Source organism: uncultured Bradyrhizobium sp. (assembly GCF_936928535.1).
GTDB lineage: Bacteria > Pseudomonadota > Alphaproteobacteria > Rhizobiales > Xanthobacteraceae > Bradyrhizobium.
In genome coordinates, this window is record NZ_CAKZHY010000096.1 from 57,672 (window position 1) to 115,038 (window position 57,367).

Annotated in this window: 51 protein-coding genes and 1 pseudogene (2 of these 52 only partly in view); 29 read left to right on the top strand and 23 right to left on the bottom strand. The window is 63.6% G+C overall.

Annotated features, from left to right (window positions below; all coding sequences use genetic code 11):
- Both Q0687_RS18880 and Q0687_RS18885 read left to right on the top strand, forming a co-directional pair.
- On the top strand, nt 1-2,015 hold the 3' portion of the coding sequence (locus Q0687_RS18880) for a transketolase (RefSeq protein WP_298879626.1). It extends 349 nt beyond the left edge of the window; 2,015 of the gene's 2,364 nt are visible here — the last part of the coding sequence; its start codon lies off the left edge, out of view; the stop codon is at nt 2,013-2,015.
- A gap of 206 nt (nt 2,016-2,221) precedes the next feature.
- Nucleotides 2,222-3,652 carry an aldehyde dehydrogenase family protein gene (locus Q0687_RS18885; RefSeq protein WP_298879627.1) on the top strand — a complete coding sequence of 477 codons (1,431 nt, stop codon included), beginning with the start codon at nt 2,222-2,224 and terminating at the stop codon, nt 3,650-3,652.
- Nucleotides 3,653-3,853: 201 nt separating this feature from the next.
- Here Q0687_RS18885 and Q0687_RS18890 read toward each other — a convergent pair whose 3' ends face one another.
- The gene (locus Q0687_RS18890; protein ID WP_298879628.1) at nt 3,854-4,831 is read right to left on the bottom strand and encodes an SMP-30/gluconolactonase/LRE family protein; all 978 of its coding nucleotides are present in this window, start codon (nt 4,829-4,831) and stop codon (nt 3,854-3,856) included.
- 89 nt (nt 4,832-4,920) lie between these two features.
- On the opposite strand from Q0687_RS18890, the gene Q0687_RS18895 reads away from it, so the two are divergent.
- Complete coding sequence (locus Q0687_RS18895; RefSeq protein ID WP_298879630.1) at nt 4,921-5,745, top strand: NAD(P)-dependent oxidoreductase; 825 nt, start codon at nt 4,921-4,923, stop codon at nt 5,743-5,745.
- Nucleotides 5,746-5,914: 169 nt separating this feature from the next.
- Complete coding sequence (locus tag Q0687_RS18900; protein ID WP_298879632.1) at nt 5,915-6,328, top strand: hypothetical protein; 414 nt, start codon at nt 5,915-5,917, stop codon at nt 6,326-6,328.
- 113 nt (nt 6,329-6,441) lie between these two features.
- Here Q0687_RS18900 and Q0687_RS18905 read toward each other — a convergent pair whose 3' ends face one another.
- The 4 genes and pseudogenes from Q0687_RS18905 to Q0687_RS18920 form a co-directional block, all read right to left on the bottom strand.
- Entirely contained in the window at nt 6,442-7,125 is a 684-nt protein-coding gene (locus tag Q0687_RS18905; RefSeq protein WP_212424905.1) for a nitroreductase, read from the bottom strand.
- An 80-nt stretch (nt 7,126-7,205) separates the two neighbouring features.
- A pseudogene (locus Q0687_RS18910) lies at nt 7,206-7,373 on the bottom strand (transcriptional regulator); the annotation flags it as partial.
- An 88-nt stretch (nt 7,374-7,461) separates the two neighbouring features.
- Complete coding sequence (locus tag Q0687_RS18915) at nt 7,462-8,391, bottom strand: hypothetical protein (protein ID WP_298879637.1); 930 nt, start codon at nt 8,389-8,391, stop codon at nt 7,462-7,464.
- Nucleotides 8,392-8,607: 216 nt separating this feature from the next.
- Nucleotides 8,608-9,291 (bottom strand): GntR family transcriptional regulator, encoded by a 684-nt coding sequence (locus Q0687_RS18920; protein ID WP_298879639.1) that lies wholly within the window; start codon nt 9,289-9,291, stop codon nt 8,608-8,610.
- Between the two features lie 174 nt (nt 9,292-9,465).
- On the opposite strand from Q0687_RS18920, the gene Q0687_RS18925 reads away from it, so the two are divergent.
- The 4 genes from Q0687_RS18925 to Q0687_RS18940 all read left to right on the top strand — a co-directional run bounded on the left by Q0687_RS18925 (nt 9,466) and on the right by Q0687_RS18940 (nt 14,309).
- Nucleotides 9,466-11,178, top strand: coding sequence for an IlvD/Edd family dehydratase (locus Q0687_RS18925; RefSeq protein WP_298879640.1), 1,713 nt, complete (start codon nt 9,466-9,468; stop codon nt 11,176-11,178).
- A 63-nt stretch (nt 11,179-11,241) separates the two neighbouring features.
- Nucleotides 11,242-12,237, top strand: coding sequence for a TRAP transporter substrate-binding protein (locus Q0687_RS18930; RefSeq protein ID WP_298879642.1), 996 nt, complete (start codon nt 11,242-11,244; stop codon nt 12,235-12,237).
- Between the two features lie 156 nt (nt 12,238-12,393).
- Nucleotides 12,394-12,972 carry a TRAP transporter small permease gene (locus Q0687_RS18935; protein ID WP_298879643.1) on the top strand — a complete coding sequence of 193 codons (579 nt, stop codon included), beginning with the start codon at nt 12,394-12,396 and terminating at the stop codon, nt 12,970-12,972.
- A complete protein-coding gene (locus Q0687_RS18940; RefSeq protein ID WP_298879646.1) occupies nt 12,969-14,309 on the top strand; it encodes a TRAP transporter large permease in 1,341 nt (446 codons plus the stop codon). Before Q0687_RS18935 ends, Q0687_RS18940 begins: the two co-directional genes overlap by 4 nt.
- A 5-nt stretch (nt 14,310-14,314) precedes the next feature.
- On the opposite strand, the gene Q0687_RS18945 is transcribed toward Q0687_RS18940, so the two are convergent.
- Both Q0687_RS18945 and Q0687_RS18950 read right to left on the bottom strand, forming a co-directional pair.
- Complete coding sequence (locus Q0687_RS18945; protein ID WP_298879647.1) at nt 14,315-14,890, bottom strand: histidine phosphatase family protein; 576 nt, start codon at nt 14,888-14,890, stop codon at nt 14,315-14,317.
- Nucleotides 14,887-15,681, bottom strand: coding sequence for an enoyl-CoA hydratase-related protein (locus Q0687_RS18950; RefSeq protein WP_298879650.1), 795 nt, complete (start codon nt 15,679-15,681; stop codon nt 14,887-14,889). The genes Q0687_RS18945 and Q0687_RS18950 overlap by 4 nt, the downstream gene beginning before the upstream one ends.
- A gap of 225 nt (nt 15,682-15,906) precedes the next feature.
- On the opposite strand from Q0687_RS18950, the gene Q0687_RS18955 reads away from it, so the two are divergent.
- Entirely contained in the window at nt 15,907-17,127 is a 1,221-nt protein-coding gene (locus Q0687_RS18955) for an FAD-dependent oxidoreductase (RefSeq protein WP_298879653.1), read from the top strand.
- Here Q0687_RS18955 and rbsK read toward each other — a convergent pair whose 3' ends face one another.
- Both rbsK and Q0687_RS18965 read right to left on the bottom strand, forming a co-directional pair.
- Nucleotides 17,128-18,042 (bottom strand): ribokinase, encoded by a 915-nt coding sequence (rbsK, locus tag Q0687_RS18960; RefSeq protein WP_298879656.1) that lies wholly within the window; start codon nt 18,040-18,042, stop codon nt 17,128-17,130.
- Between the two features lie 20 nt (nt 18,043-18,062).
- Nucleotides 18,063-18,956: a sugar kinase gene (locus Q0687_RS18965; protein WP_157329743.1), complete on the bottom strand. Its 894-nt coding sequence runs from the start codon at nt 18,954-18,956 to the stop codon at nt 18,063-18,065.
- Between the two features lie 210 nt (nt 18,957-19,166).
- Between Q0687_RS18965 and Q0687_RS18970 the strand changes: the two genes are divergently transcribed.
- The 10 genes from Q0687_RS18970 (at nt 19,167) to Q0687_RS19015 (ending at nt 29,293) form a co-directional block, all read left to right on the top strand.
- Nucleotides 19,167-20,015: a VOC family protein gene (locus Q0687_RS18970; protein WP_298879668.1), complete on the top strand. Its 849-nt coding sequence runs from the start codon at nt 19,167-19,169 to the stop codon at nt 20,013-20,015.
- Nucleotides 20,016-20,173: 158 nt separating this feature from the next.
- Nucleotides 20,174-20,923 (top strand): TetR/AcrR family transcriptional regulator, encoded by a 750-nt coding sequence (locus tag Q0687_RS18975; protein ID WP_363323958.1) that lies wholly within the window; start codon nt 20,174-20,176, stop codon nt 20,921-20,923.
- Between the two features lie 289 nt (nt 20,924-21,212).
- A complete protein-coding gene (locus Q0687_RS18980) occupies nt 21,213-22,022 on the top strand; it encodes an ABC transporter permease (RefSeq protein WP_298879679.1) in 810 nt (269 codons plus the stop codon).
- Between the two features lie 54 nt (nt 22,023-22,076).
- Nucleotides 22,077-23,069 (top strand): ABC transporter substrate-binding protein, encoded by a 993-nt coding sequence (locus Q0687_RS18985; RefSeq protein ID WP_298879682.1) that lies wholly within the window; start codon nt 22,077-22,079, stop codon nt 23,067-23,069.
- A 112-nt stretch (nt 23,070-23,181) separates the two neighbouring features.
- Nucleotides 23,182-24,030 (top strand): ABC transporter ATP-binding protein, encoded by an 849-nt coding sequence (locus Q0687_RS18990; RefSeq protein WP_298879685.1) that lies wholly within the window; start codon nt 23,182-23,184, stop codon nt 24,028-24,030.
- Between the two features lie 4 nt (nt 24,031-24,034).
- The gene (locus Q0687_RS18995; RefSeq protein ID WP_298879688.1) at nt 24,035-25,438 is read left to right on the top strand and encodes a hypothetical protein; all 1,404 of its coding nucleotides are present in this window, start codon (nt 24,035-24,037) and stop codon (nt 25,436-25,438) included.
- Nucleotides 25,435-26,586, top strand: coding sequence for a Gfo/Idh/MocA family oxidoreductase (locus Q0687_RS19000; protein WP_298879690.1), 1,152 nt, complete (start codon nt 25,435-25,437; stop codon nt 26,584-26,586). The genes Q0687_RS18995 and Q0687_RS19000 overlap by 4 nt, the downstream gene beginning before the upstream one ends.
- A gap of 136 nt (nt 26,587-26,722) precedes the next feature.
- Nucleotides 26,723-27,913 (top strand): dihydrodipicolinate synthase family protein, encoded by a 1,191-nt coding sequence (locus tag Q0687_RS19005; RefSeq protein WP_298879692.1) that lies wholly within the window; start codon nt 26,723-26,725, stop codon nt 27,911-27,913.
- Nucleotides 27,913-28,776 (top strand): sugar phosphate isomerase/epimerase family protein, encoded by an 864-nt coding sequence (locus tag Q0687_RS19010; RefSeq protein WP_298879694.1) that lies wholly within the window; start codon nt 27,913-27,915, stop codon nt 28,774-28,776. The genes Q0687_RS19005 and Q0687_RS19010 overlap by 1 nt, the downstream gene beginning before the upstream one ends.
- Nucleotides 28,777-28,843: 67 nt before the next feature.
- Entirely contained in the window at nt 28,844-29,293 is a 450-nt protein-coding gene (locus Q0687_RS19015; protein WP_298879695.1) for a retropepsin-like aspartic protease, read from the top strand.
- Here the strand turns inward: Q0687_RS19015 and Q0687_RS19020 are convergent.
- From Q0687_RS19020 to Q0687_RS19035, 4 genes are all read right to left on the bottom strand, one after another.
- Nucleotides 29,265-31,436, bottom strand: coding sequence for a radical SAM protein (locus tag Q0687_RS19020; RefSeq protein ID WP_298879696.1), 2,172 nt, complete (start codon nt 31,434-31,436; stop codon nt 29,265-29,267). The two genes, Q0687_RS19015 and Q0687_RS19020, sit on opposite strands and share 29 nt — an antisense overlap.
- Before the next feature lie 63 nt (nt 31,437-31,499).
- A complete protein-coding gene (locus Q0687_RS19025; RefSeq protein ID WP_237863656.1) occupies nt 31,500-31,700 on the bottom strand; it encodes a hypothetical protein in 201 nt (66 codons plus the stop codon).
- Nucleotides 31,701-31,935: 235 nt separating this feature from the next.
- On the bottom strand, nt 31,936-32,610 hold the full coding sequence (locus Q0687_RS19030) for a potassium channel family protein (protein ID WP_298879702.1): 675 nt from the start codon (nt 32,608-32,610) through the stop codon (nt 31,936-31,938).
- A 6-nt stretch (nt 32,611-32,616) separates the two neighbouring features.
- Nucleotides 32,617-33,837 carry a cytochrome P450 gene (locus tag Q0687_RS19035; RefSeq protein ID WP_298879705.1) on the bottom strand — a complete coding sequence of 407 codons (1,221 nt, stop codon included), beginning with the start codon at nt 33,835-33,837 and terminating at the stop codon, nt 32,617-32,619.
- Nucleotides 33,838-33,943: 106 nt separating this feature from the next.
- Between Q0687_RS19035 and Q0687_RS19040 the strand changes: the two genes are divergently transcribed.
- The 10 genes from Q0687_RS19040 (at nt 33,944) to Q0687_RS19085 (ending at nt 46,398) form a co-directional block, all read left to right on the top strand.
- Nucleotides 33,944-34,486: a phosphonopyruvate decarboxylase gene (locus Q0687_RS19040; RefSeq protein WP_298879708.1), complete on the top strand. Its 543-nt coding sequence runs from the start codon at nt 33,944-33,946 to the stop codon at nt 34,484-34,486.
- Nucleotides 34,483-35,073 (top strand): thiamine pyrophosphate-dependent enzyme, encoded by a 591-nt coding sequence (locus Q0687_RS19045; RefSeq protein ID WP_298879711.1) that lies wholly within the window; start codon nt 34,483-34,485, stop codon nt 35,071-35,073. Before Q0687_RS19040 ends, Q0687_RS19045 begins: the two co-directional genes overlap by 4 nt.
- Before the next feature lie 145 nt (nt 35,074-35,218).
- Nucleotides 35,219-35,920, top strand: a complete 702-nt coding sequence (locus Q0687_RS19050) for a TetR/AcrR family transcriptional regulator (RefSeq protein ID WP_298879713.1) — start codon at nt 35,219-35,221, stop codon at nt 35,918-35,920.
- Between the two features lie 2 nt (nt 35,921-35,922).
- Nucleotides 35,923-37,116, top strand: coding sequence for an efflux RND transporter periplasmic adaptor subunit (locus Q0687_RS19055; protein WP_298879715.1), 1,194 nt, complete (start codon nt 35,923-35,925; stop codon nt 37,114-37,116).
- A gap of 69 nt (nt 37,117-37,185) precedes the next feature.
- On the top strand, nt 37,186-40,281 hold the full coding sequence (locus tag Q0687_RS19060) for a MexW/MexI family multidrug efflux RND transporter permease subunit (protein ID WP_298879718.1): 3,096 nt from the start codon (nt 37,186-37,188) through the stop codon (nt 40,279-40,281).
- 112 nt (nt 40,282-40,393) lie between these two features.
- Nucleotides 40,394-41,374, top strand: a complete 981-nt coding sequence (locus Q0687_RS19065; protein ID WP_298879721.1) for an ABC transporter substrate-binding protein — start codon at nt 40,394-40,396, stop codon at nt 41,372-41,374.
- Between the two features lie 56 nt (nt 41,375-41,430).
- The gene (locus Q0687_RS19070; RefSeq protein WP_298879723.1) at nt 41,431-44,010 is read left to right on the top strand and encodes an ATP-binding protein; all 2,580 of its coding nucleotides are present in this window, start codon (nt 41,431-41,433) and stop codon (nt 44,008-44,010) included.
- Nucleotides 44,007-44,396, top strand: a complete 390-nt coding sequence (locus tag Q0687_RS19075; RefSeq protein WP_298879726.1) for a response regulator — start codon at nt 44,007-44,009, stop codon at nt 44,394-44,396. Before Q0687_RS19070 ends, Q0687_RS19075 begins: the two co-directional genes overlap by 4 nt.
- Nucleotides 44,393-45,643 (top strand): adenylate/guanylate cyclase domain-containing protein, encoded by a 1,251-nt coding sequence (locus Q0687_RS19080; protein ID WP_298879728.1) that lies wholly within the window; start codon nt 44,393-44,395, stop codon nt 45,641-45,643. Before Q0687_RS19075 ends, Q0687_RS19080 begins: the two co-directional genes overlap by 4 nt.
- 8 nt (nt 45,644-45,651) lie before the next feature.
- On the top strand, nt 45,652-46,398 hold the full coding sequence (locus Q0687_RS19085) for a hypothetical protein (RefSeq protein ID WP_298879731.1): 747 nt from the start codon (nt 45,652-45,654) through the stop codon (nt 46,396-46,398).
- Here Q0687_RS19085 and Q0687_RS19090 read toward each other — a convergent pair.
- The 10 genes from Q0687_RS19090 to Q0687_RS19135 form a co-directional block, all read right to left on the bottom strand.
- Nucleotides 46,395-47,282, bottom strand: a complete 888-nt coding sequence (locus Q0687_RS19090; RefSeq protein WP_298879734.1) for an ABC transporter permease — start codon at nt 47,280-47,282, stop codon at nt 46,395-46,397. The two genes, Q0687_RS19085 and Q0687_RS19090, sit on opposite strands and share 4 nt — an antisense overlap.
- Before the next feature lie 3 nt (nt 47,283-47,285).
- Nucleotides 47,286-48,227 carry an ABC transporter permease gene (locus Q0687_RS19095; protein ID WP_298879737.1) on the bottom strand — a complete coding sequence of 314 codons (942 nt, stop codon included), beginning with the start codon at nt 48,225-48,227 and terminating at the stop codon, nt 47,286-47,288.
- Nucleotides 48,228-48,237: 10 nt separating this feature from the next.
- Entirely contained in the window at nt 48,238-49,746 is a 1,509-nt protein-coding gene (locus Q0687_RS19100) for an ABC transporter substrate-binding protein (protein ID WP_298879740.1), read from the bottom strand.
- Between the two features lie 22 nt (nt 49,747-49,768).
- Complete coding sequence (locus Q0687_RS19105; RefSeq protein WP_298879742.1) at nt 49,769-50,875, bottom strand: dipeptide ABC transporter ATP-binding protein; 1,107 nt, start codon at nt 50,873-50,875, stop codon at nt 49,769-49,771.
- Entirely contained in the window at nt 50,875-51,858 is a 984-nt protein-coding gene (locus Q0687_RS19110; RefSeq protein ID WP_298879745.1) for an ABC transporter ATP-binding protein, read from the bottom strand. Before Q0687_RS19110 ends, Q0687_RS19105 begins: the two co-directional genes overlap by 1 nt.
- On the bottom strand, nt 51,855-52,565 hold the full coding sequence (locus Q0687_RS19115; RefSeq protein ID WP_298879748.1) for a DUF1028 domain-containing protein: 711 nt from the start codon (nt 52,563-52,565) through the stop codon (nt 51,855-51,857). Before Q0687_RS19115 ends, Q0687_RS19110 begins: the two co-directional genes overlap by 4 nt.
- A gap of 9 nt (nt 52,566-52,574) precedes the next feature.
- The gene (locus Q0687_RS19120; protein WP_298879751.1) at nt 52,575-54,380 is read right to left on the bottom strand and encodes a gamma-glutamyltransferase family protein; all 1,806 of its coding nucleotides are present in this window, start codon (nt 54,378-54,380) and stop codon (nt 52,575-52,577) included.
- A gap of 82 nt (nt 54,381-54,462) precedes the next feature.
- Nucleotides 54,463-55,452 (bottom strand): oligopeptide/dipeptide ABC transporter ATP-binding protein, encoded by a 990-nt coding sequence (locus tag Q0687_RS19125; RefSeq protein ID WP_298879754.1) that lies wholly within the window; start codon nt 55,450-55,452, stop codon nt 54,463-54,465.
- Complete coding sequence (locus tag Q0687_RS19130; protein ID WP_298879757.1) at nt 55,449-56,435, bottom strand: ABC transporter ATP-binding protein; 987 nt, start codon at nt 56,433-56,435, stop codon at nt 55,449-55,451. The genes Q0687_RS19125 and Q0687_RS19130 overlap by 4 nt, the downstream gene beginning before the upstream one ends.
- A gap of 13 nt (nt 56,436-56,448) precedes the next feature.
- On the bottom strand, nt 56,449-57,367 hold the 3' portion of the coding sequence (locus Q0687_RS19135) for an ABC transporter permease (RefSeq protein ID WP_298879760.1). It continues 41 nt past the right edge of the window; the window shows 919 of its 960 coding nt (coding positions 42-960); its start codon lies beyond the right edge, outside the window; the stop codon is at nt 56,449-56,451.

The following is a 57,367-nucleotide window of genomic DNA, read 5'->3' on the forward strand; positions in this document are numbered from 1 at the left end:
ACTTCTCGACCGGTTCGGTCGGCCTCGGCGTGGCGCAGACGCTGTTCGCCTCGTTGGTGCAGGACTACGTCAAGGCGCATGGCTGGATGAAGGACCGCCGCGAAGGGCGGATGATTGCCCTCGTCGGCGACGCCGAGATGGACGAGGGCAATATCTTCGAGGCGCTCGCCGAGGGCTGGAAGCACGGCCTGCGCAACACCTGGTGGGTGGTCGACTACAACAGGCAGTCGCTCGATGCCGTCGTGCGCGAAGGCCTCTGGGAAAAGTTCGAGACCATGTTCCGCAATTTCGGCTGGGACGTCGTCATCGTGAAATATGGCCGCCTGATGCGGGAGGCCTTTGCCGAACCGGGCGGCGAGGCGTTGAAGTGCTGGATCGACAATTGCCCGAACGCGCTCTACGCCGCGCTGTGCTTCCAGGGCGGCGCCGCCTTCCGCAAGCATCTGCATGACGAGATCGGTGACCAGGGCCCGATCACTGCACTGATCGACAAGCGCAGCGACGAGGAGCTGCTCGCGCTGATGTCGAACCTCGGCGGTCACGACATGGCCAGCATGGTCGAGGCGTTCGAATCGATCGATCACGATCGTCCGGTCTGCTTCATTGCCTACACCATCAAGGGCGTCGGCTTGCCGTTCCAGGGCCACAAGGACAACCATGCCGGCCTGATGACTGTTACGCAGATGGAGAAATATCGCGAGAGCCAGAACATCCGCCCCGGCCACGAATGGGACAAGTACGAGGGCCTGACGCAGAGCGCCGCCGAGCTCGACGCCTTTCTCGCGCGCGTGCCGTTCAACAAGGACGGCCGCCGGCTGACCGCGCCCGTCGTCGAGGTGCCCGCCCAGCTCGCGTTCAAGCCCTCGCCGCAGATGTCGACGCAGCAAGGCTTTGGCCTCGTGCTGAACGAGATCGCGCGCGGCGACAGTGAGCTGGCAAAACGCATTGTCACGACCTCGCCCGACGTCACGGTGTCGACCAATCTCGGCCCGTGGGTGAACCGGCGCGGCCTGTTCGCCAATGCGGCGAAGGCGGACTTATTCCGCAGCGAGAAAATTCCCTCGACCTACAATTGGGACGCCTCGCCCAAGGGCCAGCATCTCGAGCTCGGCATTGCCGAGATGAACCTGTTCATCATGCTCTCGGCGCTCGGTCTGTCGCACCAGATCAACGGCGCGCGGCTGTTGCCGGTCGGCACGCTCTATGATCCCTTCATCGAGCGCGGCCTCGATGCGCTCAATTATGCCTGCTACCAGGATGCGCGCTTCATGGTGGCGGCGACACCGTCGGGCATCACGCTGGCGCCGGAGGGCGGCGCGCACCAGTCGATCGCAACGCCGTTGATCGGCATGGCGCAGGATGGGCTCGCCTCGTTCGAGCCTGCCTTCGTCGACGAGCTCGCCGTGATCATGGGTTGGGGTTTTGAGCACATGCAGCGCGATCCGGGCGAGGGCGGCTCGGTCTATTTGCGGCTCTCGACGCGCAGCATCGAGCAGGCGCAGCGCATCATGACGCCGGAGTTGCAGCAGGGCATCACCGACGGCGCCTATTGGCTGCGCAAGCCCGGCCCCAATGCCGAGGTCGTGATCGCCTATACCGGCGCGGTGGCGCCGGAGGCGATCGAGGCCACCGGCTTTATCGGCGAGAACAGGCGCGACATCGGCCTGCTCGCCATCACCTCGGCCGATCGCCTCCATGCGGGTTGGACCGCCGCGCGGAAAATGCGGCGTGATCGGCGCGGCGTGCAGCATCTCAGCCATATCGAACAACTGCTGGCGCCGCTGCCGCGCGACTGCGGCATCGTGACCGTGATCGACGGCCATCCCTCCGCGCTCGGCTGGCTCGGCAGCGTCCGCGGCCATCGCGTCGAGGCGCTTGGCGTCGAGCAGTTCGGCCAGACCGGCAGCATCACGGACCTTTATCGTCACTACGGCATCGACGCGAATGCCATCATCGATGCGGCGGAAAGCCTTACCGCGGGCGCGCCGGTGTTGCATCGGAAAATGGCGGTGTAGTCGGGGCAACTGCGTCGTCGTTCCGGGTTCGGCTCTTCGAGCCGCTCCGGAATGACGACACGGCCACCTTGCCACGTTCCCGCCATCGGCTCATATAACCTCCACCCGCGGCAACGCTGGCCCCGCATATGGCGGGTTCAATTGCCGGCGCTTTCGTGCAAGGATGCCTGCCGAAACGCCCCCTAAGCCCCAAGAAGAGGTTAACGATGGTCAATCGCATGCAATTCTACATCGACGGTGCCTGGGTCGATCCCGCCGTCAAGAAGTCCACTCCGGTCGTCAATCCCGCGACGGAAGAGGCGATGTACGAGGTTGCGCTGGGCTCCAAGGCCGACGTCGACAAGGCGGTTGCTGCCGCCAAGCGCGCCTTCGCAACCTTCTCCCAGACCAGTCGCGAGGAGCGCGTCGCGCTGCTCAGCAAAATCATTGAGGTCTACAAGACCCGCATCAAGGAGATCGGCGCCGCCGTCTCCGACGAGATGGGCGCGCCGCTGCCGATGGCGGAAAAGCTCCAGGCCGGCGCTGGCCTTGGCCATCTCATGACCACGCTCGACGTGCTCAAGAACTATCATTTCGAGGAGCCCGTCGGCACCGCCATGGTGCTGCGCGAGCCGATCGGCGTGGTCGGCATGATCACGCCCTGGAACTGGCCGCTCAACCAGATCGCCTGCAAGGTCGCGCCCGCGCTCGCCGCCGGCTGCACCATGATTTTGAAGCCGTCGGAGTTCACGCCCACCTCGGCGCTGATCTTCGCCGAGATCCTTCATGAAGCCGGTGTTCCCAAGGGCGTGTTCAACCTCGTCAACGGCCTCGGCCCCGAGGTCGGCGCCGCCATGAGCGAGCACCCCGACATCGACATGATCTCCTTCACCGGCTCGACCCGCGCAGGCATCGACGTTGCCAAGCGCGCCGCACCCACGGTGAAGCGCGTCAGCCAGGAACTCGGCGGCAAGTCGCCGAACGTCATCCTCGAAGGCGCCGACCTCACCAAGGCGGTCACCGGCGGCGTGATGCACATGTTCAACAACTCCGGCCAGTCCTGCAACGCGCCATCGCGCATGATCGTGCCGCTGTCCAAGATGAAGGAAGTCGCTGCGATCGCGAAGGCCGTCGCCGACAAGACCAAGGCCGGTGATCCGCGCGGCGACGGCACCACCATCGGCCCGGTCGTCAACCGCGGCCAGTGGGACAAGATCCAGGCGCTGATCAAGAAGGGCATCGACGAGGGCGCAACGCTCGTCGCCGGTGGTCCTGGCCTGCCCGAAGGCGTCAACAAGGGCTTCTATGTCCGTCCGACCATCTTCGCCGATGTCACCCCTGACATGACGATTTCGCGCGAAGAAATCTTCGGACCGGTGCTGACCATCATCGGCGCCAAGGACGAAGCCGACGCCGTGCAGATCGCCAACGACACGCCGTATGGTCTCGCCGGCTACGTCACCGGTGCTTCGGTCGAGGACGCCAAGCGTGTCGGCCGCCAGATCCGCGCCGGCAACGTCAATCTCCAGGGCGTGCCCAACGACCGCACCGCGCCGTTCGGCGGCTACAAGCAGTCGGGCAACGGCCGCGAGTGGGGCAAGTACGGCCTCGAGGACTTCCTCGAAGTGAAGGCCGTCGCCGGCTTCAACGCGGCGTAAGTCTCAGCGATTGAACGAACAAGACGCCAGAGCGGGAAACCGCTCCGGCGTTTTTCGTTTTTGGTGAGGCGTCTCGGCAACGCAAGCTGCCGTAGGGTGGGCAAAGGAGCGAAGCGACGTGCCCACGATCTCGCGCGACGATCAAGAGAGGGTGGGCACGCTTCGCTTTGCCCACCCTACGGCACCGTCCTCGTGGCGCGCCTATCCCCCGACCGCGCCCTGTGTATTCACATACAGTGCGTAGATCGACTGGCTTGCTGCCATGAACAGGCGGTTGCGCTTGACGCCGCCGAAGCAGAGATTGGCGCAGCGCTCGGGCAATGCGATACGCCCGATCATGACGCCGTCGGGCGCGAACACCACGACGCCGTCGAGCTCGGGATCGCCCATGCCCCAGCCGCACCAGAGATTGCCGTCGATGTCGACGCGGAATCCGTCCGGCGTGCCGGGGCCGGCATCGACGAACACGCGCTTGTTCGAAAGCTTGTCACCGGAAGGCGAGACGTCATAGGCGAGAATTTTGCGGGTCGGCACGCCGCGGGATTCGATGAGGTAGAGGATTTTCTCGTCCGGCGAGAAGGCGAGCCCGTTCGGTCCGAGCACACCCTCTGCGACGACGGTGGCTTTGCGGGTCTCCGGGTCGAGCCTGTAGACGTTCATGTCGATCTCGCTCTCGGCCTTGTAACCCTCATAATTGCCGAGCAGGCCGAAGATGGGATCGGTGAACCAGATCGAGCCGTCCGATTTAACAACGACATCGTTCGGCGAGTTCAACCGTTTGCCGTTGAATTGATCCATCAGCACGGTGATCTCGCCGTCGTATTCGGTGCGGGTGACGCGGCGCCCGCCATGCTCGCAGGTGACCAGCCGACCCTGGCGGTCGCGGGTATTGCCATTGGCGAAATTGGAAGGCTTGCGGAACACGCTGACGGCGCCGGTCTCTTCCTCCCATTTGATGATGCGCTGGTTCGGGATGTCGCTGCACAAGAGATAGCGCCCGTCGCCGAACCACACTGGGCCCTCGGCCCAGCGCAGGCCGGTCGCCAGCCGCTCTACCGCCGACAGTTTCAGCCAGTATTTTTCGAAGCGGGGGGCGAGTGCTTTTATCGCGGGGTCCGGGTAATAGGTCGCCGGCCGCCAGCCTGGCCGCTCCTGGGTGTGGGACGATGCCTCATTCATGTCGGTTCTCTCGTTTCGTTCCCTCTGGACAATCCTGCTATCATTAGGGACACGTGACCGCAAATCGGTCGCCAAAGACGAGGAAAGACATGTCGCGAATCTTGATGACGGGAGCTTCGGGCGGGATCGGAACGCGCCTGCGAAAACTGCTGCCGCCGATCTATCCGGACCTCCTGCTCAGCGACATCCGTCCGCCGAAGGATCTCGGGCCGAACGAGCAGTTCAAGGCCGCGGACCTGTCGGACCTCGCGCAAGTCGAGGCGATCTGCGAGGGCGTCGACGGCATCATCCACTTCGGCGGCTATTCGGTCGAAGGGCCGTGGAACGACATTCTCCAGGCCAATATCATCGGCTGCTACAATCTGTTCGAGGCCGCGTACCGCAAGGGCGTCAAGCGCGTGGTGTTCGCCTCGTCGAACCACACGGTCGGCTTCTATCCACGCCACCGCAGGATCGACACCGACGTCACCGTGCGGCCTGACGGACGTTACGGTGTCAGCAAGGTGTTCGGCGAAGCGGTCGGCTCGCTCTATGCCGACAAGCATGGGCTGAAGGTCACCAGCATCAGGATCGGCAATTGCGACGAGCGGCCGCTCGACCATCGCCGCATTGCGATGTGGCTGATGCCGGAAGACCTGGTGCAGCTCTGCCGTATCGGGCTCGAGCATCCCGACATTCATTATGAGGTGTTCTACGGCGTGTCGCTGAACGAACGCGCCTGGTGGGATAACCACCGCGCCTACGAATTCGGCTATCGCCCGATCGGCCGCTCCGAGGATCACGTGGCCCACGCCATGGCCGAGCAGGCCAAGCTGAAGCCGGACCCGATCGGCGATCATTTCCAGGGCGGCGCGTTCTGCAGCAATGAGTTCGATGGTGATACCAGCCGGATCATCGACTGGAATAAGCGGTAACGTTTGTCGTTATGGCCGGGCTCGTCCCGGCCATCCACCTTGCCTCGCGGCGCAAAGAACGTGGATGCCCGGGACAAGCCGGGCATGACGGTCCGTTGATGTAGATCAACGTCACTGCTGGCATCATCTGGCTCTCGATTTTTGTGATCGCTATTCGAGAGCTACCACAATGAAAATTAAATTGTCAGTCTTCGCGATCCTAGCGCTGACCGTGTCGGGACCAGTGCGAGCTGCACCGCTCAATGACGCCGAAGCGACGTTCCTCGACCAGCTCGTCACTGCGGCTGCGGTGGTGGAGCAACGCTGCGTCGGCTTTGAGGCCGATGGCGCGGGCGGCGTTCAACTCGGCGCCCGGCTGCTCGGCAGCCCCAACGCGGCGATGGCCATGATCGACGCCTTCTCCGCAGCGATAAAGGCTCACGACGGCGAAAGCTACGATCCCGGCAAGTTCCGCCCCGAGGTGTTCGACGCTGCAAGCAAGACGATCAAGCGCGTCCTGGCGGATCTGGTCAGGGACCCGAAGGGGGCCTGCGCCGATTATGGGGGTGCCAGCGTGAATCGCGGCCTGTTGAGGCGCTACTGACCTGGCCCTGAAAGCCCCTGCGCGAATATCGTCAGGCCCTGCGGATCGGGCCTCCCGAACGGCGAACGACTCTGACGAGATTGATCCGGTGCAGCCACGAGCTCTGGCTGCTCCTAGGCTCCGCTCGCAAATCCAACGAAAGTCGTCGCTTCATCGACCGACTTGCGCTCGGATATGACGGCATTGGCAGGAAAGCTGTGATCAGGCCAGCCGAGCGCGATGCTTTTCATGATCACCTGATCATCCGCGATCCCGGCATGTTCGCGCACGACGGGAGATTGCATGATACCCTGGCTGTTGATAACGGCTCCAAGCCCCCGCGACCAGGCCGCGTTGACGAGCGCGGTCGCCACCGCGCCACAGTCGAAAGCAGTGTCGTCGCTGGACGCCAACTGGCGATCGTAGGTTATAATCACGCACACAGGCGCGTCGAACTGACGAAAGCCGCGCAGGACCCAGTCTTGCCGCTGCTGCTTGTCGTCTCGCGCAATTCCCATGGCGCTGAACAACTGCTTGGCAACACCAATCTGGCGTTCGCGATGCACACCCTCGAAAGCCTGTCCGGTTCGAAATTCGCGCGAGTGCGGCACTCCCGCCAGATTGCGCTCGGTGTTGCCCTGACGGATGCGATCCAGCGGTGCTCCGGTGATGACGTAGAAATTCCACGGCTGGGTATTCATCGACGACGGCGCGCGCATGGCCAGCGCCAGAATTTCCTTGATCAATTCCGGCGGGACAGGGTCGGGCTTGTAACCGCGAATGCTTCGGCGGCCGAGAATGACGTCATCAAATTCCATTTTGCGCAATTCCTGAAATTGGCGTGAGGCTGCGTTTTCTCTCACAGTTTTGATCGTGTCTAGTCTGCCGAGCTCGAGCGCTAGCTCTCCTCTTCCGCAATCCTTGCCAGATAATCCGCCTTGCTGAACTGCATGTGATCGACACACAACTGCGCCAGTGCCCAGCTGTCGCGTCCTTTCAGCAGCTCGATCATCAGCTCATGCTGCCGCCGCGACAGCGCGAGACCGTCGCGGTCCGCGAGGTTCTTTTGCGGAATCCGGAGAGCGCCTGCATCGCCTACGGCAACGCCAGCGTAGACCGCGGTCTCCTGAAGCGTTGCTGATCGGCATCCGGCATCAGCCGGCGGCGATGTCCCGCCTGATCTTTTGCAACCGCGTGAAAGCCGCCCACGCCTTTGGATAATCGACGTCCCTGGGATCGATGGCCAGCAACGCGCGGCATGCTTCGTTGATGTCCTCCGCAGAAGGACGCATCGCGATGTCGGCCAACGCCTCCGCCTGTTTCCAGCGGTCCTCAACGTCATCAGCGAGTTTCAGTGCTTCGGGCGGGGTTCGTTTCCGGGTTGGCTTCGCAAGCGGGTGATCCCCAGGGAATTTGGGCCATGCGGCGGGCGGCCGCTCGGCCTGCCGCTCATTCTCCTTGGCTGCCTCGCGCGTACCGGCCGGGTTTGGCTGTGGTCTGTTAGCGGCATCCGGCGGAACGGTTCGGGTGGCCAGTTCGCGGACCTGCTGCTCCATTGTCCCACCAGACGAGGAGCCGCCCGCCGAGGGCGCGGGCGCGGTCAGCACGGGCGCGACCGAGGTCAGTCCTTCAGGGGCGACTTGCTGAATGACTTTTGCCGCCGACGCCAGCCCGGGCGACACAGCCGGTCGCTGCTGCGCGACCTTGTCCTTTCCAGTGGGGCAGGGCCTGTATCCGGATTGATAGTAAGTGATCCGAGCGTCGTCATCGATGCGGGCATAATCGACCGCCACGGTGTAGACGAACGCGGCGTTGACGGAGTGGCCGGACTTGTCCGTTGCGCTCACGGCACCGCAAACATACCTCGCGGCGTCGGCCTCGACCGAACGCAATGTGCCGAATTGAGCCGAGTCCGGATTGATCAGCGCATGTCGGACGGCTGCTCGGGCCTTCCTGTGTTCGGGGGAGAGCGTGCTGATCAAAGCGTCTGCGTTGATGAAGTCCGGCTGGTAGTACAACCCATACTCAATGGCGAAAAATGCTCCGCCGAAAGCGACGGCGATCAGGAGACCGGGTACATTCATGTGATGGTTCCGGGCATGGGAACCCGGCATGGTTGTTATTGGTTGACAACACCATCTGCGAGAGCATCATTTAACAACCCGTTAAAAGGTTGTGCGACGAAATGACTTCCACCAAAAGGATTAGTGAGCCGGAGCGGACGAGTTCTGCCGGTTCCCTTTTCGGCAGGATCTCTATCTAAATGGCGCTGCTGCGCTGTCGGGTTATCGACGCGGGCTCTAGGGCTCCGTCTCGCCTGCAATCCGTGCCAGATAGTCCGCCTTGCTGAACTGCATGTGATCGACACACAGCTGGGCCAGTGCCCAGCTGTCGCGTCCTTTCAGCAGCTCGATCATCAGCTCGTGCTGGCGCCGCGACTGCGCGAGACCGTCGCGGTCCGCAAGGTTCTTCGCCCGCATCGGCAGGGTCAGGTTCATGTAGTCCTGCAGCGAGCGCACCAGATAGGGATTGCCGCAGGCGGAGAACAGCACGAGGTGGAAGGCGTCGTTGGCTTCGTGGATGCCGCGCAGGTCGCGGATGTCGGCCTTCGCGCAATAATCGTGTTGCCGGGCGGTCAGTTCGTCGATCAGGGCTTGCGGCGCGGGCAGGGGGATCATCAACGCGGCCTGCCGCGTCAGCATCTCCCTCACTTCGTAAATCTGCCGGACCTCCTCGGCCGAATAGAACCGCACGGTCGCGCCGACATTCTTCTCGCGGCGGACGATACCGCGGCGCTCCGCATCCACCAGCGCCTGGCGCACGAAGTGGCGCGAGGTGCCGTAGCGCGACATCAGCGCGTCCTCGGTCAGGCGCGCGCCCGGGGCGAGGCGGCCGAAGATGATGTCCTCCTCCAGCCGCGCGACGACGTCATCAGGATCGTCGCGCCTGGCAGGCATGGCATCTGCGGTGCGAATGTCGGACATGCCCTCAGCCTCCGGCGCCTCGCCGGTCCGCCCTAGGGAGCAGGGGAGGGGCAGATTGTCAATAATCTGACTGTTTGGCGGTGTGAGGGTCCAGAAATAGCGAGATAGACGCCTGTCTTATTGACAATCGGGGGGCAGGCTGTAGCACAATGGCAAGCGAGAAGGAGTTGGATAATGACGAGTGGTTTGCGCAAGGGTTTGACGAGCTATGGCGATGCCGGCTTCTCGCTCTTCCTGCGCAAGGCGTTCATCAAGGCCATGGGCTATTCCGACGACGCGCTGGAGCGCCCGATCGTCGGCATCACCAATACCTATAGCGACTACAATCCATGCCACGGCAACGTCCCCCAGATCATCGAGGCCGCAAAGCGCGGCGTGATGCTGTCGGGCGCGATGCCGTTCGTGTTCCCGACCATCTCGATCGCCGAGAGCTTTGCGCATCCGACCTCGATGTACCTGCGCAATCTGATGGCGATGGATACCGAGGAGATGATCCGGGCCCAGCCGATGGATTCGGTGATCGTGATCGGCGGTTGCGACAAGACGCTGCCCGCGCAGGTGATGGCGGCGATCAGCGCCGACCTGCCGACCGTCGTCATTCCTGTCGGCCCCATGGTGGTCGGTCATCACAAGGGCGAGGTGCTGGGCGCCTGCACCGATTGCCGCCGGCTGTGGGCGAAATATCGCGCCGGCGATATCGACGATGCTGAGATCGAGGCCGTCAACGGCCGCCTCGCGCCGTCGGTCGGCACCTGCATGGTGATGGGCACGGCCTCCACCATGGCCTGCATGATCGAAGCCATGGGCCTGTCGCTGCCGATGAGCGCGACGATTCCGGCGCCGCACGCCGAGCGTTTCCGTCTCGCCGAGGCGAGCGGCAAGGTGGCTGCCGAGATGGCCAAAGCTAAGGGACCCAAGCCGAGCGAATTCCTGACGCCGGCCTCTTTCAAGAACGCGCAGGTCGTGCTCCAGGCGATCGGCGGCTCGACCAACGGCCTGATCCATCTGACCGCGATGGCGCATCGCTCGCCGCACCGGCTCGATCTCGAAGCGTTCGACCAGATCGGCCGCGAGGTGCCGGTGCTGGTCGACCTCAAGCCGTCGGGCGAGCATTACATGGAGCATTTCCATCATGCCGGCGGCGTGCCGAAATTGCTGGCCCAGCTCGGCGATCTCGTCGACCTCGACGCGAAGACGATTTTGGGCCAGACGCTGCGCGACGTCGTCGCCAATGCGGAGGACGTGCCCGGCCAGGACGCGATCCGCTCGCGCGACAATCCGATCAAGAAGGAGGGCGGTCTCGCCATCCTGCACGGCAACCTCGCGCCGCGCGGCGCGGTGATCAAGCAGTCGGCTGCGAGCCCGAAGCTGCTGAAGCATACCGGGCGAGCGGTGGTGTTCGAATCCGTCGAGGACATGACCTTGCGGGTCGACGATCCCGAGCTCGACGTCACCGCGGACGATGTGCTGGTGCTGCGCAATGCCGGCCCGAAGGGTGCGCCCGGCATGCCTGAGGCCGGCTATCTCCCGATTCCGAAGAAGCTGGCGCGCGGCGGCACCAAGGACATGGTGCGCATTTCCGACGCGCGCATGAGCGGCACCGCGTTCGGCACCATCGTTCTCCACATCACGCCGGAATCCGCCGTCGGCGGGCCGCTGGCGCTGGTGAAGAACAGCGACAAGATCAGTCTCGACGTGGCCAGGCGCAGCATCGAATTGCTGGTCGATGCGGCCGAGCTGGAGCGCCGGCGCGCGGCCCTGAAGCCGGCTGCTGCCCCCGATCAAGCACGCCGAGGCTACGCCTGGCTGTTCAACGAGACCATCATGCAGGCCGACGAGGGCTGCGACTTCGACTTTATGCAGAGGACTGGGAAGCAGACTGAGTAAGGGCTGATCAATGCACTAGCCGAGACCGCTTAAAGCGGCCGGCGACAAAAACAGGGGGAGACGATGATTGCACGATCCATGCGTGGGTTGGTGGCCGCGGCCGCCATGCTGTTCGTCACGGGTGCAGGGGCGCAGGAGGTGAAGCATTATCGCTTCGCCTACGACCAGCCCCGCAACACCGGCTATTCCATTGCCGGCGACCTCTTTGCCGACAAGCTCAAGGAATTGAGCAAAGGCACCATGATCATCGACCAGTATCCGGGCGCGCAGCTCGGACAGGAGCCGCAGGTGCTCCAGCTCGTGAAAGCCGGCGACGTCGAATTCTCCATCGTCTCCTCGGCCAACACCGCGACGATCTCGCCGCAGGCGGGCGTGATGTCGCTGCATTATCTGTTCCGTGACGAGCAGCATGTGGTCAAGGGGCTCGCCGATCCCCGAGTGTTCGAAGCGCTCAAGTCCATGATCGAGGAGACCACGCAGGGCCTGCATCTCATTGCCACGGGCTCGCAAGGCGTGCGCCACATGTACTCCAAGAAGGAGATCCACAATGTGGCCGACATCAAGGGCCTGAAAGTCCGCGTACAGGCCACCGCCACCGAGGACACTATGTTCCCGGCCTATGGCGCCCAGACCGTGCACATGCCGTTCGGCAGCGTCTATACGTCCTTGCAGACCGGCGTCGTCGACGTCGCCGAGAACAGCATCAATGTCTATCTCGTCAACAAGCACTACGAGGTGGCGCCGGTTCTCAACATCACCGAGCACGAGGCCAACAACGCGCTGGTGTTCGTCTCCGACAAGCTCTGGCAGAGCCTGTCGGCCGAACAGAAGGGCTGGGTGCAGACCGCGGCCAACGAGATCAGCACGAAAGAGCCGGCGAAAGCCTTCGACCTCGAGCGCAGCGCGGCCGAGAAGCTGAAGAAGATGGGCGTCAAGATCGTGGACAACGTCGACAAGAAGAGTTTTACGGCAATCGCCGATCCCTATCTGGACAAGCTCGCCAAGGAGCTCGGTCCGCACGCCGAGAAGATCAAGGATCTGATCCGGTCGATTAATTAGTTCCCGAGCGCGTCGTCATGCCCGGGCAGAAGCGCGAAGCGCGTCTTCGCGCTGGATGTCCCGGGCATCCACGTTCTTCCTTCGAGCCCGCGCCGAGAGCGTGGATGGCCGGGGTAAGCCCGGCCATGACGGAAACCGACAGCCGGGACGACCATAATGCCCATTGCCGACAAGCTCGTCCTCCAACGCCAGCGCCATCTCAAATGGCGCTGGCTCGACTGGCTCGAGCTCGCGCTGATGATCCTGTGCGGCCTGCTGTGCTTCGGCTTCTCGCTGTCGGTGACGGCCGACATCGTCACTCGCACCATCGGCCATCCCTGGCTATGGCTCCAGGAGGTCACTTCGACGCTGTTCATCTACGCGATCTTCATCGGTACGGCGGTTGCGACGCGTCGCAACGATCACCTCTATCTCACCGCGATTTCCGAGGCGATGCACGGCGCGCCCAGGATCATCGTCGAGGTCATCATTCGCGTCATCGTGCTCGGCGTCGCGTTCTGCCTGATCTGGTACGGCTACCAGAATTACTTGCGCGGCTTCGGCAGCTTCCGCCTGCCGTCGGGCACGCCGATTGCGTCACTCTACGCCATCATTCCGCTGTCCGGCATCCTGATCGGCCTGTTTACCATCGAGCAGCTCGTCAATGGCCTGCGCCACGGCTTTGACCATCCGGAGCCGCCGGACGAGGATGCTGCCCCCGTAGTGACCGAAGCGCAAATGAGGGCGCAGCCGTGAGCGCACCTGTTGTCCTCGCGTTGATGTCGATCTGCTTCCTGTCGTTCGGCTATCTCGGCGTGCCCGTACCGTTCTCGCTGATGGCGGGCGTGTTCGTCGGCGCGTTGCTCTCCGATGTCTCGCTCGCCGCGATCATCCAGAAGATCTTTGACGGCGTCGATTCCGAGGCGTTGCTGGCGATCCCGTTCTTCCTCTTGGTGGGCGAGCTCATGAGCTCGGCCAATGTGGTGGTGCGAATAGCCAACCTCTCGGTGTCGCTGGTCGGGCATATCAGGGGCGGGCTGTCGCAGGTCGTGGTCGTCTTCAGCATGTTCTTCTCGGAGATGTCCGGCTCGACCACAGCCGACGTCGCTGTGATGAGCCGCGCGCTCGGCGGCCCGATGAAGCGCGAGGGCTACGAGCCCGCCTTCATCGCCGCGATCATTGCTTCGGCCTCGACCATCGCCGCGCTGGTGCCGCCGAGCATCACCGCCGTGGTCTACGGCGCCGTCGGCAACGTCTCGATTGCGGGCCTGTTCATGGCCGGCGTGGTGCCCGGGCTGATGATTGGCTTCGGGCTGATGATCTATTGCTATTTCTTCGGCCCGTCCGGCCTGCGCAAGCCGCGCGCGCCGCTGCGGCAGGTGGTGTTCGCGGCGGGCGATGCGGCCCTGCCGCTGATGATCCCGGTCATCCTGCTCGGCGGTATCCTGACCGGATGGTTCACGCCGACGGAGGCCGGCGTCGTCGCGGTGGTCTGGATTATTCTGGTGGTGATCCCCGCGCTCAATCGCGGGCATATCAGGAAGATCCCGTACGATTTCTGCCTCGCCGGCCTGATCTTCTCTCTGCCGCTGATCACGATTGGCGCGGCCAACGCCTTTGGCTGGATGCTCGCCTATTTGCGCGGCGCCAGCTACATCGCCGACATGATCACCTCGATCGCCGGCAACGATCCGCACCTGATCATGCTGCTGATGGTGCTGCTGTTCACCGTGGTGGGCGATTTCATCGAGCCGGTGCCGACCATTATCATCTTCATGCCGCTGGTGAATGCGCTGACCGAGGCCGGCGACATCAATGGGGTGCACATGGGCGTTGTGCTGATCGCAACGCTCGCCTTCGGACTGATCACGCCGCCTTACGGCCTCGTGCTGCTGATGGCTTCGAAATTCGTCGGCATCAGTTTTGCCAAAGCATTACGCGCGGCGCTGCCGATCTATGTCGTGTTCTTCGCCACCATCGCGTTCGCGATCTTTTTCCCGAGCGTGGTGCTGTGGCTGCCGCAGAAAGTGCTCCCCGAGTCGGTCGGCTGCTTCAAGTCGCCGGCGGGGACGGGGTATATTTGCCCCAAATAACTATATTAAGTGACGAGCTGCTCGATGCACCATCGCGCGTCGTCGTGCACGTAGCGAAACGGCGTGCCGTGGCTGTTGTTGAAATAACTGCCGGTGAGCGCATTGGCCATGCCCTGCATCACCGCGTCGTGGCAGACAAACAGAATGTGGTCGTCAGGATGGCGGTCGAGCCAGAGCGCGACGGTGCGCAATGATCGCTCTGTCATGGCGTCCCAGTTCTCGCCATCGGCCGGCAAGATCGAGACCAGGCCCGTCGCCGATTTGACGCCGTGTCTGATCATGAGGTCGCGGACGGGGCGGCCTTCAAAGCTGCCGAAATCGAACTCGATGATTCCGATGTCGAATGTCAGCGGCGCCGCGATCGCGTCCGCGATGATCTCGGCCGTCTTTGCCGCGCGCACCAGCGGGCTTGCGACGATGCGGTTGATGCCGGCGTCGCGCAGCATGCTGGCCGCCTCGTGCGCCTGCCGCAGGCCATCCTCGTTCAACGGATTGTCCGTCCGGCCCTGGAATAGCCCCTGCCGGTTCCAACCGGTCGCGCCGTGGCGCAGGCCGCAGAACGAGCGCGTTGGCACGCTCATTTGCTCTTGCTCGTGAACTTCTTCACGGCGACACGGAACTCCTCCGTATTCATCGCCATGATGATCTTGTGCTCCTCGGCATCGAGCTGCTGCTTCACCGGCGTGGTGGCGGCCGCATAGACCAGCGATTTGGTGCCTGCAATGGCCGTGGACGGGTTCTGCGCCAGCCGTTCGGCGAGCTGTCGTGTCGCCGATTTCAGCTCGGCCGCGGGAACAGTCTTGACGAGGAGGCCCCATTCATAGGCCTGCTGCGCGGTAAAATTGTCTTCAGCGAGGAAGATCTGCAACGCGCGGCGCGAGCCGACCGTGCCGACGATCCCGACCGTCGAGCCACCGTCCGGCGACACGCCGATTTTGGCATAGGCCGGCGTGAACTTGACATCATCAGCCGCGATACAGAGATCGGTGACGAAGGCGAGGCCCATGCCCGCGCCGGCGGCCGAGCCGTGCACGCTCGACAGCGAGATCTTTGGCATGCGCCTGATGATCTCGATGAAGGCATGGTAATGCCTAAGCAGCTCACCGACGACCGGCGTCACGGTATTGGCTTCGGCGGCAGCGCCAATCGTCTGGAGATCGCCGCCGGCCGAGAACGCGCGGCCCTCGCCTTCAATCACCACGACCTTGATGGCGTCATCGCCTTCAATGGTGGCCGCGAGCTGCTCGAGCTTCTGCGCGATGGCGAGGTTGACCGAGTTGAACGCGGCGGGGCGGTTGAGCGTGATGGTTGCGATCGCACCATCGATCCGCAGCAGTGCGGGATCGTCGGGTTTTGAGACGGGAGCTTGCATCGGAATATCCCCGGCTGGAGGTTCGTTGCTGCAACTAAATCGCAGAAGCCGAGGGGAAACAATCCCCGGTCGCGCCCCTTGCGCCGCGCGAAATGATCGGCTCAAATGGGGTGCCTTCGTTTAGGGACGGACACGAGCGCCGGCTCCTCCTAGGCTAGCCAAGCCATCTTTAGCGAGAGGAGACGACATGGGTGATGCTCGTGTCTTGAAGAAATGGGCTGCCCAATGACCGATGGGCCTGTCATCATTGTCGGTGCCGGCCATGGCGGCTACCAGGTCGCCGCGTCGTTGCGCCAGGCGGGTTTTGCGAATCGCATCTGTCTGATCAATGACGAGGCGCATCTGCCCTATCAGCGGCCGCCGTTGTCCAAGGCTTACATCAAGGGCTCGGCCGGCCCTGACAGCCTGATGTTCCGCCCCGAAAAATTCTATCAGGACCAGAAGATCGAGCTGATCGCGGGCCGTGCCGTGTCGATCGACCGCGCGGCGCGAAAAGTGCTGCTCGCATCTGGCGAGATGCTGGCTTACGGCCATCTCGTGCTGGCCACGGGCGCGCGCAACCGGCTGCTCGATCTGCCCAATGCGAACCTGCCCGACGTGAAATATTTGCGTATTCTCGACGAGAGCGAGGCGCTGCGCCAGATCATGCCAACGAAGAAGCGCGCTGTGATCATCGGCGCCGGCTTCATCGGCCTCGAATTTGCCGCCACCGCGCGGATCAAGGGCCTCGAGGTCGACGTGCTCGAACTCGCCCCACGGGTGATGGCGCGCGCGGTGACGGCGGAAGTGTCGGAATATTTCCAGGCGCGGCATCGCGAGGCCGGCATCCGCATTCATCTTGGTGTGCAGGCAACCTCGATCGAGGCCGAGTACGGCAAGGTTACCGGTGTCAGTCTCAGTGACGGAAGGCATCTGCCCGCCGATCTCGTCGTCGTCGGTGTCGGTGTGCTGCCGAACATCGAGCTTGCGGCCGAGGCGGGGCTGCCGGTCGCGGCCGGCATCATCGTCGACGAATATCTCTCGACGGCCGATCCAAACATTTCAGCGATCGGAGATTGCGCGCTGTTCGCAAGTCCGCGCTTCGGAGGCTCGCTGCGGCTGGAGTCCGTGCAGAACGCCACCGATCACGCCCGCTGCCTCGCCGCGCGTCTGACCGGCGACAGGAAGCCCTATGACGGCCACCCCTGGTTCTGGAGCGACCAGGGCGACGACAAGCTCCAGATCGCGGGCCTTACTACCGGCTACGACCGCGTCGTGCTGCGCGGCGATCCCGCGAAGAAGGCGTTTTCCGCCTTTTGCTATCACGGCGAGAAGCTGCTCGGCATCGAATCGATCAACCGCGCCGGCGATCACATGTTCGGCCGCCGTTTGCAGGCGATGGGTCGCTCGATCAAGCCGGAGCAGGCCGCCGATGAAAGTTTTGACCTGAAAAGCGCGCTGGCCTGATCAGCCGGCGCCGAGCACCGCCGCCACTTCCGGGGCCGTCGGCATCGACGGCCCGGCACCCATGCGCTGCACGGAAATCGAGGCGGCGGCGTTGGCGAAAGCGAGGGCAGAGCGCAACGGCACACCATCGGCGAGCTGCGAGGCGAGCGCGCCGACAAAGCAGTCGCCGGCGCCCGTGGTGTCGACCGCCTTCACCACACGGCCGGGCACCGCGAATTCCTCGCTGCCCGCGAGCGCGAGCACGCCGCGCTTTCCCAGCGTGATGCAGATGGTCTGGTCCGCGCGCGCTTGAAGCCGTCGCGCGACGGCGATGATCTTCGCGGCCTCGTCGTCGTCAGCGAGTTCGGCGCCGGCGAGGAAACCAAGCTCGGTCTCGTTCAGCACGAGGATGTCAACGAGTGCGAGCAGCTCGCTCGACATCTTCTGCGCCGGCGCTGGATTGAGCAGCGTCGTGCTGCCTGCGCTACGGGCGCGCCGGAAGAACGCGGCAATCGTCAGCAGCGGAATCTCGAACTGGCTGACGGCGACATCGCCCTTGGCCAGCGAAGCCTCCGCGACATCGTCCGCGCTGACCAGCGCGTTGCTGCCGGGAATCACGACGATGGTGTTGTCGGAAGCCGCGACCGTGATGATCGCGGTGCCGCTATGCGTGTCGGCCTCACGGACGGAGCCGAGATCGACGCCCTGCGCGCCGAGGAACGTCCGAAGCTCAGCGCCGAACGCATCCTTCCCCAGCCGTCCGATCAGAATCGTCTTGGCGCCGAGCCGCGCCGCCGCGACCGCCTGGTTGGCGCCCTTGCCCCCCGGGAAATAAAGCACCTCGCGGCCGGCGACAGTCTCGCCGACCCGGGGGTGGCGATCGGCTGTCGCCACCACATCCATATTGATGCTGCCGGCGACGAAGACGCGCCCCATGATAAGCCCTTACAAAATCCCTAGACCCTGACTTCGAACTCGTGCCTGACCTTGGCGATGTCGACAAGGGTCGGCAGGCCGGCCTCGTTGCCGAGGCGCTGGATCTTGAAGGTCGACGCGGCCCGGGCAAAGTCGAAATGCTCGCGCCAGCTTTTGCCGGGATGTGCCAGGTAGGAATAGACATAGGCGCCGTGGAAGACGTCGCCGGCGCCGTTGGTGTCGATCACGCGCTCGCGCGGGATCGGCATCGCGGGCATCACCTGCACCGTCCCGGTTTCGTCATACCAGAGCAGGCCTTTCTCGCCCATGGTGACGCCGCCGATCTTGCAGCCGCGGCCCTTGAGGTAATCGAGCATCTTCTCCGGCGTCAAATCCATCTGCTCGCACAGCCGTTCGGCGACGATCGCGACGTCGATGAATTCCAGGAGTTCATGCGTGTTGGTGCGCAAGCCGCCGCCGTCAAGCGAGGTCAAAATGCCCGCCTCGCGGCAGACCTTGGCGTAGTGGATCGCGGCATCGGGCTGGTGGCCGTCGACATGCAGCGCGCGGCAGCCGCCGAGATTGAGCATTGGAAAGGGGTGGATGTGCTCGTCGTCGCGGCAACGGACGATGGCGCGCTTGCCGTCCTTGGGCATGATGAAGGACAGCGAGGACTGGTTCACCTTCCGCCCGTGCAGCGAGATCGCGTATTTCGCGCACATGTCCTGGAACATGCGCCCGAGCCAGTCGTTCGCCGCGGTGGCGATCAGGTCGGGCACGATGCCGAGCTTGGCACAGCAGAACGCCGCCGTCACCGCGTTGCCGCCGAAGGAAACCGCGTAGTCCGAAGCCACGTGCTTTTCGTCGCCGGTCGGCATGTGGTCGGTGATGAAGACGACGTCGATATAGGTCTGTCCGATAAAGAGAGCCTGCATTGCTTGTCCGTGATGCGCTGGGTGGTCCCGGCCGGCGCAGTTACTCTAGCACCGGTTCCGCGCGAAGGACGCGGAAATTATTCACAAAACCGGCCCGAAGCGCTTGAGGTCGGCATGTGGCCGGAATACGACCATGTCGGCCCCATGCCAAGCCCGGTCAGTTGCCGTTTTCCGGACCTCACGGTTCCAGGTTGATCAAGAGGGACAAACATGATCACCGGCCTCGATCATATCGTTGTTCTGGTCAAGGATATCGGTGCGGCCAAGGCGGCCTATCAGACGCTGCTTGCCCGAGCGCCAGCCTGGCAGAATTCCGGCGAGGGCGCCGACCGCGTGCTGTTCACCCTCGACAACATGACCCTCGAATTGATGGCGCCGAGCGGCTTCACCGCGATCGCGAACCGGATGCGCGCGCTGCTTGACGACCAGGAGGGCGTGCTCGCCAGCCTGTGCTTTCGTGTCGCAGACATCGACAAGATGCACCGGCGGCTCGACCGGGTGGCGCTGGAGCCGGATCCCGTCGCCGAGGTCGAGAGCAGCGACGAAGTATCAGGTGTGGCGCTGCATTGGAAACGCACGCGGGCCGCGACCGAACTGACGCGCGGCGTGCGCATGTTCTTCCTCGAGCTGGCCGAGGAGCGTCCGAAGTCGGCTGCTTCGGACATTGCGCCGGTCGAGGGGCTCGATCACGTCGTCATCACGACAGAGGATTCCGATCGCGCCGCCGCGCTCTACGGTGCCCGGCTCGGCCTCGATCTCGCACTCGACCGTTCCCACCACGACTGGGGCCAGCTGATGTTCTTCCGCTGCGGCGATCTCATCGTCGAGGTGGTGCGCCGCCCCGTCGCAGGCGGCGATTCCGATCACGACCGTCTCTGGGGCCTGAGCTGGCGCGTCGCCGACATCGACGCCACTCGCGCCCGCCTGATCGCCAGCGGGCTCGACGTCAGCGACGTCCGCAACGGCCGCAAGCCGGGTACGCGGATCATGACGGTGCGCAGCGGCACCTGCGGGATCCAGACCGTGCTCATGGAGCGCTCGCCGAAGCCGGCGGAATAGGCTTCGCTCTCTCCTCTCGTCATTGCGAGGAGCCCTTGCGACGAAGCAATCCAGGCTGTTTCCGCGGTGTCAGTCTGGATTGCTTCGCTGCGCTCGCAATGACGGTGTTGAGGCAGTCGCGCGCCTCTCTTCTAGGCGACGGGCCGCCCGCATGGTACATGCGATCTGGACGACCACCCCAGCGAGCATCCGGTTTGGCGAAGGCAGCGGCAAAGCGAACTCTGAAATGGCAGCGCGACCCTGAGGGGATGCGGCTGCGCATTCTCGAAGCCGCCAAGCAGGAATTTTCCGCTCACGGGCTCGCCGGTGCGCGCGTCGACCGCATCGCGGCCAAGGCCGGCGCCAACAAGCGCATGCTGTACTACCACGTCGGCAACAAGGACGAGCTCTATCTCGCGGTGCTGGAAGGCGCCTATGACAAAATCCGCAGCGAGGAGCGGGGGCTCGATCTCGAACATCTCGATCCGCCCGAGGCGATCAAGCGGCTGATCGAGTTCACCTGGAATTACTTCCTGCGCAACCCCGAGTTCCTGTCGCTGCTCCAGACCGAGAACCTCGCGCGCGCAAAGCATTTGAAGCGCTCCACCAAGGTCAAGTCGATGCACTCGCCCTTCGTCGAGATGATCCGCACCGTGGTGCGGCGCGGCGTCGAGTCTGGCGACTTCCAGGTCGCGGTCGATCCGGTCCAGCTCTACATCTCGATCGCGGGCCTCTGCTTTTTCTATCTCTCCAATTCGGCGACGCTGAGCGTGATCTTCGGCCGCGATCTGCTTGCCAAGGACGCCAAGGACGAGCGGCTGGCGCACATGGTCGGCTTGGTGTTGGCGGCGCTGACGGGGCGGTCGGCCGCGCTATTCGAAATCGCCAAGACGCCGAAGTCCCGCGCAGGCGTAGCGCAGACGGTGTAGCGACAATCGTCGTCCTGGCGAAAGCCAGAACCCATACCGCGTGATCTATCTGGTGTACGCGGTGCTATTCCCGAATGACCAGCCTTCGCCAAACTCCTCCCTGGGGTAATGGGTCTTGGTTTTCGCCAGGACGACACCGATTGTGTGGGACGGGCGGTGCATTCCCATCACAACATTCCCATCGATCCCCCCGGAACCGCCGCAAAACGTCACAGGGAATCCTCTGGACAGTATTTATCCAACGGGTTAATTTCTCCCCGGAAACGAAAAAGACGATCGGGAGTGAAGCGTGGCTGAGTTGAAGCCGCAGAGTGCGGTGTCCAAGATGCTGAATGCGGCCTGGGTCCGGCCGTTTCTGTTCCTGGTCTTCATCGTCGTCGCCTGGGATCTCGCGATCCGGCTGTTCAGGATTCCCGCCTACCAGATCCCGGCGCCGGTCGACGTCGTCGCGGTGCTGCGCTCGGACTGGCCGGAGCTGCTGCGGCAGTGCTGGCCGACGACCTATGCGACCGTCTGCGGCTTCCTGCTGTCGGCGCTGTTCGGCATCCCGGTGGCGATGCTGATCGCGGGTTCAAAGACGGTGGAGAGCTACGTTTATCCGCTGCTGGTGTTTTCCCAGTCCGTGCCGAAGATCGCGATCGCACCACTGTTCGTGGTCTGGTTCGGCTTCGGCATTGTCCCGAAAGTCATCTCGGCATTCCTGCTCGGCTTCTTTCCAGTGGTGGTCTCGGCGGTGCAGGGCTTCAAGTCGGTTGATCCTGACATGGTCGATCTCGCTCGCGCGATGCAGGGCAGCCGCTTTCAGGTGTTTTGCGCGGTGAACCTGCCGCATGCGCTGCCGGCGATCTTTTCCGGCCTCAAGGTCTCGGTGACGCTCGCCGTGGTCGGCGCCGTCGTCGGCGAGTTCGTCGGCTCCAATTCCGGCATCGGCTATGTGATGCAGCGTTCGATCGGCACGTTCGACCTGCCGACGATGTTCGCGGCGCTCGTTCTCCTCGCGCTGCTCGGCGTCATCTTGTTCTGGGTCGTCGACCGCATCGAGAAGCTGGTGATTCCGTGGCACGTCAGCCAGCGTGAAGAGGTCATTTTCGCGTCTTAACCAAAGCAACGAACGGCCAACAACGGCCGAAACATAACGACAGGGAGAGTGATGATGAAGCGGTGGATTGGGGCTGCAACTGTGGCGCTGATGGCGTTTGCAGTTTCGCCGGCAAAGGCGGCCGACAAGGTCGTGCTGATGCTGAATTGGTACGTCTATGGCGAGCACGCGCCGTTCTATTACGGTAAGGCCAAGGGCATCTATGCCGCCGAAGGCATCGACCTCGAGATCCAGGAAGGCCGCGGCTCGGCGGCGACCACGCAGGCCGTCGCCGCCAAGACCGCCGATTTCGGCTATGTCGACGTTCCCACCATGATGCGCGCCGCGATCAAGGGCGCGCCTGTGATCGCGACCGGTGTGCTGCTGCAGACCTCGCCGATGTCCGCCATGGGTTTTGCCGACAAGAACATCAGGAAGCCCGAGGACATCAAGGGCAAGACGGTGGCGATCACGCCGGCCGATTCCATGACCCAGATCTGGCCGCTGTTCCTGAAGAAGACCGGCCTCAAGGAAAGCGACTTCCAGACCGTTGCCGGCGACGGCCAGACCAAGCTCAACGCCGTCATCAACGGCCAAGCTGATCTCTTGCTCGGCTATGTCATGGACCAGTCGATGAAGATCAAGGACGCCACCGGCAAGGACGTCTATCCGATCAAGTTCGCCGACTACGGCATCAACATGGTCTCGTCGGGCATCATCGCCAACACCGATTATGTGAAGGCCAATGCCGATCTCGTCCGCCGCTTCATGTCGGCGACGACGAAAGCGGTGGAAGCCGCCGAGAAGGAGCCGAAGGCGGCCGCGCAATCGATCCTCGATGCCAACCCCAAGGGCGGCAAGATCGACACGCTGACGCAGGGCTTCGAGCTGACCATTCCGCTCTATCGGACCGCCGAGACCAAGAGCAAGCGGCCGTTCCAGGTCACCGACCAGAACATGACTGACAGCGTCAACCTCATGGTCGAATATGGCGGCCTCGACGCCAAGGCCAAGGACAACCCGAAGGCGTTCTACACCAACGATTACCTGCCGAAGAGTGGCACGTGAAACGCTCGTCATTCCCGGGCCCGAAGGGCGAACCCGGAATCTCGAGATTCCGGGTCTGGTCCTTCGGACCATCCCGGAATGACGGTCCCTATCGCCGATTGGACTTGTTGAGATGACCGCAGCAAAGCAGGTGGTGGACGAGGTGCAGCCCGCCGCGCATCTGAGACTGGTGAGCGACCGGGCTGCCGGCGACACGTCGGGCATCAAGCTCTCAGGCGTGTCGAAGACCTACCGGACGCGCGACGGCGACGTGCCATCGCTGCGGCCGCTCGACTTCCACATCAATGACGGCGAATTCTTTGTCGTGGTGGGCCCGTCCGGTTGCGGCAAGTCCACGCTGCTCAAGCTGATCTCGGGGCTGTTGCCGCCGACATCAGGCGAGATTTTGGTCGAAGGTGAAAAGGTGACGAAGCCGCATGGCAATGTCGGCATCGTCTTTCAGAACGCGCTGCTTTTGCCCTGGCGCAACATCCTGTCCAATGTGATGTTGCCGATCGACATGAAGCGGCTGCCGCGGGACGAATACCTCGCCCGCGCCAAGGCGCTGCTGAAGCTGGTCGGGCTGGACGGATTCGAGAAGAAGCTGCCCTGGCAATTATCGGGTGGTATGCAGCAGCGCGCCTCGATCTGCCGCGCGCTGGTGCACGATCCCAAGATCATGCTGATGGACGAGCCGTTCGGCGCCCTCGATGCGCTGACGCGCGAGCGCATGAATGTCGAGCTGATGCGGATCCAGCGCGAGACGAAGAAGACGGTGCTGCTGATTACGCATTCGATTCCGGAAGCCGTGTTCCTCGCCGACCGCGTGCTCGTCATGACCGAGCGCCCCGGCGCGATCGCGGCGATCTACGACGTGCCGCTGCCGCGCCCGCGCTCGCTCGATGTGATGGCCGACCCTGTCTTCACCGAGCTCGTGCAACGCATCCGCAAGCATTTCTTCTCGCAAGGTTCGCTGGACTAAAGCCATGGCGCCGAGCTTGAAGCTGCGAGACATCGCCTTCTTCGAACGCCCCGTGCATTTCGCGCGGCCGTTCCGCTTTGGCGCGATCACGCTTCACGCGACGGCGCAGTTGTTCGTCCGGGTCGAGATCGAGGTCGAGAGCAAGGGCATTGCCGTCGGTGCCAGCGCCGAGATGCTGGTGCCGAAATGGTTCGACAAGCGACCGGAACTGTCGCCGGCGCAGACGGTCGATGGGTTGCGGCGCTCGCTTCAGATCGCGCGCGCGCTTTATTTGGCGCAGACCGGATTCCAGACGGCATTCGATCTGCACGCCGAATGCATTGGCGCGCAGGTCGCGGCCTGCGCCAGGGAGAACATTCCGCCGCTTGCGGCAGCTTATGGTCCGGCTGAGATCGACAAGGCGATCCTCGACGCGCTGCTGCGCGGCGTGGGAACTAATTTCTTTGATGGCATGGCCGCAAACATCGCAGGGATCGACGCACGATTGTCGCCCGACCTCGACAAGGGCGATGTCGACCGATGTCTCGTGCTTGGCAATGAGTACCGGTCGCAACGCGTTGCGATCCGCCACACTGTCGGTCTCGACGACAGGATCGAGGGGGAGGGTGGCGTTGCCGATCCGAAGCAAAACGCCGGTGCGCGCTTTTTCAAGCTGAAGCTCGGCGGCGATCCTGAGGCGGATGTTTCGCGGCTGATTCGCATCGGCGGTGAATTGTCGAAATTGTCTCATGACTACGAAGTGACGCTCGACGGCAACGAGCAATATGCGGACATGACGGCGCTTGCGGCGCTGGTCGACAGGCTGGAACGCGACGACGCTCTGAGGTCGATCTTTCGCAAGCTGATCTATATCGAGCAGCCGATGCCGCGCGATATCACTCGTCAATTGCCGCTCGGCGCCCTCAAGCGTCGCGATTTCATCATCGATGAGGCCGACGATTCCTATGATGCGTGGCCGGCCGCTCACGAGCTCGGTTACAGCGGCGTCTCGTCCAAATCCTGCAAGGGCATCTACAAGTCCATCGTGAACTTCACCCGCATTGCGAAGCTGAACGAAGACGGAGCGGAGTGCTTCGTCACGGGTGAAGATCTGACCTGTCAGCCGGGTCCCGCCCTGCAGCAAGATCTGGCGCTCGGCGCGCTGCTCTGCCTCGAACATGCCGAGCGCAACGGCCATCATTATGTCGATGGTTTTGGCGATGCTCCCACCGCCGAAGCGCAGGCCTTCGCGGTCGCTCATCCTGATCTCTATGCCGATACCGGCCACGGTATCCGCCTCAACATTCACGACGGCGATCTCCTGACGGGATCGCTCAACACAGTGGGCTTTGCGACGTCGGTCCATCCGAACTGGTCGGCGCTCGGTCCGCTCGAACAGCCAAAATCACTTCAGGAGTATCTGGCATGACCACGCAACGCCTCGGCCTCATCATGAACGGCGTCACCGGCCGCATGGGGCTAAACCAGCATCTGATCCGCTCGATCGTTGCGATCCGCGACCAGGGCGGCATCCGCCTGAAGAATGGCGACCGCGTCATGCCCGATCCGATCCTGATCGGCCGCAGCGCCGAGAAGGTCGAGGCGCTCGCCAAGCGCTACAACGTCGCGCGCTGGACCACCGACCTCGACGCCGCGCTCGCTGACAAGAATGACACCATGTTCTTCGACGCCGCGACCACGCAGGCGCGGCCCGGCCTGCTGACCCAGGCCATCAATGCCGGCAAGCACGTCTATTGCGAGAAGCCGATCGCGACCAACTTCGAGGAGGCGCTTGAAGTCGTCAAGCTCGCCAATGCCAAGGGCGTCAAGCACGGCACGGTGCAGGACAAGCTGTTCCTGCCCGGCCTGAAGAAGATCGCCTTCCTGCGCGATTCCGGTTTCTTCGGCCGCATCCTCTCGGTGCGCGGCGAATTCGGTTATTGGGTGTTCGAAGGCGGCTGGCAGGAGGCGCAACGGCCGTCCTGGAACTACCGCAGCGAGGACGGTGGCGGCATCATCCTGGACATGGTCTGCCACTGGCGCTACGTGCTCGACAACCTCTTTGGCAATGTCCAGAGCGTGGTCTGCATCGGCAACACCGACATTCCCGAGCGCTTCGACGAGCAGGGCAAGAAGTACAAGGCGACCGCGGATGATTCCGCCTACGCGACCTTCCAGCTCGAAGGCGGCGTCATCGCCCACATCAACATGTCCTGGGTCACCCGCGTCTATCGCGACGACCTCGTCACCTTCCAGGTCGACGGCACCCACGGCTCGGCGGTCGCGGGCCTTACCGACTGCATGATCCAAGCGCGGCAGGCGACGCCGCGCCCAGTGTGGAATCCCGACGAGAAGCGGCTGCACGATTTCTACGGCGACTGGCAGAAGCTGCCTGAAAATGTCACCTACGACAACGGCTTCAAGGAGCAGTGGGAGATGTTCATCCGCCACGTCTACGAGGATGCGCCCTACAAGTTCACGCTGCTCGAAGGCGCCAAGGGCGTACAACTCGCCGAATGCGCGCTGAAGAGCTGGAAGGAGCGGCGCTGGATCGACGTCGCCCCGATCAAGGCGTGAGGTTCGTTGAATAAGCCCGGATGTCCACCAAGCCGTCATTGCGAGCGAAGCGAAGCAATCCAGAGTCTTTCCGCAGAGGCAGTCTGGATTGCTTCGTCGCTTCGCTCCTCGCAATGACGGGGAGAGGTCAGAGACTATGAACAAGCCCGTTCTAGCCATGTCGTCCTTGTCGCTCAAGCTGCCGAAGGCCGATCGCTCGATCGAGACCTACCGGTTAGCTGCCTCGCGCTCGTTTCCTGCAAAGCTCGAGGGCCCGCTGAATCGCATCGCCTTCTCGGCCGTGCATACGGTCGCCGATCCCTTCGCGGACAACGACCCCTGGCTGTCGGCGGCCGTCGACTGGGACAAGACCATCGCCTTCCGCGAGCACATCTGGGATCTCGGTCTTGGCGTTGCCGAGGCGATGGACACCGCGCAGCGCGGCATGGGGCTGGACTGGCCGACCTCGCTGGAACTGATCACGCGTTCGGTCGGCGCCGCCAAACGTCGCAACGCGCTGGTGTTCTCCGGAGCCGGCACCGATCATCTCGCCGTTGAGGATGCCGAGAGCCTGGACGACGTGATCCGCGCCTATGAGGAGCAGATCTCGGCGGTCGAGAAGGTCGGCGGCCGCATCATCCTGATGGCCTCGCGCGCGCTGGCGAAGCTCGGCCAGGGTGCCGATGACTACGCCAAGGTCTATAACCGTGTGCTGTCGCAGGTCCGTGAGCCCGTGATCATCCACTGGCTCGGCGACATGTTCGATCCGGCGCTGACGGGATATTGGGGCACCAGCAATCTCGACAAGGCGATGAACACTGCGGTGGCCATCATCAACAACAACGCCGCCAAGGTCGATGGCGTCAAGGTTTCGCTGCTCGACAAGCAGCGCGAGATCGACATGCGCCGTCGCCTCGACAAGCGCATCAAGATGTATACCGGCGACGACTTCAACTATGCAGAGCTGATCGCCGGCGACGAAAAGGGCTTTTCGCACGCGCTGCTCGGCATCTTTGACGCGGTCGCACCGGCGGCGTCCTATGCGCTCTCGCGTCTGGCGGCCGGTGATGAAGCTGGTTTCCACGACGTGCTCGGGCCGACCGTGCCGCTGTCGCGCCACATCTTCAAAGCGCCGACGCGCTTCTACAAGACCGGCGTGGTGTTCATGGCGTATCTCAATGGCCACCAGGACCATTTCACCATGGTCGGCGGCCAGGAAAGCACGCGCTCGATGCTGCATCTGGCAGAACTGTTCAGGCTTGCCGACCAGGCCGGCCTGCTCGCCAATCCGGAGTTGGCGACGCGCCGCATGAAGACGGTGACGGCTTCGCACGGACTGGAAGACTGATGCGCGATTTTTCGTCCGACCATCGCTGGCTGTCGCTGAACACGGCGACCGTCCGCAAGCAGGGTGACCTCGTCCAGATCATCGATGCCTGTGCCAGGCACGGCATTCGCGCCATCGATCCCTGGCGCGATCAGGTCGCATCAGTTGGCCTTGATCGTGCGGTTCGTGCCGTGCGTGATGCGGGGCTCGACCTCTCAGGCTATTGCCGCGGCGGCATGTTCACCTCGGACGCGTCGCGCCGGGGCGAGGTGAGTGACGACAACCGCCGCTGTGTGGACGAAGCCAAGGCGCTGGGCGCGCCCTGCATTGTCCTCGTCGTCGGCGGCCTGCCGCAATATTCGCGGCCGGGCAGCGAGGCGTCGAAGGACATCGCGGCCGCGCGTGGGCAGGTGGAGGAGGCGCTCGCCGACATGCTCGACTATGCCCGGCAGGCAAAGCTGCCGCTGGCGATCGAGCCGCTGCATCCGGCTTACGCGGCCGACCGCGCCTGCGTGAACACCACCAAGCAGGCGCTCGACATCTGCGACCGGCTCGACCCCAGCCGCAGCTGCATGCTCGGTGTCGCGCTCGACGTCTATCACATCTGGTGGGACCCGGAGCTGATGGGCCAGATTGCGCGCGCCGGCCAGGACCGTCTGCTCGCCTTCCACGTCTGCGACTGGCTGGTGCCGACGAAAGATATCCTCAACGACCGCGGCATGATGGGCGATGGCGTCATCGACATCCAATCGGTGCGCGCAGCGGTCGAGGCGCAGGGCTTTGCCGGCTATTCGGAGATCGAGATCTTCTCGAACGACTGGTGGAGCAAGCCGATGGACGAGGTGCTGCGCACCTGCATCGAGCGGCACCGGACGGTGGTTTAGATCGCTGGCGTTGCGTCGGTCGTGGTCGAGGCGCTAGGCTGCGCGGCATCGAACCGACGGATGCCCGATGGCGAAAAAGGTCGTGCCCCGCGGAGCTACTCGCTTCCGCATCAGTCCCAACCGTCCCCTGCTGATGGTGGATGTCGAGGTGAACGGACTTGGACCGTTCAACTTCGCGCTCGATACCGGCGCGTCGTTCTGTGTCATCACGCCCGACATGGCACAGGCAATCGGTATCGCGCTGGAGGCCGATCAGCCAACCGCGATTGGTGCGGGCGGCCGGATCGAGGCTGGTTTTGCGAAGTTGTCGAGCTTCCGGCTCGGCTCCCACGTCGTTCGCAATCTGGGTGCGGCGGTGATGCCGCTGGATGCGGTCGAACAGCAACTCGGGGTGACGATCGCCGGGCTGATCGGCTACAATTTCCTCAAGCGTTTTGTAGTCACGCTGGATTATCCAGGCGGCTTCCTGCGACTGAAGCGGCACGCCATCAGCAGGCCAGCCCCTGCGAAGCGCTAGGTGCGGGGTCGCGATGAAGCGCGATCAGGCCCTGTTGGCGCAGCACCTCAAGCCCGAACATGCAGACCTTGTCGGCCGGGATCGCCGATATCGTCCGGCTCGTCGGCGTCAATCGGCCAGCGATGTCCGATACGGTCCGCTCGCCATCGCATAGCCGGAGCAGTTGCGCCGAGAGCGGACTGAGCATCACCACATCCAGTCGCTTGTCGGCGTGCTGGCGCGTGGCGATGGTGGCCGGCTTACGCGGGATCCGGCGCAGGTCGCCCTTGCGTCGCAGGCAGCGGATGATGCGTTGATAGTCGGCGGTGCATTCGGTCAGAACGACACCATCGATGAGCCTCGGTACGAGGGTGATGTCCGAGACAGCGTGATCTTCCGCTGCAGCCTCCGAGGTCGGCGGAACGTCGGCAAGCAAAGCCCGTTCGTAGTCCAGGATGGAATGAAGCACGCGCGGCGTTCGCGCAGATCGCGGTGCATAGTCGTCACGGACAAAGGCGATGAAGTCTTCGCAGAATGTCGCCGATGCATAGTAGCGGCTTTCCTGGAGATCGGGCCGCGGTCCTCGGTCGGAACGGGCTGCATACCATGCGCGGAAAGCCTCGAACGCCTTCGTCACGTCGCCGGAATCCTGGTGCAGGGCGACCAGCAGCCAACGGAAGCGGACGGATCCGTTCAGGAGGAAATCGCGCAGTTCGCGCAAATAGGAACGATCGAGTTCGGGCGTTGGGATCGAATAGAAATTCGGAAAGATGTCGACGTGGTTCTGGATCATCGCGCGGTCGACCGGATCCTGCCGCCATCCCTGATGCGACATGTCGGACAGGATATCGTCGAAAACGAGTTGCTTGCGATGATGGGATTCCAGCGGTGTTTCCGCCAGCGGCGCCAGGATGTGGAGCTGCGGCTCGGCAAAGTCGAACCGCAGCGAATCCACAAAGAAATGGACGGTGTCGCGCAGGTCGTCCATCGTTTCGTCGGGGAAGCCGGTGATCAGCGAAACGGCGGTCGTAATCTGATGCCGATCCGTGGCTTCGAGGCGCGAGGCAGCCTCGGCGAGATCGATGTTCTTCTTGACGATGGTCTGGAGCCGGGCCGAGCCTGTTTCGATGCCGAAGAAGATCGCCTTGCAGCCGGCCCGCGCCATTGTCTCGATCATCTCCTCGTCGATGCAGTCGGTTCGTGCGCTGCAGTTCCAGTAGAACTGCTCACCCGTCGCGATGACCGCCTCGCAGAATGCAAGAACCCGCTTGCGGTCGACGGTGAACATGTCGTGGATCAGATCGAACGTCGTGATGCCGTAGGTGTCGCGCACGAGGCGCATCTGCGCGATGACCGTCTCTGGCGATTTCAGCCGGAATTTTCGGCGGAAGAAATCGTTGGTCGAGCAGAACGAGCAGGCAAACGGGCAGCCGCGGCCGAGCTCGAGCGGCACGTAGTGGCAATCCCTCAGTTCGGGGTAGATGTGAAAGGCCGGAAGCGGAATCTTGTCGAGATCGGCAATGACAGGTGCGTTTGGAGTCCGGACGATCTTGCCCCTGTCGCGATAGGTGATGCCGTGAATTCCCGAAGGGATAGCACCGCTCGCGATGGCGGCGATCAGCGCTGGAAGGCTCTCCTCCGCCTCGCCGCGAACGATGACGTCGACGAAAGGATAGGCTTCCATCGTCGGGACATCCACCACCGAGGCCTGCGGGCCGCCGAAGATGATCGGTACGCCGGGCCGCCGGAGCTTCATTTGCTCTGCGATGCGGATCGTCAACGGATAGCTGCTGCAGATCGAGCTGAACCCCAGCACATCGAATGCGAGCCGATCGAGCTCGGATGCAACATAGGAGCAGAAGTCGGATTTTGACGCGGGATCGCCGGGTGCACGCAGATAGCTGTAATAGAGCCGATTGAGGTCGACAATCCGGGGCGAAGCGCCGCACTGCTCGAGCACGGCAGCCAGGCTGAGCACGCCGATCGGTGCATGCTCGGCGATGAGCCGGATCGCCTCGCTCTCCGCGACCTCGGGATCCTCGAAATCGGTCACGGTCGGTGGGCCGACGAGGCAAACCTTCAGCGCACCGCCGGGCGACAAGCGGAGTGACGAACTCTCTGTGCACTCGGTTTCGCCGAGTGCCGACGATGGTTCATGCAGCATGGCTCGCCGCCCTTGATGTTACCGGCGACATGGAATGCCGTTGCCTCAGTGGTACGTAATCCCTCAGGCCTTCGGCCTGGAGAACACGATCACGACAACGACGACCACGACGATGCGTCGGCGCGCAAGCACCTCCGGGCCGCCGAGGTGTGTCACGACCTCGTTCTTGAAGTTCTTCTTGAGCGAATTGATCTGGGCTTTGGAAAGCCCGATATCCGGGAGAGTGAGAACGACCTTATGTTCGGTGTTCTTTGCTGCTGCCATAGGATGCTCCTCACCGTTGTGGAGAGTAACTTTCGTGAACTTGCTCGGCGGACGGTAATCGTCGGAACCGAAACGAAAGCGCAGTGGCCTATCGAAATCGCAGTCTCGCGACTAAGCGCGAGTGGATTTTGTAATCCTGCTGAAAAGAACTGTCAACAAAGGGTTGTATTCATTAAGACTGGCAACTCTGTCGCATCCTGACGCGAGCATTGTCGGCAAAACTCGCGTATCGCGTTCAATCCTGCCTGCGATGCTCGATCTCGAGCGTGACCAGGCGCGCCAGCAGCGTCGCCGGATAGAGCTGGCCGAAAATGGCTTCCATGTTGCACAGGCTGCGCGCGACGGGGTGCAGCGGCGCGACGTCGCCGTACCCGGTCGTGGTCATGGTCGCGAAGCTGAAATAGATGACGTCGCTGGCGAGCCTCGGACTGTCCGTCACCTTCATGCTGACAAAGGCAGCTGCATCCAGCGAGCCGATGAAGACGTAAAGGGCTGAGAAGATCACGGCGACCGTCAGGTACAGCAGCACGGCACCGATCACGCGATGATAGGTCACGCGCCCCGGCGCGAAGGTCTGGCGCGCCACCGCCCAGGCCATCGTCGTTCCCACGATGAACCAGGAACCTGCAAACAGGTTGAGGTCGAGGATGGAGGGCGATCTGATCCTCAAGATGGCGCCGGTCACGATCATGGCGAGCGCGACTAACATGCCGACCACCGCGACCGGACTGCCCGAGATCACGAAGATGCCGGCGACGAGCAGCAGCGCCAGCACGAGCTCGGACACCTGGAACGCGAACAGCCCGAGCGCCTGCAACGGCGAGATCACGAACATCATGATCACCAGCAACACCGTCAGCACCGTGAGGGCGGGATCGGCCCAGCGTTCGCGCAATTGATCGATGTTCATGACGCCTCAGCCGATCGAGCAGGGGACGCTCAGAAAGCCGCGGAACCGCACCCGCCCGCCGCGCACCGGCTGGCCGTTCACGGCATAGTTCGGGAAGCGTGCCAGGAAACGCGAGATCGCAATCGCGCCTTCGAGCCGCGCCAGCGCCATGCCGGCGCATTGATGTGCACCGGTGGCGAAGGCAAGATGCCGGTTTGGTGTGCGCGCGACGTCGAAGCGTTCAGGGTCGGGAAATTGCGCAGGGTCGCGGTTGGCAGCGCCAATGCAGAGCGTCACCGACGTGCCGGCATCGAGCATGACGCCCCCAAGCTCGACCGGCTCGGTCGTCATGCGGTTGCCGAGCTGGTTCGAGCTTTCATAGCGCAGGATTTCCTCGACGGCCGTCTTGATCATGTCTGGGTTGTCGATCAGCCGCTGCTTCTGGTCGGGATTGCGATACAGCGCGACGAGGCCGTTGCCGATCAGATTGGTGGTGGTCTCGTGGCCGGCGTTGAGCAGGAAGATGCAATTGTGCAGCAGCTCCTTCTCGGTCAGCCGCTCGCCGTTCTCCTCCCCCTGGATCAGGCGCGTCAGCACGTCGCGTTCAGGGTTGCCCGGCTTTTGCCGGCGGCGGGTGACCGACGTCTCGAGATAGGCAAGGAAATCCGTCACCGCCTTGTTGCCGCGCGCGGCAGCATCAGGCGACACGACCGGCTCGAGTGCGCCCAGGATCGCCAGCGACCAGTCGCGTAGCGGCGCGCGTTCGTCATGGGGAACATCAAGCAGATTACCGATCACCTCGATCGGAATCGAGGCGGCAAAATCCTCGATCAGCTCGCAATGGCCCTTGGCGGCGATGGCATCGAGCAGGCCATCGACCAGCTTGATGAGATCGCCCTCCATGCCTGCGATCGCGCGCGGCGACAGCGCGCCCATGATCAGGCGCCGCACGCGGGTGTGGGCGGGCGGATCGTTAAAGACGAGGCTCGTGGTGTGGTGCTCGTAGAGCGGCGTGTCGCCATATTTCGGTGCGAACTCGCGCTTCTTGTCCGAGCTGAACGATTTCGTGTTCTTGTAGGTGGTGACGAGGTCGTCGTAGCGCGTCAGGAACACGGTGCCGCTCGCAAGGCGCTTGACTGGTTCGTTCTCCCGCAGTGCACGATAAGTCGGGTAGGGATCGTCGTAGAATTCGCTCGTCAGCTTCGCCAGGTCGAAACTGGCCGCCAATTCTTTCGCACTTGCGTTCATCCGCCATACTCACCTGATGGCACCGATATGCCGTTTTCGCTCTTTCGAGCTTTGCTGGTCACCGTCTACACTCTCGCCGTGATTTGCTAGCCGACCGGACAGAAAAATGCACGCCCGCGCTGACGCTGCCGACACGGCCTCGAACTGGCCGGACGATATTTTCGCGACCCTGCAACGCTTCGACGTCAGGCAGGTGCCTTACGTGCCGGACGCCGGCCATTCGAAGCTGATCCAGCGTGTGCTGGCCTCGTCCACGATGCGCGGCATTCCGCTGACGACGGAGGAGGAGGGCGTGGCGCTGCTCGCCGGCGCCTGGACCGGCGGCCAGCGCGGTGTGCTGCTGATGCAGTCGAGCGGCGTCGGCAATTGCATCAACATGCTGTCGCTGATCCCGATCCTGCGCTTTCCATTCCTCACCCTTGTAACCATGCGTGGCGAGTGGGGCGAGTTCAATCCATGGCAGGTGCCGATGGGCTCGACCACGCAGGGCGTGCTCGAGCTCTCCGGCATCAAGGTGCTGCGTGCCTCGAACGCCGCTGAAGTGCCTGCGGTGCTGGAGGCGGCCGCGGCCCAGGCCTACAACGCACTCACGCCCACCGCCGTCCTGCTGTCGCAGCGCCTGATCGGCGCCAAGGTTTTCACCAAATGAACAAGGCCAATCTCCTCGACCGCCGCAAGGTGGTCTCCGCGCTGCTTGTTGACCGCAAGGACGTCGTCGCGATCGGGGGCCTCGGTGCCTCCACCAACGACATCACCGCCGTCGGCGACCATGCCCGCAACTTCTATCTCTGGGGCGGCATGGGCGGCGCCGCAATGATCGGGCTGGGGCTCGCGTTGGCGCAACCAAAATTGCCGGTGCTGGTCATCACCGGCGATGGCGAGATGCTGATGGGAATGGGCAGCCTTGCCACCATCGGGCTGCAGAAGCCGTCCAATCTCTCAATTGTGGTCCTCGACAACGAGGCCTATGGCGAGACCGGCGGCCAGACCAGCCACACCTCCGCCGCCGCCGATCTCGTCGGTGTCGCCAAGGCGTGCGGCATCGCCGACAGCCGGGCTGTTACGACCATGGCCGAGGTGGAAGCCTTTGCCAAAACCGTCCACGACCTCTCGACAGGCCCCCGCTTTGCCAATGTGAAGATCGACAGCGCGGGCGTCGAGCGGATCCTGCCGAGCCGGGACGGGACTTACATCGTCAACCGGATCCGCGGCGACCTCGGCTTCCAGCCGATCTGACGCCGGTCCCTGGATCGGGGTCCCCGTAGGCGGCGTTCGCCCCGGCGGAGGTAAGTTGTGACCTATTTCCAACAGTTCCCACCCATCTAGGTTGCGTCGCACCATTTGGCTTGACTTTTGCGTGGGTGAGTGCTTACTCACTAACATGAGCTCATTGCGTATGACGAGCGACCTGAGGCGTCAATTGATCCTCGGAGCCGCGAAGCGCTGCTTTGCCCGACATGGCTATAACGGCACCACGACCAAGAGCGTGGCGGCCGCCGCTGCCATTTCCGAGGCATTGCTGTTCAAGCATTTCCCGTCCAAGGCGGCGCTGTACGCCGAAATACTCAGCGACGAATGCGAGGCGGACCCGGCGCTGATGGAACTGCTCGAGCGGGAGCCGTCGACGGCCACCCTGGTCGAGCTGATCCGCAGCATGGTCCAGCATTTCCTGCTGATCGCCGACGGTCCCGACCAGGAAGAGGCCCAGCGCCTGCGACTGATGGTCACCAGCCATCTGGATGACGGTGAGTTTGCCCGTTTGCTATATGCCAAGATCGAGACGCTGATCGGCGCGGTCTTCGTCGCCTCGCTCGAACGCGCCGTCGCTGCCGGGGATGCGCGGGCCTATGGGAGTGAGCCGCTCAACCTGTTCTGGTTTGCGCATCACACGGTGATGACCGCTGCGCTGACCAGGCTGCCCTCGGCGCACTGTCTCGCCTATGGCGGGGCGAACGATCTGGAGCGGCAGCTCTGTGGATTTCTCCTGAGAGGCATCGGACTTAACGACGCCGCAATTGCTTCGCATCTGGGCCACGAATTGGCCCCGGGTGCGGACAAGACGGCGATTGCAGAGAGTGCATGACAATGAACATCGTAGCCGAACACAAGATTTCGGGCGAACCGATCGACAGCAAGGCCCCCAAGCGTCCGGTTCGGCCGGTGCTCTGGTTCATCATCATCGGTACGCTGCTGGGCGTGCTCGTTGGTGGTCTCGTCTGGTTCAACTATTTCCGTGGCCAGATGATCAAGCAGTTCTTCGCCAACAATAGGCCGCCGCCGACCTTGGTCAGCGCGGCGGAAGCGAAGTCCGAGGTTGTGCCGAACCTGCTGACGGCAGTCGGTGGCCTTGCCGCCGTGCACCAGGTCGACGTCACCGCCGACGTGAACGGACGCGTCACCGAGATCAAGTTCGAGCCGGGCGCCCATGTCGAAGCCGGTATGCCGCTGGTGCACCTGTTCGATGGGCCGGAGCAGGGCGATCTCGCCAACTACAAGGCGCAGGCGACCGGCGCGCAGCTCGCGCTCGACCGCGCCAAGCAATTGGCGGCACGCCAGTTCGGTCCGCAATCGACCGTCGATGCTGCGCAGGCGACCTATGACCAGGCCATGGCCGGCATTGCCAAGACCGAAGCACTGATCTCGCAGAAGCTGGTGCGCGCGCCGTTTTCCGGCGATCTCGGCGTTCGCAAGGTTGAGGTCGGACAATATCTTACCGCCGGCACGGCGATCGTCTCGCTGACCGATCTGTCGGAGCTGTGGGCCAACTTCACGGTGACGGAAAAGGACTCGGGCAACCTCAAGGTTGGCCAGCCGGTCCGGCTGAAGGTCGACGCCTATCCGGGCCGCACCTTCGACGGCAAGATCACCACGATCGAGCCGCAGATCGCCACCGACACCCGCAACATCCGCGTGCAGGCCACGATTGCCAATCCGGAGAAGATCCTCAAGCCCGGCATGTTCGTGACCACCACGGTGGTGCTGCCGGACAAGCCGGCCGTGATCACCGTTCCGGAAACGGCCGTCGACTACACGCTGTACGGCGACTCCGTGTTCATGATCACCGAGAAGAAGGAAGAGGACGGCAAGTCGACGCTGAGCGCGGTGCGCACGTTCGTGCAGACCGGCAATCGGGTCAACGGTCGCGTCGAGATCATCAAGGGCGTGAAAGCGGGTGACAAGATCGTCGCCGTCGGCCAGCTCAAGCTGCAGTCGGGCGCAGCCGTTGCGATTTCGACCGATCCGGCCCCGGCGATTCCGGCGCAGCCGCCGCGCTACTGACAATACACTCACGTGATCCGGCCCGGCCGGATCACGCTTCTTGAGACAAACGAAATCGAGATCGCCGCGATGGCCTTTACTGATATTTTCATCAAGCGCCCGGTTCTGTCGGTCGTCGTCAGTCTGCTGATCCTGCTGATCGGTCTGCGCGCGGCGATGGTGCTGCCGATCCGGCAGTATCCGAAGCTGTCGAACACGGTCATCAACATCACGACCGTCTATCCCGGCGCGTCCGCGGACCTGATCCAGGGCTTCATCACGACGCCGATCGAGCAGGCGGTCGCCTCGGCCGAAGGCGTCGATTACATGACCTCGTCCTCGGTGCTCGGCACCTCGACGATCCAGGTCTACATCAAGCTGAACTTCGATCCGAACCAGGCGCTCACCGAGGTGCTGGCCAAGACGAACTCGGTCAAATACCTGATCCCGAAGGAATCCAACGATCCGATCGTGACCAAGACCACGGGCCAGACCACGGCCGTGATGTATCTCGGTTTCTCCTCGGAGGAACTGTCGGGCTCGGCGATCTCCGACTATCTGACGCGCGTGGTGCAGCCGGTGCTGTCCACCGTCGATGGCGTCGCTTCGGCCGACATTCTCGGCGGACAGACTTTTGCGATGCGGCTTTGGCTTGATCCGGTGAAGATGGCCGGCCGCAATGTCTCACCGGCCGACGTCGCTGCCGCGATTCAGGCCAACAACTTCCAGTCCGCGGCGGGGCAGACCAAGGGCTATCTGATTGTTTCCAACATCTCGACGAACACCAGCCTGACCGACGTCAACCAGTTCAGGAAGATGATCGTGAAGGCCAAGGACGGTGGCTTCGTCCGGATGGAGGACATCGCCACGGTCGAGCTCGCGGCGCAGAGCACGGACGCGAGCGTCGCCTTCAACGGCGAGCATGCGATCTTCATTGGTGTGAACGCGACCCCGCAGGGCAACCCGCTGACGCTGGTCAAGGGCGTCCGTGCATTGTTCCCGGAGCTCGAGCGCAACCTGCCGCCGTCGATGAAGATGAAGGTCGCCTACGACTCGACCAAGTTCATCCAATCCTCGATCGACGAGGTGGAGAAGACGCTGGGCGAAGCCGTGATCATCGTGATCGTGGTGATCTTCCTGTTCCTGGCCTCGCTGCGCTCGGTCGTCATTCCGGTCGTGACCATCCCGTTGTCGATGATCGGTGTCTGCACCCTGATGCTGGCGCTGGGATTCAGCTTCAACCTGCTGACCTTGCTCGCGATGGTGCTCGCGATCGGCCTCGTGGTCGACGATGCCATTGTGGTGGTTGAGAACATCCACCGACATCTCGAAGAAGGGAAGACCCCGGTACAATCGGCACTCGAAGGTGCGCGCGAGATCGTCGGTCCTGTCGTGTCGATGACCATCACGCTTGCCGCGGTGTATGCCCCGATCGGCTTCCTCGGCGGTCTCACCGGTTCGCTGTTCCGGGAATTCGCATTCACGCTCGCCGGCTCGGTGATCGTATCAGGCGTGATCGCGCTGACCCTGTCGCCGATGATGTGCTCGGTGCTGCTCAAGAACACCGAAGAGGGCCGCTTCGCGAAGCTGGTCAATCGGGTGTTCGGTGCAGTGACGCGCTGGTATGGCCGCAGGCTCGACCGGTCGCTCGATTACAAGGCGATTACCGGCCTGTTCGCAATCACGATCCTCGGGCTCGTCGGCTTCCTCTATATGCACACGTCGAAGGAGCTGGCACCTGAGGAGGACCAGGGCATCGTGTTTGCGGTGACCAAGGCGCCGAAATACGCCAACATCGACTATGTCGATTTCTACGGCGACAAGCTCGACAAGAAGTTTCAAAGCTTCCCCGAGACCGATCTGCGCTTCGTGCTGAACGGCATCAATGGCCCGCAGGGCGGTATCGCCGGCATGCTGCTCAAGCCGTGGGAAGAGCGCAAGCGCTCGTCGATCGCGCTGAAGCCGCTGGTCCAGGGCGAGCTCTCCAAGATCGAGGGCGTGCAGGCGTTCGCGTTCAACCTGCCGCCGCTGCCGGGTGGCCCGGGCGGTCTGCCGGTGCAGATGGTCATCAATTCCACCGCGAGCTACCGGACCGTCTTTGAGCAGATGGAGAAGCTGAAGGACGCCGCGCGCAAGAGCGGCATGTTCATCGTCTCCGACAGCGACCTCGCTTTCAACCAGCCGAGCGTCGAGGTCACGATCGACCGTAACAAGGCCCAGGATCTCGGCGTCAACATGCAGAACCTCGGCTCTACGCTCGCGGTTCTGCTCGGCGGCAACTACATCAATCGCTTCAATCTCCAGGGCCGATCCTACCAGGTGATCCCGCAGGTGCCGCGCGCCGACAGACTGTCACCGGAGTCGCTCGGCGGATACTATGTGACGACCACCTCCGGCCAGCAGCTGCCGCTGTCGACCGTGGTCTCGATCAAGACCAGGACCGACCCGAACTCGCTGACACACTACAATCAGCTCAATTCGGCGACGTTCTCGGCCGTACCGATGCCCGGCGTGACCGTCGGTGCTGCGGTCGACTTCCTCGAAGGCGAAGCCAAGAAGCTGCCGGCGGGCTTCAGCCACGATTATCTCGCCGACTCCAGGCAGTATGTGCAGGAAGGCAATCAGCTCGCGATCACCTTCGGTTTCGCGCTGATCATCATCTTCCTGGTGCTGGCGGCCCAGTTCGAGAGCTTGCGTGACCCCCTGGTGATCATGATCTCGGTGCCGATGGCAATCGTCGGTGCGTTGATCCCGCTGTTCTTCGGCATGGCGACCATGAACATCTACACCCAGGTCGGTCTGCTCACCCTGGTCGGCCTGATCACCAAGCACGGCATCCTGATGGTGGAGTTCGCCAACGAGCTCCAGGTGAACGAGCGGCTCGACCGCCGCTCTGCCATCGAAATGTCGGCCCGCATCCGCCTGCGGCCGATCTTGATGACGACGGCCGCGATGGTGACCGGTCTGATCCCGCTGCTGACTGCGACCGGCGCGGGTGCCGCCAGCCGCTTCTCGATCGGCCTCGTGGTCGTTGCCGGCATGTCGATCGGTACGCTGTTCACCCTGTTCGTGCTGCCGGCCGTCTACGTGGTGCTGGCGACCGACCATCGGGCGGCCGCCGATTCCGAGCGTAACAAGCAGGTCAACGAGCTCGACCTCAACGCCAAGGCGCTACGGCCGACCTGAAGCGCCCCGATCGAAGCTACGGAGCGGCAATGGCGGTTCGCCATTGCCGCTTTTTTGTTGACCCGTGCTAAGTTCGGCGACGCGCGCTGTTGCGCCAGAACGGGGAAGTCACATGAGGCGGCGCGAATTCCTGGGAGGACTTGGCTGCGTTTCGCTGTTGGGGCCGCGCGCCGCCATGGCTCAGAGCGGCAGGATCTTCCATCTGGGCACGCTGACCCCGATTGCGCCGATCACGGCGGCCGGTCCGGGCGGTAAGATCCTGATCAAGGTGCTGGGCGAGCGCGGCTTCAATCTGGGGCAGAATCTCACCTTGGAGCCTCTCGGTGCGTCCGGCGACGTGGCGAAGCTTCCTTCGCTGGTCTCTGAGCTGAAGTCGAAGGGCGTCGACGCCATCGTCATCATCGGCTACCCGACTGCCATCGCAAGCAAAGCGGCCGGCATCCCCACGGTAGCGGCCAGCGGCATCGGCGACCCGGTCGAAACCAGGCTGATCGAGAGCCTGGCACATCCGGGCGGTACGATCACCGGAATTTCGGACGTAGCAGCAACGCTCAGCGCGAAGCGGCTGTCGCTGCTCAAGGAGATGTCGCCGAAATTGACCAAGGTCGCAATGCTCTGGAACAAGGACGATCTTGGCATGACCACCCGCTATCAGGCATCGGCGAAAGCCGCCCAGGCGCTCGGCCTGACCGTGCAGGCGCTCGGCGTCCGGGAGCCCGACGATTTTGAAGAAGCCTTCGCGGTGATGAACGGCGACCTGCCGGACGGCATTCTAATGGTGGCGGACGCGCTGACCATTCTGAACCGCAGGCGGGTGTTCGAATTCGCCGCGGCGCGGAAGCTGCCGGCGATCTACGAAAATCAGGACTTCGCCCGGGACGGTGGGCTGATGTCGTACGGATCGGACGTCTCCGAATGCTTTGAGCGAGCGGCGGCCCTCGTTGCCCGCATCTTCAGCGGAGAGAAGCCCGGCGACCTGCCGTTCGAGCAGCCGACCCGCTATCCGCTAGTGCTCAACCTCAAGACGGCGAAGGCGACCGGAATCGAGATTCCGCCCACATTGCTGGCGCTTGCCGACGACGTCATCGAGTAACCCTCTGCATACCGTGGCGAGAGACAAGGCCCAGCCTTCTTGCTAGGCTCAGGCAAATGAGCATTTCCGTCCATCCCGACACCCCGCAGACCAGGACCCTGCCGAGCGCGGCCGGGGACGGCGCCGCGTCGGCCGAGGCGGGGCGGGGGATCAGGACCCGCCTGTTCACCAAATATGTTGCCCTGTTCGTGGCCGTCGTTGCCGTGGCCCTGCTGGCCAATGGCCTGTTCGAGGTCTTCTTCTACTACAGGGAGCACAAGGCCGCCCTGATCCGGGTCCAGCACGAGCAGGCCGAGGCGGCCGCCGCCAAGATCAGCCAGTTCGTCAAGGAGATCGAGAGCCAGCTCGGCTGGACCACGCAGCTGCCCTGGTCTGCGGGTTCGATCGAGCCGCGTCGGTTCGACGCGCTGCGGCTGTTGCGCCAGGTGCCTGCAATCACCGAGCTCGCGCAGGTGGATTCGACCGGCAAAGAGCGCCTGCGCGTCTCGCGGCTGGCGATGGATGCGATCGACAGCGGCATCGATTTGTCTGGTGATCCGAAGTTCACCGAAGCCGTGGCCCACAAGGTCTACTACGGCCCGGTCTATTTTCGCCGCGAGTCCGAGCCCTACATGACGCTGGCGTTGGCCGGAGCAAGGAAGGATGCCGGGGTCAGCATCGCGGAGGTCAACCTGAAGCTCATCTGGGATGTCGTCTCCCAGATCAAGGTCGGCCAGCACGGGCATGCCTATGTGGTCGGCCCCGAAGGGCGGCTGATCGCGCATCCCGACATCAGCCTCGTGCTGCGCAACACCGACATGTCCGGCCTCGAACAGGTGCGCGCAGCACAGGTCGGTGGTGGCAACATGCCCGTCGAGTTGCAGGAAGCGGTCAACATCCAGGGCCAGAAGGTTCTGACCGCTTCGGCCCCGATCGAGCCGCTGCACTGGACCATGTTCGTCGAGCTGCCGGTCGAGGAGGCCTATGCCTCGCTCTACGCCTCGTTGCAGCGGCTCGCGATCGTGCTGCTCGCCGCATCGATCTTTGCGGTGCTGGCAGGAATCTTCCTGGCGCGCCGCATGGTCGGCCCGATCCAGGCGCTGCGCATCGGCGCCGAGCGCATCGGCGGCGGCGATTTCTCCCAGCGCATCTCGATCAAGACCGGCGACGAGCTCGAGGAGCTCGCGGACCAGTTCAATCACATGGGCGAGCGGCTCCAGGAGTCCTATGCCGGCCTGGAGAACAAGGTCGAGCAGCGGACCGCGGAATTGCGGGAAGCTCTACAACAACAGACGGCAACTGCCGATGTGCTGAAGGTAATCAGCCGCTCGACGTTCGATCTCCAGACCGTGCTCGATACGCTGGTCGGATCGGCGGCCCGTTTGTGCGACGCCGACGAAGGAACGATTTTCCGGCCCCGCGATGGCGCCTTTTATCTAGCGGCAAGCTGCGGCCTGGATGCGGAGCAAGAGAACAAGCTTCGGACCTTTCCTTCCGTACCGGAGCGGGGAAGCGTCGTCGGGCGCACCTTGCTCGATTGCAAGACAGTTCTTGTTCCGGACGTGCAGGCCGATCCAGAGTATGCACCTTCGTCTGCGCGAAGACGCTCCAATGTGCGCACGATGCTGGGTGTGCCTCTACTTCGAGAGGGCGCACCTATTGGCGTGTTCGTGTTGACGCGGCACGTCGTGCGTCCCTTCAGCGAGAAGCAGACCGAGCTTGCCACGACTTTTGCAGACCAGGCCCTTATCGCGATTGAGAATGTTCGCTTGTTTGAGGAGGTCCAGGAGCGCACCAGAGAGCTTTCGCGATCCCTTGACGATTTGCGCGCTGCTCAAGGTCGCCTGATCCAGACCGAAAAGCTCGCCTCGCTCGGCCAGCTCACGGCGGGCATCGCCCACGAGATCAAGAACCCGCTCAACTTCGTCAACAATTTCTCCTCGATCTCGACCGAGCTGATCGATGAGCTCAACGAGGTCCTTCAAGCGGCATCGCTCGACGACAAGACCAAGGAGGAGGTGGGCGAGCTGACCGGCATGCTCCGGGGCAATCTCGAGAAGGTGGTACAGCACGGCAAGCGCGCCGATTCCATCGTCAGGAACATGCTGCTGCATTCGCGCGAAGGTTCCGGCGAGCATCGCCTCGCCGACATCAACGCGATCGTGGAGGAGAGCCTTAATCTCGCCTATCACGGGGCGCGCGCCGAGAAGCCCAACTTCAACGTCACGCTCGAGCGCGATTTCGACGCCGCGGCAGGCATGGTGGATGTCTATCCGCAGGAGATCACGCGCGTTTTCCTCAATTTGATCTCGAACGGGTTCTATGCGGCAGCCAAGCGCAAGGCGAGCGCCGCTGACGGCTTCGAGCCGACTTTGAGTGCCACGACACGAAATCTTGGCAGCAAGGTCGAGATCCGGATCCGCGACAACGGCACGGGTATTCCGCAAGAGGTGAAGGAGAAGATGTTCAACCCCTTCTTCACCACCAAGCCGGCAGGCGAGGGGACCGGGCTTGGCCTGTCCATGAGCCACGACATCGTCGTGAAGCAGCACGGTGGCACGATCGACGTTAGCACGGAGCCCGGTGTCTTCACCGAATTCATCATTATGCTGCCGCGCGCAATGGCGGCAAGCGGCAGTTCCGGAGGCAAGTCTTGAACGTTTACATCCTGATCGTCGATGACGAGCCCGATGTCGAGGCGCTGTTCCGGCAGCAATTCCGGCGCGACCTGCGTGCTGGTCGCTTCCAGATGGAATTCGCCCCCTCCGCGCCCGACGCGCTGAAGCGTGCCGCCGAGGTGCGCGATCCCTCGTTGATCCTGATTCTGTCTGATATCAACATGCCCGGCATGAGCGGACTCGACATGCTGCCCAAGGTGCGCGCCGAGCATCCGCACGTTCCGGTCATCATGATAACGGCCTACGGCGATGCCGAGACGCATCGCAAGGCGATCGAGCGAGGTGCCAGCGGCCTCCTCACCAAGCCGATTGATTTCGCGCTGCTGCGCCAGCAGATCGACACGAGGCTCGAGCAGGCGGCATGACACCGACCATCCTCTTCGTCGACGATGAGCCTGATCTCGAGGCGCTGGTCCTGCAGAAATTCCGCAGGCAGATCCGCGACGGGCTCGTCGCCATCATGTTCGCGCGCGACGGGCTCGAGGCGCTGGAGTCGCTCGAACAGAATCCGCATGTCGACATGGTGGTCTCGGATATCAACATGCCCAGGATGGACGGGCTGTCGCTGCTGCAAAAACTGCAGGAAGCCGAGGACAAGAAGTCGACCATCATCGTCTCGGCCTATGGCGACATGAGCAATATCCGCACTGCCATGAACCGCGGCGCGTTCGATTTTCTCACCAAGCCGATCGACTTCGCCGACCTCGAAACCACGATCGAGAAGACCCTTCGCCACGTCCAGATGCTGCGCGATGTGCGGCTCCGTCAGGCGGAGGCCGAGCGGGCTCACGCCGCGCTGTCGCGCCACTTCTCGCCCGAGCTTGCCAAGCGTCTGGCGGCAAGCGGCGAGGGCGAGGGAATCGAGGTGCAATGGCGCGATGTCGCTGTCATCTTTACTGATATCACCGGCTTCACGTCGCTGGTCGAGAGCGCGGCGCCCGAGACATTGGGCGCGCTCCTCAACGAGTATGTCGGTGGGATGACCGAAGTGATCTTCGCGCATGAGGGGACGGTTGCCAAGATCATTGGCGATGCGATCCACGTGCTGTTCAATGCGCCTGGCGATCAGCCCGATTATGCGACACGCGCCGTCGCCTGTGCGCACGATCTTGACCGTTGGGCGCAGGATTTTTGCGAGCGTCAGAAAGCCAGGGGCGTTAATTTCGGGACCACCCGCATCGGCATTCACGCAGGGGCCGCGCTAGTCGGCAATTTCGGTGGCAATCGCTTCTTCGACTACACCGCCTATGGAGACACCATCAACATCGCGGCGCGGCTGGAGGCCGCCAACAAGCAGCTCGGCACCCGAATCTGCGTCAGCTCCAGTGTCGCCGAGGCGGCATCGAACTTCCAGGGGCGTCCGGTGGGTGACCTGATGCTCCGCGGACGCAGCGAACCGCTGCGCGCATTCGAGCCGCTGCCGCAGGACAAATTTGATGCGCCGGCGACAGAGCAATATGCCGAGGCGTTTGCCAAGATGGAAACGGGTGATGCCGCGGCGATGCCGGCGTTCGCCTCGCTCGTCGGGACGCACGCCGACGATCCGCTCGCCAACTTTCATTTGAGGCGCCTGCTCAACGGCGCCAAGGGCATTCGCATCCAACTCGATTAGGACTCGACATGACGCGTGAATTTTCCGCTGGAAATTATCGGTTCATTCCCTCCGTGTTCCAGTATTCAGCAGGCGCTGCTGCCGCCGACGGCTATGAGATCGAGCGCGTCAGGTTCGATCAGCTGGTGCCGCTCGCCGAAGGGTTTGCGCTGGCCGCAGAGTACATTCAGGTGCAAGGACGTCCGCTGACGGCTTTCTGCGCCTGCGAGTTGCGCTCGCCGGCGGCCTTCAGCGAAGAAGGCTTTCGCGCGTTCAACCTGCATTATGTGAAAACGCTATCGGAATGGGGCATCTTCGACGGCAGCACCAACCCGGTGGCACGGAGCAATGTCTGCCCCGAGATCGATCCGCCCGCGGAGCCGTCGTTCTACGCGTTCTCGTTCACGCGCCCGACGACGTCGAAGGCGCCGTCCTTCGTGATCGCGGGTGGCGCCGAGGCGCGCGAGGGCAGCGGCACCTATGTCGAGCGCACCGTGCGCTACCGCGATCTCAGCCTGGAAGGCCTGCGCGAAAAAGTGCGCTTCACCACGACTTCGCAAATGGAGAACCGGATGACGGCGTTCGGATTCGGCTGGAAAGACACGACCGCCGTGCAGGCCTACTCCGTGCACGATTTCCATCACGCGCTGGTCGACGAGCTGGTTCGGCGGGGCGCGCTGCGCTCAGGGCTCACCTGGCACTTTGCGCGGCCGCCCGTGGCCGACCTCGAATATGAGATGGATTGCCGCCGCGTGATGCGCGAGATGGTGATCTAGCGCTGCCTTGGGTCCAGCGCATCGCGCAGGCCGTCGCCGAGCAGATTCAACGACAGCACCACGAGGAAGATCGCCAGACCCGGCCAGATCGCCATCCACGGCGCCTGGGTCAGGAAGCGTTGCGCCGCATTGAGCATGCTGCCCCAGGACGGCAACGGCGGCTGCTGGCCGAGGCCAAGGAACGACAGCGCGGCTTCCGCGATGATGGCTGCAGCGATCGACAACGTTGCCTGGACCAGCAGCGCGGGCAGGATGTTCGGCAGGATGTGCGAGACCGCGATCCGCCAACCGGGATTGCCGAGCGCGCGTGCCGCCTCGACATAATCCTCGGCCTTGACGCTCAGCACCTGACCACGGGTCAGGCGAATGAAGACCGGCGTTGCCGAGATGCCGATTGCGATCATGGCATTGCCGAGGCTCGGACCAAGGAACGCCGCCAGCGCAATCGCCAGGATCAGAAACGGACAAGCGAGCATCGCATCGGTGATCCGGCTGATCAGCGCGTCGACGAATCCGCCGCGATAACCGGAGAGAAGGCCAAGCGGGACGCCGATCCCCAGCGCGATCGCAACCGAGATCAGGCCTGCCAGCAGTGAGGCGCGTGCGCCATAGATGACGCGGCTCAGGATGTCGCGGCCGAGCTCGTCGGTTCCGAACCAGTGCGCCGCGGTGGGCGCCTTGCGCACCAGGCTCCAGCTCGTTGCGATGGGGTCATAAGGCGCGATCAGAGGTGCCAGTAGCGCGAGCAGGATGAAAACGCTGAGCACCACGAGGCCCGCGACCGCCGCCTTGCGCTTGAACAGGCGACGCCGAGCCCGGCGCGCCGGACTGTCCAGCTCGCCGGCATCAGCGATGGGGGTGGCCGCGAGCACGGCGTCGGTCATGGTCTAGCCCCTCAACCGCGGATTGACGAGGATATAGGCAATATCGGCGATCAGATTGAGCGTGATGTAGACCGTGGCTGTCACCAGCACCACGCCCTGTACCACGGCGTAATCGCGGTTGAACACGGCGTCGACGATCAGCTTTCCGAAGCCGGGAATGGAGAAGATCTGCTCGGTCAGCACCGCGCCGGACAAGAGCGTGCCGAGTTCGAGCGCGCCGAGCGTGATGATGGGTGTGAGCGCATTGCGCATGGCATGTTTGAGAATTACGGAGCGCTCGGACAGGCCCTTGGCCCGCGCGGTGCGGACATAATCACTTTCCAGCACCTGGAGCATGGCGCTGCGGGTATGCCGCATCAGGATCGCGGCGATCGCGTTGCCGAGCACGAAAGCGGGCATGATGGTGGCGGCGAGGCTCGCGCGCCAGTCCTCGGACAGCGGGACATAGCCGGAAGCCGGTAGCCAGCCCAGCTCGATCGAGAACAGAAAGATCAGCATGATGCCGAGCCAGAAATTCGGCGTCGAGATACCCCACAGCGCGAAGAAATTGGCGCCGTAGTCCCAGGCTGTTCCCTTCTTCACGGCCGCAACGATGCCGGCGGGGATACCGATCAGGAATGCGATGATGATCGCCATGGCGCCGAGCTGCAGCGTCACCGGCAGCTTCTGCGCAATCAGCTCGCGCACCGGCATCTTGTTGCGCAGCGACTCGCCGAAGTCGCCGACAAGGACGCCCTTGATCCAGTAGGCGTATTGCACCGGGACGGGCTGATCGAGCCGGTACTGGTGCCGGATCTGCTCGATCACGGCAGGATCGCGCTCTTCGCCCGCCATCACAAGGGCCGGATCGCCCGGCAGCAATTGCTGCAGCGAGAAGATCAGAACCGACACGAAAAACAGTGTCGGTACGATCTGCGCAAGCCGGCGGGCGAGGAAGTTCAGCATCCCCGTGGCGTCACTTCAGCTTGAGGCCGACGACGCGCACGAGGCCGTCGGGCATTTGCTTGTAGCCTTCGAGCTTGGTTGTGTGCGCGATGATGATGCGGCGGTGAAAGATGTACAGGATGCCCTCGTCGTCGAGCTCCAGCTTCGCAAGCTTCTCGTAGACGGCCTTCCTTTGCGCCATGTCCGACGTGAGGCGTGCATCGTCGAGTGCCTTGTCGGCGTCCGCATTGGCCCAGGCGCTGTAGTTCTGCGGCGCATCCTTGTGCAGGAAAACATAGGAGTTACCGTCGGGATCGATGCGGCCACTCCATGCCAGCATGTAGGCTTGGTACTCACCCGCCTCCGCTTGTTTCAGCGATGTCGCGAACTCGGTGACGCGGATTTTCAGGTCGAACCCGGCCTCGGCCGCCATCGATTGTACCACCTGCGCGACGGCCTCGGTCTCGGCGCCCTTCGGCACCAGGAAATCGACATTGATTGGCGGCGTCACGCCCGCTTCCTTCAGCAGCGCCTTGGCCTTCTCCACGTTGCGCGGGCGGATCGGAAAGGCTTTCTGATAGTAGGGATGATCTGGATTGACCCATTGATTGCCGGGCTGGAACTCGCCGTTGAACACGACCTGGTTGATCGCTTCACGATCGATAGTAAGGTCGAGCGCTTGCCGGACCTTGGCGGACTGGCTGAGCGGCCCCTTGGCCTTGTCCTTGCCGATATTGAGCGTGATGCCCTGATAGCCGAGCTCAATGGCCGTCGCGACCTTCAGCCGAGAATCCGCGCGCACGTCTTTAAGGTCGGTGGCGAGCACGCGCTCGATCAGATCGAGGCTCCCGGATTTCAGGCTTGCCAGCCGCACGGTGGCATCAACAATCGGCTGGAACACGATCTTGTCGATGAAGACGTTGTCCTTGTTCCAATAGTCGGCGAACTTCTCGAACACGATGCGATCCTGCTGCACGCGCTCGACGAATTTATACGGACCGGCGCAGACCGGGTGCAGGCCGAACTTGTCCCCGGCCTCCTTCGCCGCCTTCGGTGAGACCATCATGCCGGCGCGGTCCGTGAGCTGGGCGAGGAGCGGCGAGAATGGCGATTTCAACACCAGCTTGATGGTGAGGGGATCGACGACATCGATGTGGTCGACCGAGGCGAGCTCTGGCTTGCGGAACGAGCCCGGGAGGGTCAGGTGGCGCTCCAGCGAGAATTTGGCGGCTTCCGCATCGAACGGCTCGCCGTCGTGGAATTTCACGCCGGGCCGCAGCTTGATGACGAGGCCCTTGCCGTCATCGACCGTCTCGCTCGACAGCGCGAGCTGCGGCACGATGTTCAGCTTCTCGTCGATGTCGAACAGCTTGTCGCAGAAGGCCGCGAACACGATGCGGCCGACATAGGTGCGTGCCATCGTGGGATCGAGGATATCAGGATCCTCGGCGAGCCCAATCCGCAGCGTGGTCTGGGCTTGCGCGGCTCCAAGCGACAGCAGGACGACGGCAGCCGTCGCGGCCAGACGAAACATCTTCATCGGATAATCCCCATTGCTCCGGCTACGTCGTTGTAGGCCTTGCACTCTGTATACCAACACCGGCCGGGTTCGCGCCTTCCGTCTTTCGGCTGAAAGCCGCGACTAATTTTGCCAGCGCCGGCGAAAATCCGGCCGCTGCGGGCAGGATCGTGTCCGCCGGGGGCAGCTCGCTGACGCGATGGCAGGCGGTGGCGTGGCCTGCGTCGTCGGTCACCAGCGCAGGCGCCTCGGTGCGGCAGCGGTCGATCACGAAGGGACAGCGGGTGTGGAAGCGGCAGCCGGAGGGCGGATCGAGCGCGCTCGGGATCTCGCCTTGCAGCACGACCTTTGCCCGCTTGGCGTGGGGCTGCGGCAGGGGAATCGCCGACAGCAGGGCGCGACTATAGGGATGGCGGGGCTGAGCGAACAACTCGTCTGCATCGGCCTCTTCGACGATACCGCCGAGATTCATCACAGCGACGCGGTCCGCGATGTGCTTGACCACGGCGAGGTCGTGCGAAACGAAGATGTAGGCAAGGCCGAGCCGGTCTTGAAGCTCGCGCAGCAGGTTCAGGATCTGCGAGCGGATCGAGACGTCGAGCGCGGAGACCGGCTCGTCGCAGATGATCAGCTTCGGCTCGACCGCGAGCGCGCGCGCAATGGCGATGCGCTGGCGCTGGCCGCCGGAGAATTCGTGCGGATAGCGCCGGGCCAGTCGCGGCTCGAGCCCGACCAGCCGCAGGATTTCTGCGACCCGTTCGCGCCGCTGCGCCGGCGGGACGAGATCGTGCAGCGCGAGCGGCTCGGTCAGGATCTGCGCAACCGTCATGCGCGGATTCAGCGAGGCGTAAGGGTCCTGGAAGATGATCTGCGCCTCGCGGCGGAATTTTCGCAGCGCATCCGCATCGAGCGAGAGCAGGTCGCGGCTGCCGAACCGTACCGTCCCCGCATCCGGCTCGATCAACCGCAGCACCAGGCGGCTCACGGTGGATTTGCCGCACCCGGATTCGCCGACGAGCGCGAGCGTCTTGCCGGCGTCGAGGGAGAAGGACACGCCATCGACGGCTTTGACATGCGCGCGTGCCCGCCCGAACAGCGAGCGCTCGACGACGAAATGCTTGACCAGGCCGTTGACTTCGAGCAGTGCCATCACGACACCAAAATTTCGAGCGGCGCGCGGATGCAGCGCGAGACGTGGCCGGGGCTAACGTCCACGAGCGGCGGCGGTGCCCTCGTGCAGGCCTCCAGCACGAACGGACAGCGCGCGGCGAACCGGCAACCAGCAGGCGGTTGCGCCATGTTCGGCACCATGCCTTCGATCGTCGCCAGCTGCTCGGCGCGTTGATCTAGCCGCGGGATCGAGCCAAGCAGGCCGACCGTGTAGGGATGTTGCGGCGCGGAGAACAGTTCGTCGACCGGCGCGCGCTCGACGATTTCGCCGGCATACATCACCGCGACCTCGTCGCAGACTTCTGCGACGACGCCGAGATCGTGGGTGATCAGGATGATAGCGGCGCCGCTCGCCGCCTTCAACTCGCGCATCAACTCCAGGATCTGGGCCTGCAACGTGACGTCGAGCGCAGTGGTCGGCTCGTCCGCGATCAGCAGCTGCGGATCGCAGGCGAGCGCCATCGCGATCATGACGCGCTGGCGCATGCCGCCGGAGAGCTTGTGCGGATATTCGTCGATCCGCCGCTCGGGTGAGGGGATGTGGACGCGGCGCAGCAGGTCGATGGCCCGCTCGCGCGCGCTTTTCCGCGAGCCGCCGCGATGGCGGAGGATCGTCTCGATGATCTGGTCGCCGATCGTAAAGCTCGGATTGAGCGACGTCATCGGCTCCTGAAAAATCATCGCGAGCCGGTTGCCGCGCAGGTCACGCAACGTCTGGTCCGCGGCCTTCAGGAGATCAAAGCCGTCGAAGCGGATCGCACCAGTAACCTCTGTGGTCTGCTTCGGCAGCAGCCCCATGATTGCGAGCGAGGTTACGCTCTTGCCGCAGCCGGACTCGCCGACGAGGCCGAGCGTTGCGCCATTGGCGACGCTGAGATCGACGCTGTCGACAGCATGGGTGATACGGCCGTCGTCGCCGTGGAAACGGATACGCAGGTCCCTGATCTCGATCAGAGGGCTCATGCTTGTCGCGCCCGCGCCGCAGCGATGCTGGCGTCGATGACGCTGCGATCGGTATTGCCGGCCGGGTTCTGCCGGGTCGGCATGGACGGGCGGAAGTGGACCCAGAGCTCGTGGCTGACCTGTTCGAGCCGCTCGAGCTCGCCGAGCGGATCGGGATGATCGTCGGCGCGGATATCCAGCGCCGGCCATTCCTCCTCGCCGTGGATCACAAGGGCCGCGGATTGCTTGCCCCGCTTGTCACCGCCGGCAGCTTCACCTGCGCGCATGGCCGCGAGCAGCCGGCGCGGGAAGGGCAGGCTGTCATTGGCGATGTAGGTCTTCGCCGTCTCGGCGAGCACGTCGGCGCCGGCGAGCATGTTGCCCGCGATCGAGAAGCCGCTGCCAGCGATGTGCCCGCACCAGTCGACGCAGTCGCGTCCGGTATGCGCGGCGATCGCACCGCTCGCATCCATGATGTGAATCTGCCGGCTCTCGCGGCCGCTGTCGGTCGCGAGCAGGGCGGCGAGCACATCATGCGCGTTCAGGCCATCGCGGAGCAGCTTGACGCCATCGATGCCATAATAGGGATTGACGAAGGCCTGGGTTGCGATGGCGCCGAGGCCGGCTGCGATGTAGGGGACGCGCGCGCCGACGGCGAAGAAGCGGGTCGCTACCGCAATGCCGAACTGGCCGGTGGCAGGATCTCGCGCAATGATCGACCAGGTCATGAGCTGCCTTTAGCGTCCCGCGGCGTAGCCCTGCATGCCGCGCGGATTGGCCGCGGCGCGGCGGCGTACGCCGACGCGCGAGGCCGCGGTGAGGCGGCCCTCCGACCAGTCGGGGCCGACCTCGACGATATGCCCGCGCTCACGCAAGTTCTCGATCGTCGCCTTCGGCACTCGGTTCTCGACCACGAGCACGCCGGGGCGCGCGGTGCGTGGCCAGAACGAGATCGGGAAATGCTCGGAGTGCCAGGCCGGCGCGTCGATCGATTCCTGCAGGTTGAGGTTGCAATGGACGTGACGCAGGAAGAACTGCGTGATCCATTGATCCTGCTGGTCGCCGCCGGGCGAACCCCAAGCCAAATACGGCTCGCCGTCGCGCAGTGCCATAGTCGGCGACAGCGTGGTGCGCGGCCGCTTGCCCGGCGCGAGCGAGCCGGGGTGGTCTTCCTCCAGCCAGAACATTTGGGCGCGGCTGCCTAGGCAAAAGCCGAGCTCTGGAATGATTGGTGAGGATTGCAGCCAGCCACCTGACGGTGTCGAGGATATCATGTTGCCGGCCTTGTCGATGATGTCGAAATGCACGGTGTCGCCGCGCACCTCGCCGAAGCGACCTACGGTCGGTTCGCCGGCGCCGAGCGCGCCGACCGCCTCGCGTTGCCCTTCGGCGCGACGCAGCTTGACCACGCCGCCAAAACCTTCGATCGAGCCGGGTACGAAATCGAGCGAGGCCTTGTCGGTGACGAGTTTGCGGCGTTCGTCGTTGTAGGCGTCCGACAGCAGCGTTCCGATCGGGATCTCGGAGAACTTGGGATCGCCGTAGAATTTCTCGCGGTCGGCGAAGGCAAGCTTCGCGCATTCGATCTGGAGATGGATGAATTCCGGCCCGGTCGGATCGAGACCGTCCAGCGCAAAGCCTTTGAGCAGCGCGAGCTGCTGCAGGGTAACGGGGCCCTGGCTCCAGACGCCGGCCTTGCAGACGGTGTAGCGGCCATAATCGTAGGTGAGCGGCGCCTCGACGGTCGGCTGCCAGCGCGCCATGTCGTCGGCGGAGAGCACGCCGCGATGTGGCGAGCCGCTGACGTCCATCACCTCCTGCGTCCGGCAGAATTTGTCGATGGCTTCCGCGACAAAGCCTTGCGACCAGGCTTTTCGCGCGCGCTCGATCTCGGCGTCGCGACCGCCACCGCCGCTTTCGGCCTCGTTGAGAATGCGCGTGTAGGTCGCTGCCAGCGTCTTGTTGGTGAAGATCGTACCGGGTTTCGGCACTTCGCCGTTCGGCAGGTAGACCGCCGCCGAGGTTGGCCAGTGCTTGCGGAACAGTTGCTCGACGGTCTGGATCGTGGCGCAGGCGCGCTCGACCAGCGGGTAACCGTCGCGGGCGTAGGAGATCGCAGGCTCGAGCACGTCGCGCACGCGCATGGTGCCGTAGTCACGCAGCAGCATCATCCAGGATTCGAAGGTGCCGGGGACGCAGGCCGCGAGCAGGCCGGTGCCCGGCACCATGTCGAGGCCTTCGCTCTTGTAATGCGCGATCGTGGCGCGCGCCGGGGCCGGGCCCTGGCCGCAGATCACCTCGGTGCGGCCGCGCTTCACGTCATGGACAATAACAGGCACATCGCCGCCGGGGCCGTTCAGATGCGGCTCGACGACCTGAAGGGTGAAGGCAGTGGCAACGCCGGCATCGAAAGCATTGCCGCCCTTTTCCAGGATGGCCATGCCGACGGCGGTCGCGATCCAGTGCGTGGTCGCGACGACCCCGAAAGTGCCCTCGATTTCGGGGCGTGTCGTGAAGGGATCGGGATTGACGTTGCTGGCCATGGGCTACCTCATTGACGGCGCGCGCAATTGATCACATCCAATGCTGGGATGCCAAATGCACAGGTCGCATGGCACGCGCGCGTTATGCCGGGACCGGCGCGGTGTTAACCGCATGGCAGGCGACGCCGTCGATCAGCTTTGGAACTTCCTTGCGGCAAAGGTCGAATGCCAGCGGACAGCGCGGATTGAAGGAGCAGCCGGAGGGCGGATTGATCGGGTTCGGAATCTCGCCCTTCACCGGAATGCGCTGGCGGCCGCTCATAGCAAGATCAGGCACGGCACCCAGCAGCATCTTGGTGTAGGGCATGCGCGGGCGGGCGAACAACTCGCGCCCCTCCGCGATCTCGACGATGCGGCCGAGATACATCACGCCGACCCGGCTCGCCATGTGGCGGACCACGGCGAGGTTGTGGCTGATGAACATATAGGTCAGGCCGAACTTGTCCTGGAGGTCGCGCATCAGGTTCAGGATCTGCGCCTGCACGGAGACGTCGAGCGCGGAAGTTGGCTCGTCGCAAACGATGAATTCGGCGTCGGAGGCGAGCGCCCGCGCGATCGCGATACGCTGGCGCTGGCCGCCGGAGAATTCATGCGGGAATTTCAGCCGATCGTCGGGATGCAGGCCGACGAGGGTCAAAAGTTCGCCGACGCGGGCCTGGATGTCGCGTTCGCCCTGAATCAGGTCGAAGGCGCGGATCGGCTCAGAGATGATGGCATCGACGCGGAAGCGCGGGTTCAGGCTCGCATAGGGGTCCTGAAAGATCATCTGGATGCGGCGACGGAGCTTTCGGCGGGCCGGAGCTTGCCGCGGATCCGTCATCGAGACGCCGTCAATCAGGACGTCGCCGGAGCTCGGCGGCAACAGGCCGACCACCATCCGCGCCACAGTGGTCTTGCCCGAGCCGGACTCGCCGACCAGCGCAAAGGTCTCGCCCTTCCTGATATCGAAGGTCACGCCGTCGACGGCCTTGAGATATTCGAGCTGGCCGCCCTCGAGCACGCGGTTGAGCCAGGGTTTTGAAACGTCGAAGACGCGGCGCAGATTTGTGCCCTGGACGAAGGGAGTGCTCATGCCGCGGTCTCCGCCGACACCGGATCATAGAGATGGCAAGCGACCGATTGCGCGCCGCGCGACAGCGGCTCCGGCCGGTCGACCCGGCAACGATCGAAAGCCGAGGCGCAGCGCGGGTTGAACGAGCAGCCGCGCGGGATCGCAGACAAGCGCGGCATCGAGCCGGGGATCTGCACCAGGCGCTTGTCGTCGCCGGCAAGCGTCGGAATCGCGCCCATCAGGCCCTTGGCATAGGGATGCAGCGGGTTCCTCACGACGTCCTGCACCGGGCCGATCTCGGCGACGCGGCCGGCATACATCACCGCGACGCGGTCCGAGGTCTCGGCGATCACGCCCATGTCGTGGGTCACCAGCATCACGGCGGTGCCGTGATCGCGGCCGAGCCGCTTGATCAGCGAGATGATCTGCGCCTGCACCGAGACGTCGAGCGCGGTCGTTGGCTCGTCCGCGATGATCAGCTCCGGCTCGGCGCAGATCGCAAGCGCAATCACCACGCGTTGGCGCATGCCGCCGGAGAATTCGTGCGGGTAGCCGTCGATGCGCTTGTCCGGCGCGGGAATGCCGACTTCAGCAAGCAGGTCGATGGCGCGGCGGCGGGCCGCCGTCTCGGACAGGTCGAGATGGGTCCGGATCGTCTCGACGATCTGGTCGCCGACCTTGTACAGCGGGTTGAGCGAGGTCAGCGGATCCTGGAAGATCATGCCGATGCGCTTGCCACGAATACGGCGCATCTCCTCCGGCGGCAGATTGTCGATGCGCAGGCCGGCGAGGCGAATCTCGCCGCCGGCGATGCGCCCGGGCGGATCGATCAGGCCGATCACCGAAAGCCCGGTGACGGACTTGCCGGCGCCGGATTCGCCGACCACGCCCAGCACTTCGCCCTTGGCGATATCGAACGAGACGCCGTCGATGGCGCGCAGCGTGCCGCGGCGGGAGGCGAACTCGACCTGAAGATTGCGGACGGAGAGAACGGGCTCGGTCATGAACGCTGCATGCTCATCGGAGTTTCGGGTTGAGGGCGTCGCGCAGCCAGTCGCCGAGCAGGTTGATCGACAGGATCAACGCTGCGAGTGCGATTCCGGGGAAGGCGACGATCCACCATTCGCCTGCGAACAGATAGCCGTTGCCGATGCGGATCAGCGTGCCGAGCGACGGCATGGTCTCGGGCATGCCCGAGCCGAGGAATGACAGCGTCGCCTCGGTGATGATGGCGAGCGCGAGGTTGATGGTGGCGATAACGAGGATCGGCCCCGTGGTGTTCGGCAGCACGTGGCGCAGCATGATCACGGGGGCGGGCAGGCCGATCAATTGCGCGGCTGCGACGTAATCCTTGTTCTTCTCGACCATGACAGAGCCGCGCACCGTACGGGCGTATTGCACCCAGAAGCTCAGGCCGATCGCGAAGACGAGGACCGCCAGCATGCTCATCTCGTCGAGCCTGTTGCCGAAGACCGATTTGGCGATGCCGTTGATCAAGAGCGCGATCAGGATGGCCGGAAAAGACAGCTGCACGTCGGCGATGCGCATGATCAGCCCGTCGACGGCGCCGCCGAAATAACCGGCGGTCAACCCGAGCAGGATGCCGATCGCGCCGGAGAGGACGACGCCGAGGACGCCGACGAGCAGCGAGATGCGCAGGCCGTAGAGGATCGCGGACAGCACGTCGCGGCCCTGCTCGTCGGTGCCGAGCAGGAATGGGCTCTGGCCGTCGGCGGTCCAGAGTGGCGAGATACGCGAATTCATCAGCTGGAGCTGTGCGGGGTCGAACGGGTTTTGCACCGACAGCACGGAAGCAAAGATCGCGATCAGGAAGAACACCAGCGTCACGCCCGCCGCGATCATGGTGATCCTGGAACGGCGGAACGAATAGAACAGGTCGCTGTCGAGCGCGCGCTTGAACCAGCCTGGTGCGGCG

Bases quoted from the DNA above. Each gene is read 5' to 3' on its own strand.
- Q0687_RS18885 (WP_298879627.1), top strand. From the start codon at position 2,222: ATGGTCAATCGCATGCAATTCTACATCGACGGTGCCTGGGTCGATCCC.
- Q0687_RS18890 (WP_298879628.1), bottom strand. From the start codon at position 4,831: ATGAATGAGGCATCGTCCCACACCCAGGAGCGGCCAGGCTGGCGGCCG.
- Q0687_RS18895 (WP_298879630.1), top strand. From the start codon at position 4,921: ATGTCGCGAATCTTGATGACGGGAGCTTCGGGCGGGATCGGAACGCGC.
- Q0687_RS18900 (WP_298879632.1), top strand. From the start codon at position 5,915: ATGAAAATTAAATTGTCAGTCTTCGCGATCCTAGCGCTGACCGTGTCG.
- Q0687_RS18905 (WP_212424905.1), bottom strand. From the start codon at position 7,125: ATGGAATTTGATGACGTCATTCTCGGCCGCCGAAGCATTCGCGGTTAC.
- Q0687_RS18915 (WP_298879637.1), bottom strand. From the start codon at position 8,391: ATGAATGTACCCGGTCTCCTGATCGCCGTCGCTTTCGGCGGAGCATTT.
- Q0687_RS18920 (WP_298879639.1), bottom strand. From the start codon at position 9,291: ATGTCCGACATTCGCACCGCAGATGCCATGCCTGCCAGGCGCGACGAT.
- Q0687_RS18925 (WP_298879640.1), top strand. From the start codon at position 9,466: ATGACGAGTGGTTTGCGCAAGGGTTTGACGAGCTATGGCGATGCCGGC.
- Q0687_RS18930 (WP_298879642.1), top strand. From the start codon at position 11,242: ATGATTGCACGATCCATGCGTGGGTTGGTGGCCGCGGCCGCCATGCTG.
- Q0687_RS18935 (WP_298879643.1), top strand. From the start codon at position 12,394: ATGCCCATTGCCGACAAGCTCGTCCTCCAACGCCAGCGCCATCTCAAA.
- Q0687_RS18945 (WP_298879647.1), bottom strand. From the start codon at position 14,890: ATGAGCGTGCCAACGCGCTCGTTCTGCGGCCTGCGCCACGGCGCGACC.
- Q0687_RS18950 (WP_298879650.1), bottom strand. From the start codon at position 15,681: ATGCAAGCTCCCGTCTCAAAACCCGACGATCCCGCACTGCTGCGGATC.
- Q0687_RS18955 (WP_298879653.1), top strand. From the start codon at position 15,907: ATGACCGATGGGCCTGTCATCATTGTCGGTGCCGGCCATGGCGGCTAC.
- rbsK (WP_298879656.1), bottom strand. From the start codon at position 18,042: ATGGGGCGCGTCTTCGTCGCCGGCAGCATCAATATGGATGTGGTGGCG.
- Q0687_RS18965 (WP_157329743.1), bottom strand. From the start codon at position 18,956: ATGCAGGCTCTCTTTATCGGACAGACCTATATCGACGTCGTCTTCATC.
- Q0687_RS18970 (WP_298879668.1), top strand. From the start codon at position 19,167: ATGATCACCGGCCTCGATCATATCGTTGTTCTGGTCAAGGATATCGGT.
- Q0687_RS18975 (WP_363323958.1), top strand. From the start codon at position 20,174: ATGCGATCTGGACGACCACCCCAGCGAGCATCCGGTTTGGCGAAGGCA.
- Q0687_RS18985 (WP_298879682.1), top strand. From the start codon at position 22,077: ATGAAGCGGTGGATTGGGGCTGCAACTGTGGCGCTGATGGCGTTTGCA.
- Q0687_RS18990 (WP_298879685.1), top strand. From the start codon at position 23,182: ATGACCGCAGCAAAGCAGGTGGTGGACGAGGTGCAGCCCGCCGCGCAT.
- Q0687_RS18995 (WP_298879688.1), top strand. From the start codon at position 24,035: ATGGCGCCGAGCTTGAAGCTGCGAGACATCGCCTTCTTCGAACGCCCC.
- Q0687_RS19000 (WP_298879690.1), top strand. From the start codon at position 25,435: ATGACCACGCAACGCCTCGGCCTCATCATGAACGGCGTCACCGGCCGC.
- Q0687_RS19005 (WP_298879692.1), top strand. From the start codon at position 26,723: ATGAACAAGCCCGTTCTAGCCATGTCGTCCTTGTCGCTCAAGCTGCCG.
- Q0687_RS19010 (WP_298879694.1), top strand. From the start codon at position 27,913: ATGCGCGATTTTTCGTCCGACCATCGCTGGCTGTCGCTGAACACGGCG.
- Q0687_RS19015 (WP_298879695.1), top strand. From the start codon at position 28,844: ATGGCGAAAAAGGTCGTGCCCCGCGGAGCTACTCGCTTCCGCATCAGT.
- Q0687_RS19020 (WP_298879696.1), bottom strand. From the start codon at position 31,436: ATGCTGCATGAACCATCGTCGGCACTCGGCGAAACCGAGTGCACAGAG.
- Q0687_RS19025 (WP_237863656.1), bottom strand. From the start codon at position 31,700: ATGGCAGCAGCAAAGAACACCGAACATAAGGTCGTTCTCACTCTCCCG.
- Q0687_RS19030 (WP_298879702.1), bottom strand. From the start codon at position 32,610: ATGAACATCGATCAATTGCGCGAACGCTGGGCCGATCCCGCCCTCACG.
- Q0687_RS19035 (WP_298879705.1), bottom strand. From the start codon at position 33,837: ATGAACGCAAGTGCGAAAGAATTGGCGGCCAGTTTCGACCTGGCGAAG.
- Q0687_RS19040 (WP_298879708.1), top strand. From the start codon at position 33,944: ATGCACGCCCGCGCTGACGCTGCCGACACGGCCTCGAACTGGCCGGAC.
- Q0687_RS19045 (WP_298879711.1), top strand. From the start codon at position 34,483: ATGAACAAGGCCAATCTCCTCGACCGCCGCAAGGTGGTCTCCGCGCTG.
- Q0687_RS19050 (WP_298879713.1), top strand. From the start codon at position 35,219: ATGAGCTCATTGCGTATGACGAGCGACCTGAGGCGTCAATTGATCCTC.
- Q0687_RS19055 (WP_298879715.1), top strand. From the start codon at position 35,923: ATGAACATCGTAGCCGAACACAAGATTTCGGGCGAACCGATCGACAGC.
- Q0687_RS19060 (WP_298879718.1), top strand. From the start codon at position 37,186: ATGGCCTTTACTGATATTTTCATCAAGCGCCCGGTTCTGTCGGTCGTC.
- Q0687_RS19065 (WP_298879721.1), top strand. From the start codon at position 40,394: ATGAGGCGGCGCGAATTCCTGGGAGGACTTGGCTGCGTTTCGCTGTTG.
- Q0687_RS19070 (WP_298879723.1), top strand. From the start codon at position 41,431: ATGAGCATTTCCGTCCATCCCGACACCCCGCAGACCAGGACCCTGCCG.
- Q0687_RS19080 (WP_298879728.1), top strand. From the start codon at position 44,393: ATGACACCGACCATCCTCTTCGTCGACGATGAGCCTGATCTCGAGGCG.
- Q0687_RS19085 (WP_298879731.1), top strand. From the start codon at position 45,652: ATGACGCGTGAATTTTCCGCTGGAAATTATCGGTTCATTCCCTCCGTG.
- Q0687_RS19090 (WP_298879734.1), bottom strand. From the start codon at position 47,282: ATGACCGACGCCGTGCTCGCGGCCACCCCCATCGCTGATGCCGGCGAG.
- Q0687_RS19095 (WP_298879737.1), bottom strand. From the start codon at position 48,227: ATGCTGAACTTCCTCGCCCGCCGGCTTGCGCAGATCGTACCGACACTG.
- Q0687_RS19100 (WP_298879740.1), bottom strand. From the start codon at position 49,746: ATGAAGATGTTTCGTCTGGCCGCGACGGCTGCCGTCGTCCTGCTGTCG.
- Q0687_RS19105 (WP_298879742.1), bottom strand. From the start codon at position 50,875: ATGGCACTGCTCGAAGTCAACGGCCTGGTCAAGCATTTCGTCGTCGAG.
- Q0687_RS19110 (WP_298879745.1), bottom strand. From the start codon at position 51,858: ATGAGCCCTCTGATCGAGATCAGGGACCTGCGTATCCGTTTCCACGGC.
- Q0687_RS19115 (WP_298879748.1), bottom strand. From the start codon at position 52,565: ATGACCTGGTCGATCATTGCGCGAGATCCTGCCACCGGCCAGTTCGGC.
- Q0687_RS19120 (WP_298879751.1), bottom strand. From the start codon at position 54,380: ATGGCCAGCAACGTCAATCCCGATCCCTTCACGACACGCCCCGAAATC.
- Q0687_RS19125 (WP_298879754.1), bottom strand. From the start codon at position 55,452: ATGAGCACTCCCTTCGTCCAGGGCACAAATCTGCGCCGCGTCTTCGAC.
- Q0687_RS19130 (WP_298879757.1), bottom strand. From the start codon at position 56,435: ATGACCGAGCCCGTTCTCTCCGTCCGCAATCTTCAGGTCGAGTTCGCC.